55 protein-coding genes and 3 pseudogenes (1 of these 58 running past the window's edge) are annotated in these 57,671 nt (G+C 44.3%); 38 read left to right on the forward strand and 20 right to left on the reverse strand.

The window, feature by feature from the left end; genetic code table 11:
- Positions 1-141, forward strand: partial view of a spermidine synthase gene (gene speE, locus AXI57_RS01690; RefSeq protein ID WP_003326486.1) — the end only. 690 nt of this gene lie to the left of the window's left edge; the window shows 141 of its 831 coding nt (coding positions 691-831); its start codon lies off the left edge, out of view; it ends in the stop codon at positions 139-141.
- 60 nt (positions 142-201) lie between these two features.
- Positions 202-1,074: an agmatinase gene (gene speB / locus AXI57_RS01695; protein ID WP_061669419.1), complete on the forward strand. Its 873-nt coding sequence runs from the start codon at positions 202-204 to the stop codon at positions 1,072-1,074.
- Positions 1,075-1,115: 41 nt separating this feature from the next.
- Here the strand turns inward: speB and AXI57_RS01700 are convergent.
- The 4 genes and pseudogenes from AXI57_RS01700 to AXI57_RS01715 all read right to left on the reverse strand — a co-directional run bounded on the left by AXI57_RS01700 (position 1,116) and on the right by AXI57_RS01715 (position 3,692).
- A pseudogene (locus tag AXI57_RS01700) lies at positions 1,116-1,582 on the reverse strand (YbaK/EbsC family protein).
- A 98-nt stretch (positions 1,583-1,680) separates the two neighbouring features.
- Positions 1,681-1,800, reverse strand: a complete 120-nt coding sequence (locus tag AXI57_RS01705) for a PhrC/PhrF family phosphatase-inhibitory pheromone (RefSeq protein WP_003326489.1) — start codon at positions 1,798-1,800, stop codon at positions 1,681-1,683.
- The gene (locus AXI57_RS01710) at positions 1,784-2,926 is read right to left on the reverse strand and encodes a response regulator aspartate phosphatase (protein ID WP_003326491.1); all 1,143 of its coding nucleotides are present in this window, start codon (positions 2,924-2,926) and stop codon (positions 1,784-1,786) included. The genes AXI57_RS01705 and AXI57_RS01710 overlap by 17 nt, the downstream gene beginning before the upstream one ends.
- Before the next feature lie 211 nt (positions 2,927-3,137).
- A complete protein-coding gene (locus AXI57_RS01715; protein WP_003326492.1) occupies positions 3,138-3,692 on the reverse strand; it encodes a YdhK family protein in 555 nt (184 codons plus the stop codon).
- Positions 3,693-3,974: 282 nt separating this feature from the next.
- Here AXI57_RS01715 and AXI57_RS01720 point away from each other — a divergent pair, with 282 nt between their 5' ends.
- The 4 genes and pseudogenes from AXI57_RS01720 (at position 3,975) to AXI57_RS01730 (ending at position 8,580) form a co-directional block, all read left to right on the forward strand.
- The gene (locus AXI57_RS01720; protein ID WP_061669067.1) at positions 3,975-5,336 is read left to right on the forward strand and encodes a YncE family protein; all 1,362 of its coding nucleotides are present in this window, start codon (positions 3,975-3,977) and stop codon (positions 5,334-5,336) included.
- Between the two features lie 39 nt (positions 5,337-5,375).
- Positions 5,376-6,752, forward strand: a complete 1,377-nt coding sequence (locus AXI57_RS01725; protein ID WP_061669068.1) for a YncE family protein — start codon at positions 5,376-5,378, stop codon at positions 6,750-6,752.
- Positions 6,753-6,906: 154 nt separating this feature from the next.
- A pseudogene (locus AXI57_RS21230) lies at positions 6,907-7,163 on the forward strand (YncE family protein); the annotation flags it as partial.
- A 40-nt stretch (positions 7,164-7,203) separates the two neighbouring features.
- A complete protein-coding gene (locus tag AXI57_RS01730; protein WP_061669069.1) occupies positions 7,204-8,580 on the forward strand; it encodes a YncE family protein in 1,377 nt (458 codons plus the stop codon).
- A gap of 6 nt (positions 8,581-8,586) precedes the next feature.
- Here AXI57_RS01730 and AXI57_RS01735 read toward each other — a convergent pair whose 3' ends face one another.
- The 8 genes from AXI57_RS01735 to sboA form a co-directional block, all read right to left on the reverse strand.
- Positions 8,587-9,288, reverse strand: coding sequence for a hypothetical protein (locus AXI57_RS01735; RefSeq protein ID WP_061669070.1), 702 nt, complete (start codon positions 9,286-9,288; stop codon positions 8,587-8,589).
- On the reverse strand, positions 9,285-10,562 hold the full coding sequence (locus AXI57_RS01740; protein WP_061669071.1) for a M16 family metallopeptidase: 1,278 nt from the start codon (positions 10,560-10,562) through the stop codon (positions 9,285-9,287). Before AXI57_RS01740 ends, AXI57_RS01735 begins: the two co-directional genes overlap by 4 nt.
- Positions 10,563-10,567: 5 nt before the next feature.
- On the reverse strand, positions 10,568-11,758 hold the full coding sequence (locus tag AXI57_RS01745; RefSeq protein WP_061669072.1) for an insulinase family protein: 1,191 nt from the start codon (positions 11,756-11,758) through the stop codon (positions 10,568-10,570).
- Positions 11,706-13,034 carry a hypothetical protein gene (locus AXI57_RS01750; protein WP_061669073.1) on the reverse strand — a complete coding sequence of 443 codons (1,329 nt, stop codon included), beginning with the start codon at positions 13,032-13,034 and terminating at the stop codon, positions 11,706-11,708. The genes AXI57_RS01745 and AXI57_RS01750 overlap by 53 nt, the downstream gene beginning before the upstream one ends.
- Positions 13,027-13,746: an ATP-binding cassette domain-containing protein gene (locus AXI57_RS01755; protein WP_061669074.1), complete on the reverse strand. Its 720-nt coding sequence runs from the start codon at positions 13,744-13,746 to the stop codon at positions 13,027-13,029. The genes AXI57_RS01750 and AXI57_RS01755 overlap by 8 nt, the downstream gene beginning before the upstream one ends.
- Positions 13,743-13,904 (reverse strand): bacteriocin biosynthesis protein AlbB, encoded by a 162-nt coding sequence (locus AXI57_RS01760; protein ID WP_003326500.1) that lies wholly within the window; start codon positions 13,902-13,904, stop codon positions 13,743-13,745. Before AXI57_RS01760 ends, AXI57_RS01755 begins: the two co-directional genes overlap by 4 nt.
- A gap of 12 nt (positions 13,905-13,916) precedes the next feature.
- Positions 13,917-15,263 carry a subtilosin maturase AlbA gene (albA, locus tag AXI57_RS01765; protein ID WP_061669075.1) on the reverse strand — a complete coding sequence of 449 codons (1,347 nt, stop codon included), beginning with the start codon at positions 15,261-15,263 and terminating at the stop codon, positions 13,917-13,919.
- Positions 15,264-15,394: 131 nt separating this feature from the next.
- A complete protein-coding gene (gene sboA, locus AXI57_RS01770) occupies positions 15,395-15,526 on the reverse strand; it encodes a subtilosin A (RefSeq protein WP_003222002.1) in 132 nt (43 codons plus the stop codon).
- A 312-nt stretch (positions 15,527-15,838) separates the two neighbouring features.
- On the opposite strand from sboA, the gene AXI57_RS01775 reads away from it, so the two are divergent.
- From AXI57_RS01775 to AXI57_RS01790, 4 genes are all read left to right on the forward strand, one after another.
- A complete protein-coding gene (locus AXI57_RS01775) occupies positions 15,839-16,267 on the forward strand; it encodes a YwiB family protein (protein ID WP_003326502.1) in 429 nt (142 codons plus the stop codon).
- Entirely contained in the window at positions 16,264-17,934 is a 1,671-nt protein-coding gene (argS, locus tag AXI57_RS01780; protein ID WP_061669076.1) for an arginine--tRNA ligase, read from the forward strand. Before AXI57_RS01775 ends, argS begins: the two co-directional genes overlap by 4 nt.
- Before the next feature lie 132 nt (positions 17,935-18,066).
- Entirely contained in the window at positions 18,067-19,254 is a 1,188-nt protein-coding gene (locus AXI57_RS01785; protein ID WP_061669077.1) for a nitrate/nitrite transporter, read from the forward strand.
- Positions 19,255-19,364: 110 nt separating this feature from the next.
- Positions 19,365-20,081 (forward strand): Crp/Fnr family transcriptional regulator, encoded by a 717-nt coding sequence (locus AXI57_RS01790; RefSeq protein ID WP_003326506.1) that lies wholly within the window; start codon positions 19,365-19,367, stop codon positions 20,079-20,081.
- A gap of 39 nt (positions 20,082-20,120) precedes the next feature.
- On the opposite strand, the gene AXI57_RS01795 is transcribed toward AXI57_RS01790, so the two are convergent.
- On the reverse strand, positions 20,121-20,840 hold the full coding sequence (locus tag AXI57_RS01795; RefSeq protein ID WP_061669078.1) for a YwiC-like family protein: 720 nt from the start codon (positions 20,838-20,840) through the stop codon (positions 20,121-20,123).
- Between the two features lie 142 nt (positions 20,841-20,982).
- Here AXI57_RS01795 and AXI57_RS01800 point away from each other — a divergent pair, with 142 nt between their 5' ends.
- The 8 genes from AXI57_RS01800 (at position 20,983) to AXI57_RS01835 (ending at position 32,238) form a co-directional block, all read left to right on the forward strand.
- The gene (locus AXI57_RS01800) at positions 20,983-21,459 is read left to right on the forward strand and encodes a cyclic nucleotide-binding domain-containing protein (RefSeq protein ID WP_003326508.1); all 477 of its coding nucleotides are present in this window, start codon (positions 20,983-20,985) and stop codon (positions 21,457-21,459) included.
- Between the two features lie 139 nt (positions 21,460-21,598).
- On the forward strand, positions 21,599-25,285 hold the full coding sequence (locus AXI57_RS01805; RefSeq protein WP_061669079.1) for a nitrate reductase subunit alpha: 3,687 nt from the start codon (positions 21,599-21,601) through the stop codon (positions 25,283-25,285).
- On the forward strand, positions 25,275-26,738 hold the full coding sequence (gene narH, locus AXI57_RS01810) for a nitrate reductase subunit beta (protein WP_061669080.1): 1,464 nt from the start codon (positions 25,275-25,277) through the stop codon (positions 26,736-26,738). The genes AXI57_RS01805 and narH overlap by 11 nt, the downstream gene beginning before the upstream one ends.
- Positions 26,739-26,763: 25 nt before the next feature.
- Positions 26,764-27,318 (forward strand): nitrate reductase molybdenum cofactor assembly chaperone, encoded by a 555-nt coding sequence (narJ, locus tag AXI57_RS01815; RefSeq protein WP_061669081.1) that lies wholly within the window; start codon positions 26,764-26,766, stop codon positions 27,316-27,318.
- Positions 27,315-28,007, forward strand: coding sequence for a respiratory nitrate reductase subunit gamma (narI, locus tag AXI57_RS01820; RefSeq protein ID WP_061669082.1), 693 nt, complete (start codon positions 27,315-27,317; stop codon positions 28,005-28,007). Before narJ ends, narI begins: the two co-directional genes overlap by 4 nt.
- Before the next feature lie 317 nt (positions 28,008-28,324).
- Complete coding sequence (gene cls, locus AXI57_RS01825; protein ID WP_061669083.1) at positions 28,325-29,827, forward strand: cardiolipin synthase; 1,503 nt, start codon at positions 28,325-28,327, stop codon at positions 29,825-29,827.
- A 90-nt stretch (positions 29,828-29,917) separates the two neighbouring features.
- On the forward strand, positions 29,918-31,642 hold the full coding sequence (locus tag AXI57_RS01830) for an ABC transporter ATP-binding protein (RefSeq protein ID WP_061669084.1): 1,725 nt from the start codon (positions 29,918-29,920) through the stop codon (positions 31,640-31,642).
- A 71-nt stretch (positions 31,643-31,713) separates the two neighbouring features.
- Positions 31,714-32,238: a dihydrofolate reductase family protein gene (locus tag AXI57_RS01835; protein WP_061669085.1), complete on the forward strand. Its 525-nt coding sequence runs from the start codon at positions 31,714-31,716 to the stop codon at positions 32,236-32,238.
- A gap of 65 nt (positions 32,239-32,303) precedes the next feature.
- Here the strand turns inward: AXI57_RS01835 and AXI57_RS01840 are convergent, their stop codons facing one another.
- The 3 genes from AXI57_RS01840 to cls (AXI57_RS01850) all read right to left on the reverse strand — a co-directional run bounded on the left by AXI57_RS01840 (position 32,304) and on the right by cls (AXI57_RS01850) (position 34,857).
- The gene (locus AXI57_RS01840; RefSeq protein ID WP_003326516.1) at positions 32,304-32,576 is read right to left on the reverse strand and encodes a hypothetical protein; all 273 of its coding nucleotides are present in this window, start codon (positions 32,574-32,576) and stop codon (positions 32,304-32,306) included.
- A gap of 106 nt (positions 32,577-32,682) precedes the next feature.
- Positions 32,683-33,645, reverse strand: a complete 963-nt coding sequence (uvsE, locus tag AXI57_RS01845) for a UV DNA damage repair endonuclease UvsE (RefSeq protein WP_003326517.1) — start codon at positions 33,643-33,645, stop codon at positions 32,683-32,685.
- Between the two features lie 12 nt (positions 33,646-33,657).
- Positions 33,658-34,857, reverse strand: a complete 1,200-nt coding sequence (cls, locus tag AXI57_RS01850) for a cardiolipin synthase (RefSeq protein WP_061669086.1) — start codon at positions 34,855-34,857, stop codon at positions 33,658-33,660.
- Between the two features lie 153 nt (positions 34,858-35,010).
- Here cls (AXI57_RS01850) and AXI57_RS01855 point away from each other — a divergent pair, with 153 nt between their 5' ends.
- The 4 genes from AXI57_RS01855 to pyrG all read left to right on the forward strand — a co-directional run bounded on the left by AXI57_RS01855 (position 35,011) and on the right by pyrG (position 40,891).
- Entirely contained in the window at positions 35,011-37,140 is a 2,130-nt protein-coding gene (locus tag AXI57_RS01855) for a (Fe-S)-binding protein (RefSeq protein ID WP_061669087.1), read from the forward strand.
- Positions 37,137-38,276 (forward strand): acyl-CoA dehydrogenase, encoded by a 1,140-nt coding sequence (locus tag AXI57_RS01860; protein ID WP_003326521.1) that lies wholly within the window; start codon positions 37,137-37,139, stop codon positions 38,274-38,276. The genes AXI57_RS01855 and AXI57_RS01860 overlap by 4 nt, the downstream gene beginning before the upstream one ends.
- Before the next feature lie 199 nt (positions 38,277-38,475).
- On the forward strand, positions 38,476-39,009 hold the full coding sequence (gene rpoE, locus AXI57_RS01865) for a DNA-directed RNA polymerase subunit delta (protein WP_061669088.1): 534 nt from the start codon (positions 38,476-38,478) through the stop codon (positions 39,007-39,009).
- A 274-nt stretch (positions 39,010-39,283) separates the two neighbouring features.
- Positions 39,284-40,891, forward strand: coding sequence for a glutamine hydrolyzing CTP synthase (gene pyrG, locus AXI57_RS01870; protein ID WP_003326522.1), 1,608 nt, complete (start codon positions 39,284-39,286; stop codon positions 40,889-40,891).
- A 78-nt stretch (positions 40,892-40,969) separates the two neighbouring features.
- On the opposite strand, the gene AXI57_RS01875 is transcribed toward pyrG, so the two are convergent.
- On the reverse strand, positions 40,970-41,491 hold the full coding sequence (locus tag AXI57_RS01875) for a DUF2529 domain-containing protein (protein WP_061669089.1): 522 nt from the start codon (positions 41,489-41,491) through the stop codon (positions 40,970-40,972).
- Positions 41,492-41,655: 164 nt separating this feature from the next.
- Here AXI57_RS01875 and spo0F point away from each other — a divergent pair, with 164 nt between their 5' ends.
- From spo0F to AXI57_RS01925, 11 genes and pseudogenes are all read left to right on the forward strand, one after another.
- Entirely contained in the window at positions 41,656-42,030 is a 375-nt protein-coding gene (spo0F, locus tag AXI57_RS01880; RefSeq protein WP_010790218.1) for a sporulation initiation phosphotransferase Spo0F, read from the forward strand.
- Between the two features lie 180 nt (positions 42,031-42,210).
- A complete protein-coding gene (locus tag AXI57_RS01885) occupies positions 42,211-43,068 on the forward strand; it encodes a class II fructose-bisphosphate aldolase (RefSeq protein WP_003326525.1) in 858 nt (285 codons plus the stop codon).
- A gap of 110 nt (positions 43,069-43,178) precedes the next feature.
- Positions 43,179-43,817 (forward strand): fructose-6-phosphate aldolase, encoded by a 639-nt coding sequence (fsa, locus tag AXI57_RS01890; RefSeq protein ID WP_003326526.1) that lies wholly within the window; start codon positions 43,179-43,181, stop codon positions 43,815-43,817.
- Between the two features lie 357 nt (positions 43,818-44,174).
- Positions 44,175-45,464 carry a UDP-N-acetylglucosamine 1-carboxyvinyltransferase gene (locus AXI57_RS01895; protein ID WP_003326527.1) on the forward strand — a complete coding sequence of 430 codons (1,290 nt, stop codon included), beginning with the start codon at positions 44,175-44,177 and terminating at the stop codon, positions 45,462-45,464.
- Positions 45,465-45,496: 32 nt separating this feature from the next.
- Positions 45,497-46,462: a class II fructose-bisphosphatase gene (gene glpX / locus AXI57_RS01900; protein WP_061669090.1), complete on the forward strand. Its 966-nt coding sequence runs from the start codon at positions 45,497-45,499 to the stop codon at positions 46,460-46,462.
- A 214-nt stretch (positions 46,463-46,676) separates the two neighbouring features.
- Positions 46,677-46,852: pseudogene (locus tag AXI57_RS21900) on the forward strand (hypothetical protein).
- Between the two features lie 22 nt (positions 46,853-46,874).
- Positions 46,875-48,158 carry a transcription termination factor Rho gene (gene rho, locus AXI57_RS01905; protein ID WP_003326529.1) on the forward strand — a complete coding sequence of 428 codons (1,284 nt, stop codon included), beginning with the start codon at positions 46,875-46,877 and terminating at the stop codon, positions 48,156-48,158.
- A 128-nt stretch (positions 48,159-48,286) separates the two neighbouring features.
- The gene (rpmE, locus tag AXI57_RS01910) at positions 48,287-48,487 is read left to right on the forward strand and encodes a 50S ribosomal protein L31 (protein ID WP_003326530.1); all 201 of its coding nucleotides are present in this window, start codon (positions 48,287-48,289) and stop codon (positions 48,485-48,487) included.
- A 91-nt stretch (positions 48,488-48,578) separates the two neighbouring features.
- Complete coding sequence (locus AXI57_RS01915) at positions 48,579-49,175, forward strand: thymidine kinase (RefSeq protein ID WP_061669091.1); 597 nt, start codon at positions 48,579-48,581, stop codon at positions 49,173-49,175.
- Between the two features lie 281 nt (positions 49,176-49,456).
- Entirely contained in the window at positions 49,457-51,154 is a 1,698-nt protein-coding gene (gene malS, locus AXI57_RS01920) for an oxaloacetate-decarboxylating malate dehydrogenase (protein WP_003326532.1), read from the forward strand.
- Between the two features lie 84 nt (positions 51,155-51,238).
- Positions 51,239-52,195: an AEC family transporter gene (locus AXI57_RS01925; RefSeq protein WP_003326534.1), complete on the forward strand. Its 957-nt coding sequence runs from the start codon at positions 51,239-51,241 to the stop codon at positions 52,193-52,195.
- Positions 52,196-52,231: 36 nt separating this feature from the next.
- Here AXI57_RS01925 and racA read toward each other — a convergent pair whose 3' ends face one another.
- A complete protein-coding gene (racA, locus tag AXI57_RS01930) occupies positions 52,232-52,792 on the reverse strand; it encodes a chromosome-anchoring protein RacA (protein ID WP_061669092.1) in 561 nt (186 codons plus the stop codon).
- A gap of 122 nt (positions 52,793-52,914) precedes the next feature.
- Positions 52,915-53,298 carry an SMU1112c/YaeR family gloxylase I-like metalloprotein gene (gloA2, locus tag AXI57_RS01935; protein ID WP_003326536.1) on the reverse strand — a complete coding sequence of 128 codons (384 nt, stop codon included), beginning with the start codon at positions 53,296-53,298 and terminating at the stop codon, positions 52,915-52,917.
- Between the two features lie 128 nt (positions 53,299-53,426).
- Here gloA2 and prfA point away from each other — a divergent pair, with 128 nt between their 5' ends.
- The 3 genes from prfA (at position 53,427) to AXI57_RS01950 (ending at position 55,838) form a co-directional block, all read left to right on the forward strand.
- On the forward strand, positions 53,427-54,497 hold the full coding sequence (prfA, locus tag AXI57_RS01940; protein ID WP_010790211.1) for a peptide chain release factor 1: 1,071 nt from the start codon (positions 53,427-53,429) through the stop codon (positions 54,495-54,497).
- Position 54,498: 1 nt separating this feature from the next.
- A complete protein-coding gene (gene prmC, locus AXI57_RS01945; RefSeq protein ID WP_061669093.1) occupies positions 54,499-55,365 on the forward strand; it encodes a peptide chain release factor N(5)-glutamine methyltransferase in 867 nt (288 codons plus the stop codon).
- A gap of 185 nt (positions 55,366-55,550) precedes the next feature.
- The gene (locus tag AXI57_RS01950; RefSeq protein WP_061669094.1) at positions 55,551-55,838 is read left to right on the forward strand and encodes a DUF5316 family protein; all 288 of its coding nucleotides are present in this window, start codon (positions 55,551-55,553) and stop codon (positions 55,836-55,838) included.
- A gap of 29 nt (positions 55,839-55,867) precedes the next feature.
- Here AXI57_RS01950 and AXI57_RS01955 read toward each other — a convergent pair whose 3' ends face one another.
- Positions 55,868-56,233: a UPF0715 family protein gene (locus AXI57_RS01955; protein ID WP_003326540.1), complete on the reverse strand. Its 366-nt coding sequence runs from the start codon at positions 56,231-56,233 to the stop codon at positions 55,868-55,870.
- A gap of 165 nt (positions 56,234-56,398) precedes the next feature.
- Here AXI57_RS01955 and spoIIR point away from each other — a divergent pair, with 165 nt between their 5' ends.
- Together spoIIR and AXI57_RS01965 are read left to right on the forward strand one after the other, a co-directional pair.
- Positions 56,399-57,085, forward strand: coding sequence for a stage II sporulation protein R (gene spoIIR / locus AXI57_RS01960; protein WP_061669095.1), 687 nt, complete (start codon positions 56,399-56,401; stop codon positions 57,083-57,085).
- 69 nt (positions 57,086-57,154) lie between these two features.
- Entirely contained in the window at positions 57,155-57,598 is a 444-nt protein-coding gene (locus tag AXI57_RS01965) for a GNAT family N-acetyltransferase (RefSeq protein ID WP_061669096.1), read from the forward strand.
- The last annotated feature ends 73 nt before the right edge of the window (positions 57,599-57,671 follow it).

Below are 57,671 nucleotides of genomic sequence, written 5' to 3' on the forward strand. Positions count from 1 at the left end.
TTTACGATCGGTTCAAAAAAACACGATCCGCTTGCAGTGGAAGAGAGCCGTTTCTTTGATATTGACACGAAATATTACACAAAAGAGATTCATAAAGCGGCGTTTGTTCTGCCGAAATTTGTGAGTGATCTGATTAAATAATGATACGAATTGCGCAGGAGCGAATCTTGCGCTTTTTTACAGGAAAGTGAGGGCTTTATGATGAGATTTGATGAAGCTTATTCAGGAAAAGTATTTATCGCGAGCCGCCCGGGCTGGGAAGAGGCGGACGCCATCCTTTACGGCATGCCGATGGATTGGACGGTCAGCTATCGTCCCGGATCAAGATTCGGTCCGGGAAGAATCCGCGAGGTGTCAATCGGTCTTGAAGAGTACAGCCCGTATTTGGACCGCGACCTTGCCGACCTCAATTTCTTTGACGCCGGCGACATCCCGCTTCCGTTCGGCAACCCGCAAAAGAGCCTTGATTTGATTGAAGAATATGTGGACAGCATTTTGGAAAAAGACAAATTCCCGCTCGGTATGGGAGGGGAGCATCTTGTGTCTTGGCCTGTTATCAAAGCGATGTACAAGAAATATCCGGACCTTGCGATTATCCATTTTGACGCACATACGGACCTTCGCGTTGATTATGAGGGGGAACCGCTTTCTCACTCCACGCCGATCCGCAAAGCGGCTGATTTAATCGGGCCGGGCAATGTCTATTCATTCGGAATCCGTTCTGGCATGAAGGAAGAATTTGAATGGGCGAAGGAGAACGGGATGCACATTTCGAAATTTGAAGTGCTTGAACCGCTGAAAGAGGTTCTTCCGAAGCTGGCAGGCCGTCCGGTATATGTCACCATCGATATTGACGTATTAGACCCTGCACATGCACCGGGAACAGGGACGGTTGACGCCGGGGGCATCACGTCTAAAGAACTGCTTGCATCCGTCCATGAAATTGCGCGTTCAGAAGTAAACGTGAAGGGCGCGGATTTAGTAGAAGTAGCTCCGATTTACGATCATTCAGAACAAACCGCTAACACGGCGAGCAAAATCATTCGTGAAATGCTGCTTGGATTTGTGAAATAGTAAGAAAAACATCCAGACTCTTGTCTGGATGTTTTTCATTCCTATGCTTTGCATACAGCGATCCACTCTTTGGCGAAAGAAAATTCGGATAATTCTCCAAGGGTCAATTCAATAGCGGAATTTTTGCTTCCGCATGCTGGAAACACAGTCTCAAACCGTTTCATTGACTCATCGAGATACACATCCATCATGAGCCAATCCGAAAGGACAAACACCCCCCAATTTCATGGCCTGTCTGTTCCAGCACTTCATCCGGCGATAGCATACGGGCTTTGAAGCCAAACGTATGCCAGAACTTTTTGTTATCAATTTTGGCATCGCCGGCTGCCACAATCAGCATGGCATGATCTCCTTCATCTCTGAAGGAAAGCGTTTTAGCGATTCGTGCCGGACTCACGCCGATCGTCTCCGCCGCCTGTTCGACCGTTGCACTTGATGTCTCAAACGCCATGACATCATTTTCCCGATTCCATTGCTTAAAATGGGTTTTTACACTTTCAAGAGACATGATTCTGTGCCATCCTCTCCATTGATATGTTTTAAAAATGATAGCATGGATGGGGAGGCTGGAATGAGGGGACAAAAAAACCGCCGATGGAGGCGGTCTTAGATCATAGCACGTTGTGCAACGTCAAAATGTTCTGTAGATGAATTTGATACTTCTGCTGTGACAAATACAGCACTCACAGCTAAACAAGCGAGTAATAATTTATACTTCCATTTCATATAAATTCACCCCCCCTTGAATGTGCTGTCTTGCTTCTTCAACCTTTAAAAAGTAAGTAGATGCTTTTTTATAACATTCCTGCTGATGATAATACTTAGCAACATCGAGTGCAAAGTCTTCAATATCAGCATACATCATTTTACTTTCAAGGAAAACAAAACATTTTTTGATTGCTTCTTCATCAGGTCCAGACAAGTATAAAGATTCCAAAAATTCAAACTCCATTAAGTACACATTGTCTCCGGCAGCTATTGAATATTCTCTTCCTTTTTTATGATATTCACAAGCGTTATCAATCTTACCTAATTTAAAATAAATTTGTGTAATTAGGAAAAAGGCTTGTGGCAGTGAAGGAAGCATTTTAGATTTTTCAAATACATGAATAGATTTTTTTACATACTCTATCGCTGATTCAAAGCTGTGTTGATTTTGCTTGCAAAGGGCAATATTATAAAGCGTTCTTCCCATTAGTTGCGGCTGCTGTTCTGCCTCAGCAAGTGTATAAGCTTTTTGGAAATGAGCAATTGCTTTATCATACTGTTTCAGGTCCAAAAAGTTAGCTCCAAACAGGGACTGGCATTGAATCATTCTGATACCATATGTAGTTTGTTCATTGTATATTTCAAAGGCTTGACGTGCATAGTCCATGGACACATAAGTTTGCTTCATATAGTAATAAACTTCTGACATTTTGAAAAAGAATTCAGCTTTATCAATTTTATCTTTAACAAAAGTCAGTTTGCTCTCTGCTTTTTTAAAAAATTGAATGGCTAATATATATTCCCGCTGGTCCAGCTCATACATACCTCTGAAGAAATTAAAATAGTATTCAAGCAGTCCGGTTAAACGAGCCTGTTTTTTATCGATTTCAAGCAGTAAATCGGACAGTCGCGGCTGTTCTTCTATCCTCATTTTTTCTAACGGTTCTAGATACTCAAGCATCAGATTGTGCCGGAATTCCATCAGTGAATAATACAAATGAAGATCCTGGTCTTCTTCTATTTGAGCCAGCTCTTGTTTGATTTCTCTTCGTAAGTATTCCGCATCCGGTATGCTGAATCGGCGTATGTACATGTACCATTCATTAATCTTTTCTCCAATGGAAGAAGATATGACGCCTGTCACGTTTGAAAACCCCTCCCTTCATCATTCTATATATGTCATATTTTATCATTTTTGTTTTGTTTGGAAGCGCAAAAAAACCGCAAATTTTTTTGCGTGACCGAATAGTGGAAACGCGCTCTCTCTCCCGGCCATATCTAACACAATAAAAATAAACTGTTAAACATATTGGATAGGGCCAATTTGTTTAACAGTTCATCATTATATTCTGCCTTTATTTTGAAGATAGTTCACTTTCTGTTACCCACTTGTGATTTTTCACTTTTTCTCCGCCAGTTGTCGGGGTGTAATCAACCGTATAGACAGTCGTTTTCTCAGCTGAATCGATTTTCCCTGTTGCACCCTTCATTCCCTTCATATGATCCGCTTCTATAATCACGTCCGTTCCGGGTTTTAATGTTTCATCACTGGCATTTTTTATTTCTTCTTGAATCACCCATTTATGATTTTCCACTCTTGTTCCGCCGGTTGTCGGTGTATAGGAAACAGCATAGGCCGTCGTATCATAGGCACCTGTAATGGTTGCTTCGGCACCCTTCATGCCTTTCATGTGATCCGCCTTGATGATGGCTTGGCTTCCAACTTTATAAGTTGGGTGCTGTGCTGCTGTCAGGCCTTCCGGAATCTCACTGGACTCAGAATGAGTATGTGTGTCGTCCATATTCATCGTTTGATCTGATTTTTTGTCTTGATTATCGCTGCCGCATGCAGACAGCATTAATAGTAATAGCAAAGAAACGATTCCGATCAAGGTTGTATTCCTTTTCATTGTGATCCTCCTTTTATTTACCCAGAGAAGCTTGGGAACTTATATAAGTAGTGTAATAAGGCTGCTTGTATAAATAAATCCTCCTTATGAAGTCTTTTTTATTTTATATAACCTGACATTCCTGCTATAAAACATAATTTGTAAATAACTCTTTTTCTTTTTACCCGTTTTCAGTTTAAAAAAACACTTTTGGCTTAGAACTTTTGTACAAGCAAAACCTTTTTGTCCCCATACTCTATTACTGCTGCGCTTAGCAGCTATTTCTGAGAAGGAAGTGAGCATGTGAAGAAGATTGAGCGTTCTTTTAAAGAAAAAGCCGTCAGACAGCAAGAGGATTGTTTATGTTTTTGTGAGGAAGAAGCCAGCCGTGAAGCCATGTTTCAAGCGCCGATAGAAGTGCCAGAGGGGTTTGTTGTTGATCCTGCTGAAGCGGTAGCGAATGTCACATGGAACGCGGACAGCCTATCCTGTGTCAGTGAACGCTGCTTCATTCAGACTGGACCCGGGCCTGATGAGATCGAAATCCATTTTGCAGTCCGCCTGCAGGGAACCGTCACGCTTCTTGTCAGTGTCTCACCTGTGCGAAACCAATATGGACAAGGGGAGGGGGCTGTTTCTGTCATTCACAATGTAGAGATTGATCAAGTCGTCTATTACTCTGATGAACCGGATGATTGCCCGGATTTCAGTGACATCACGATCGAAAATCTTGTTGTCGTCCCGCCGTTTTACGGCAGTCCTTTATCGGTGACAGGAACGATTGTGCTCGCCCCGGAACCAGAGCCGGAGCCTGTTTATGCGTTTACAGCGAATCCAGATGATCAGTCGGTTTCCGTAATTGATACGAATACTCATACCGTTATAACAACCATTTCTCTCCCATACGAGCCAACAGGTATAGAAATTACGCCAGATAAAGCCTCTACGTTTGTTTTGCATTTCAACAATAGTGTCATTTCTGTCATCGATAATGGCACATTGACTGTTACTGGATCCATTCCGCTAGATCAGCCGCCTGAAACAATTAAATTTATGCCTGAACATGATTTCGCATATGTTCTCGCTGGTAATGCCATTTATGTGATCAGAATTGAAACGTCTGCCGTAGAAAGATCTATTCCTGTTGAAGGGTATGATATTGCAATTGATCCCAATGGGTTGTTCGCCTATGTTCTTGATTTTGGTTTAGTGCAAAAAGTGGACTTATCTACCGGTGAAGTTACAGGAATGATTGAACGGGAGCTTATTGTAAATTCCATAGAAACAAAGCCGCCGGAGCGGTATGCCTATGTATTAGAACAAGATCACTTCTTAAATTATTTGACGATTATTGATTTAGATACGTTTACGATCAGTAGCACCCAAGAGCTGGAGTATGAGGGTGAGTATCAAATGTTTAAGAGCGGATCAGGATTGTATTTGTTTGATGGTTTCACTCATAATCTATATTCCGTCAGTCCAAGTGGTGCAGGCGTAATAGGAAATCTTCCGCAATCGGCAAGAGATTTTGCGTTTACCCCGAATGGCGAATTTCTGTATGCAACTCGTTTTATAGAGCAAAGCATCATTGTTTACAACACGGATGACTATTCTGTGGAAACTGTCATATCGCTTGGCGTTTCACCGAGTGACATTGCGATTTAACCAAATGCATGTTGTGCATTTTTAAAAGGACGTGACATTATGAAAAAAAATGATCTTTCTGCTTTTCAGGAAAATTGTTTCTGCTTTTGTGATGAGGAGATCAGCCGAGAAGCGCTGTTTCAAGTGCCGATTGACATTCCTGAGGGGTTCACTATTGATTCTGCCGAAGCAGCTGCAGCGGTTACGTGGAGTACAGACAATTTGTCCTGTATCAGTGAGCCTTGCTTAATCCAGACTGGGCCGGAACCAGAAGATATCGGTGTTCAATATGCTGTGCGTCTGCAAGGGACCGTTACGCTTCTTGTCAGTGTCTCACCTGTAAGAAATCAATATGGACAAGGGGACGGGGCTGTTTCTGTCATTCACAATGCAGAGATCGATCAAGTCGTCTATTATTCTGATAACCCGGATGATTGCCCGGATTTCAGTGACATCACGATCGAGAACCTTGTTGTCGTTCCGCCGTTCTACGGCAGTCCTTTATCGGTGACGGGGACGATTGTACTTGTACCGGCGCCGGATCAGCGATCTTACGTGTTTACTGCAAACACTGGAGACAGCACGGTTTCGGTCATTGATACTGACGTGAATACTCTTGTAAGTACCATTTCTTTATCTGATATCCCGACTGATCTGGGTGTTACCTTGGATAAAGCGTATACGTATGTTCTCCATAGGAATGCGAATCTTGTATCGATCATTAACAACGAAACATTAATGGTTACACAAACCATCCCTCTTGCAGGAGCCCCAAGAAAAATCCAGTTTGAAACTGGGGGAGAATTTGCTTATATTCTCGCAGGGGGCAGCTCCATTTATGAAATTAATATTTCCTCGCAAACCATTACCAATACATTCACGGTGTCACCCGCTGCGGACGATTTTGCCCTAGACCCTAACGGACAGTTTTTCTATACGACCAACTCTGTATCTTGGGTCGTTAATAAATATGACATAAATACAGGGCAGCTGATTGATAGTTTAAGTAACTTTGAAACACCAAATCTTATTGAAACCCCGTTAATAGGGGATTTTGCTTATCTGGAAAATGGTGAGCTAAGGCCGAATGGCGTTTCTGTGATAGATTTGACAACATTTAGCGAATCTTCAAAAATTAACAGACTGTTTGACGGTTTAATAACAATTGTTTTTTCTGCTGACGGAACTCGTGCGTTTTTCCTTGAGCCCTATTTTGAGGTATTTCCGGAGAATCTCACTGTCGTAGATACAGCGCAGCATACCTTTATAACAACTGCCTCTCTCCCCGGCGCCTCTGACCTCGCTGTAACGCCGGACAATCAGTACATTTATGCAGCACAGCCCGACGACAATACCGTGACAGTGTACCGCACAAGTGATTATACAGCCGTGACGGTCATTCCGGTTGGGGACGGTCCGTCTGCGATAGCAATGTAGAAGCTTTACAGTTCGAAAGAAGCGGGGCGGCGATCAGAGATGTGTTTATGGATCGATGACCCGATCTGCTGTATCGCCACCACAATGATCAGAAACAGCAGTTCACTTATGGTAAAACTGAAGCATCCACCATATCCTAGAGCCTGTAGAGGTGTATGAGGGTGAATTTCAAATGTTTACGAGCAGAATGATATGACGGCTTCACCGGCAATTTATATTCTCCCAGTCCTATGGTGCAGGCGTTATAGGAGATGTTCCACAATCGGCAAGCGACTTTGCGTTTACCCCGAATGGCGAATTTCTGTATGCAACTCATTTTATAGAGCAAAGCATCACTGTTTACAACACGGATGATTATTCTGTGGAAACTGTCATATCGCTTGAGTTTCACCGAGTGACATTGCGATTTAACCAACTGTATATTGTGCATTTCTAAAAGGGATGTGAAATCATGAAAAAGAATGATCTTTCTGCTTTTCAGGAAAATTGTTTCTGCTTTTGTGATGAGGAGATCAGCCGAGAAGCGCTGTTTCAAGTGCCGATTGAAGTTCCGGAGGGGTTTGTCGTTGATCCTGCTGAAGCGGTCGGCGCCGTCACGTGGAGTTCGGATAATCTTTCATGTGTCAGTGAACCTTGTTTAATCTGGACAGGACCGGCACCTGAGGATATTAGCGTTAACTATGCGGTGCGGCTTCAAGGAAGCGTCACACTTCTTGTCAGTGTATCGCCTGTGAGGAATCAATATGGACAAGGAGACGGGTCCATATCGGTTATTCATACCGCGTACATCGATCAGGTCGTTTATTATACGAATCAGTCAGATGATTGCCCTGATTTCAGCCAAATCACAGTAAAAGACATCTTGGTTGTTCCGCCTTTCTACGGAAGTCCGCTGACGGTGACCGGAACGATAATTCTCGCGCCAGAGCCGGAGCCGCGATCTTATGTGTTTACAGCCAATACTGGGGACAGCACAGTTTCGGTCATTGATGCTGCGTTAAACACGGTTGTAAAAACCATTCCTTTTTCTGATGTGCCGACTAATGTGGGTGTCACATTTGATAAAGCATACACGTATGTTCTCCATGGGAATACCAATCTCGTCTCTGTCATTGATCATAAAACATTAACCGTCACACAGACCATCACTGTTGGAGGAGTGCCAAGAAAAATTCAATTTGATCCATCAGCCGGGTTCGCGTTTGTGATGGCGGCCGGCTCCATTTATATGATTAACATGAGCCTTCAATCAGTGGTTAATGTCATCCCTGTACCCGGCGCCTCAGATTTTGCGCTTGATCCTAATGGGCAGTTTGTTTATACCGCTAATACAATTAATTGGTCGGTGGATAAATATGATGTGAATACCGGCCAGCTGACCGACAGTATTATTGACACATTTGAATTTCCTAGTTTAATTGAAACTCCTTACGACGGGAATTTCGCATACGTCATGAATGGTGAATTGTTTCCGAAAGGTGTAACTGAAATCAGTTTGTCGCCGTTGAGCAAAGGCGGCGATTTTAACCGGTTATTTGAAATTCTGAACGCTATTGTATTTTCTCCCGACAGCACACGTGCTTATCTTCTGGAACCATATTCAGATCCATTTCTCACTGACAATCTTTCTGTAGTCAATACAGCCCGGCAAAGAATCATTGCGAATGCCTCGATACCGGGAGCCATTGACCTCACAGTAACACCGGACAATCAATATATCTATGTTGCGCAGCCTGCAGCCAATACAGTGACGGTATATCGCACGAGTGATTATACAGCCGTAGCGGTCATTCCGGTTGGCGCTGGTCCGTCTGCGATTTCGTTGTAGATGTTTTCACAGGTCGAGAGAAGCGGAGCTGCGATAAGAGACTCGTTTATAAATAAATGAACCTATCTGCTGGATGACAGCCAAGATAATCAGAAACAGCAGTTCACTAATGGTAAAGCTGAGCATCCACCATATCCCGGCTCCTGCTAATATCAGAACGACAGCCTTTTTAGCCGTTTGCCCATTCTGGAGAAGCTGGAGCAGGTATGACCTCATATAAAACAATAAATAAATGATGAGAACAATCGCAATCCCCTTCGTGACAGCAGGGGGCGTGTGAAAGCTGAAGGGAACGGCTTTGACCACTTCAAACATGTAACCGAACACGATCACTTGGCATAATACAGCCCCCATCACGTATGTTTGACGGATGCCCTTGTAGCTTTCGCGCAATGATTTCACATCGCCGGCATAACGGCTGCACAGCTTGCGATGCTGAAAATCACAGCAGCTTTGATGAGATTGCGTTATCTTCTGAAAAGCTGCTGTCATGCTTTTGACGGATCGGGTGACATAGTGAAGATACAAAAATGCCGGCAGCATCAGCACAGAAGCGGCAAAAGAAAGCAAGCCGAGCCGCACACAATCATTTTTGATCAGCTGTACATATTGCCCCGCGGCCTCAGCGCTGGCTTGAAACCAGCCAAATGAATAGGCCGCCATGACCATAAGCAGCAATAACACAGTGAAGACAGTGCTTTTTTTCATGGTCCAACCACCTCTGGCAGAGAGACATGAATGGTTGCTTTTTTAGCAGAAGCCACAGTATCAATAAGATATAAAAAATCCTGTACAGTCATGTTTTGAATCAGCCGGTAAAGCTCAAAAAAAGAGCAATCATACCGCTCACATTCAGCCGCCCATTCAAAGCATTTACGCACATAATCACTGTCATAGATAATCGCGTTCAGCAAAGATTCCTTGCCGTACTCCAGCCAAGCTTCCGCCTGACATTTCTGCTGCATCACATAGTTTGCCGCTACATCGATATAGGCTGAAGAATGTGCCCCTTTACTGTGAAGGATCAAAAAGCCGCCATCTTCTGACATGTGACTTTCCGCTGATAAGCTTTGAATATTAAGGAGGCGCGTTTGCCGGATTTCTTGAAACAACGGCGAATCTATATGAAAAAGAACGCGGGAGACGATGTCCCAATACATTTGCAATGTAAAAAGATCGTTTTTATCGGGGAGTGCGCCTATATGTAATCCGGTCCATGTTTCCCCCGAGCACTCCGCATCACCCAGGCTCTGATTTTGTAAGAGGGGAGGGCATACAGGCATGAATTTTCCCTTGGGGGTATGGCCTGAGCGGCCGCGCAGCCGGAGATGAGAAGGCAAAATGGTTTCTGTATCTTCAGAGCCGCCGATCAGAAACATCGTCATACGCTGGGGCTGGTAGCCTGTTGCATAGGCTTCTTTTAGATCATTGATCGTTAAAGCCTCGATATCCTCCGTTCTGCCGGCGGGAAAAATCGCAGCGGGACATGCGGGAGAAAGCAAATTCAGCATCTGATAATGATAATGAAGCTGTTGATTGAGATGAGCTGTTTCAATTTCGCTTTTAATCACGCTTTTTTCTTGAGCGACAATATTCTCTTCAAAGGAGGGATTCCATAAAGCATCAAGCAGTTTCGGGATCGTGTGCTCCAGCCGATCAGGAAGAGAGGTAAACATGAAATTTGTATCTGTATATGTAGTGAACGCATTCAAAAGCGCTCCATGATCAAAAAAATCGCTGTATAGATTTCGCCCGTTATGCCAGAAGAGAACATGCTCTAAAAAGTGCGCAGTGCCGTACGGCAGCACTTTTTCGCTGTCTCCGGAGTGCAAACGGATGTCCCGGCTGCCGAAATTGACTTTGACATTACACAGCCTCATATGGGCGTTGGGGAATTTTACTCTGCATATTTTTAGTCCATTGTCTGCGTACGTGATCTCGGTACGTGCATCAAGCTGATGAAAAAAGGTTTCTTTCTCCAATCTCCTCATCCCCTTACTACATGTGCTCCAATATATTTAATATTGGTCACGTATTGTAATAAATCGCGGCAGGTAATCGTTGAAATACCGTCTAGAATGTCTTCTTTTTTGTATGAGTAATGACGCAGAATTCCCATATAGGCTAAGAGTCCTTCCGGAGAATCTAATTGCAGAAGGATTTCATTTTTCAGGAATTGCTTCGCTTTTTCTAATTCCTGTTCATCTACATGAAAATTCATGACCGTTTCGATCACTCTTGGCGGAATCTCTTTCTCTTGAACGCGATCGGTACATACGGATACAAGCAGCAGATTGCTCATGATGTCATAGCGGGTAATGACATGGTAAACCGCCATTTGTTTCTCGCGAAAATGCCGAAATAATGCGGAATGGCCGTACTTTCCGAGTAATCCGTCTATCAGCTGGATTTTTATATAATCACGGAAACCGTTCATTTCTCCGCAATCAAACCCAAGGGTCATCACGGAAGGACCTGCGGTGCTGCGTGTCTCTGTTTCATAAATGTTTTTATTGATGGGTTTTCTTCTACCGTTCATGGAAGGTGCGTGTCTGGAATATCCTCCGGCATGTAACTCTTGAACGTTTCCTATTACATAAAGCTGTTTTTGCTGGGACAACAAATCAGTTTTAAAATCTGATGCATCCAGAAAGCGTTTAGGCTGTATCGCTTGTACCTTTTCTTTCCGGCCAAACATAGCTGTGCCGTACATCGGACTGCCGAACGTCTCCTCTGCCAGACGGGCTGCCGAGTAAGAGAAAGGATCCGCGAACTTCTTTTCGATCTTCAGTAAAAGGTCAGCCTTAGCCGTTTCTGCGATATCGGCCGGAAGAGAGGCCGGAAGAGAGGATCTATCAACAAATGTTTCCAGCACATCATCAATGTTGAGATTTTTGTGATATAGCGGATGAAGCAAGCGGGTTCCGTATGTCTTGAGCTGCCGGTCAAAAAATAGATTCGCTGAGTAGATAAAGCGGCTGCCGGCAGCATATCCAAAGACGTCAGTGATGTTTTGTTTTAGATAGGCCGCCGCACCGTAAAAATAGATTGTTTCTTCTTCAGGCTCTGCCTCGATTTCGATCGGTTTCAGAAAGCTCGCGGCGATGGAGATTGTTGAAAATTGATCAGTCATTAACAGGTTCATTTCCAAATCGTTGACTTTTTCTCCTTGTATCAAAGAAACCACCTTCCTGTTTTTGCAGCAAATAGACAATGATCAGCCCGGCAATCGGGATGATCGCCAAGGAGATAACAGTGCCCGCGATAGTTGCTAAGAATAGGGGAATACAAAATACGTAGGAACGGTATTTAGAGAAGCCGCTCCAGAGCTGCTGCTCCGTCTGCCACCCGAAAGAGGGTCTTTTTTCATCAGATGTTAGCCGAATAAAGGCTCCCATCAGCAGCAATTCGATACACTGCAAAAAAGTCATGAGTGAAATCGGCTGGCTGCTGATCAAACCGACGATCATAGCGATCAAAATAAACCCGCCTGCCAACAAACCGGAATAAAAGCGATATTTTGCCCAAAACATCGTTCTCCGTTTAATCGGAAGCGTGATTAACAGCATCCGGTCGTTTTTTTCAAGAGAATACAATAAAGCGATAGGAGAACAAATTAACAGCAAGGCGGTAATCACAATATAAATGATATGCTGATCAGCGATGCCGGTTTTCATCATCTGAAACGAAAAAAAACCGCTGAAAGCCGCCATGACAATGTAGTTTAATAACATCGCCTTTGACGAAATAAACCGATTCCATTCTCTCTTATAAAATGAAAACTCCGATGTCCGCATGAATGAATGCATCTTGTTCTGCTGATCAGGCACCTGCAGAAAGGAGGGGAAATCAAAGAAAACGCCCCATGCCATGTGAACCCCGCATAATGGGATCGTCAAAGCGGGCATAAAAACCACGCTGGCGCAGATACAGGCAAATGCCGCCGCATGCAGCAGGAACACAAATCCCTTCTTTTTGACAAAAAGGTTGCTTAACAGAACGCCTAATAAAATGGAGTAGACTGTGAAAAACGAAAATTTGCCGAGCCAAAATAACGTTTCCGTCCCTGACAGCGTGCCGGTTCCAAATAAAAACAACGGTAAAATAAAAAAGAATAACGTTCTTCTCAAACAAGTATCCACAAACAAAACCACGCTTTGAGCAAGCCAAAAGCTCCGTGAAGAGATTGGCAAAAGACAGCTCAGCTTCATGTAAGATTCCTTCCATTGTGAAGAAATAGAAAGAAATACCATATACACATTCATAAAAAGAAGCGCGAGTGTGACATATGTTTTTCCTAAAACCGACTCATCAATGCCGGCCTGCCGGATCAGTCCGATTTCAAACAAAGCCAGAACAGCAAGTCCGGCGGTGATGCGAATGGCATCCTTTTTCCCTTGCCGGCCGTAAAGCTGTTTGAACAGCAGGGTAAGAATTTGAAACACATTATTCATGGCCGATCACCTCAAAAAATTCCCGGCGCAGATCTGTGTCATCCTTAATAGGAATCAATTTGCGAATCTGTTTATCATGAAGAATAGCTGCATAATGGCAAAACCTTTTCACCACATCAAGCAGATGGGAAGAAAACAAAATGGTTCCGCCTGACTTGCAATACTCCTGCATTTTCTCATAAAAGATTTCAATCGATTCCACGTCCAAGCCGACAAGCGGCTCATCTAAAATAAACAGGGGAGCCCGCAGCAATAACCCTGTCATCAGAACAACCTTTTGCCTGTTGCCGAGAGACAGCTCTGAGATTCTCCGATTCGTGTACTGAGAAAAGTGAAACTCCTCTGCTAAACTGACATATTGTTGTTCGTGAAATTCTTTTTGATAAAGAGAATGGACGAAAGAAACGTATTCCTTCGCCGTGATCTCTGTAAAAAGCAATGGATAATCCGCCGCGAAGTAGCGGTTGGTTTTCAGCTGATCTAATGTCTTCAGCGGCGTTTTGGCGTTAACTTCAATGCCGCACAGCTTGAAGCTCCCGCTAAAATTCCGATTAACGCCTGTCAGCGTATTGATCAGCGTTGTTTTGCCGGCGCCATTTACTCCAAGCAGTCCGTAAACGGCGCCTTTTTCTAAATGTAAATCAACGTTTTCTAAGATGACGTTATCTTGTTCGTACCAAACGGATAAAGCGTGTATATCCAACATGCTCATCGAGATTCAGCCTTCCGCGCTCTCATTCCGAATATAATGGCAATCACAATGGAGATCAGAGTAAACAAATAATCGCTTTTGACGAAATAGACAACCGCGCCGATGACAAACACGAATGAAAGGATATACAATAGCCATTTTCTTTGTGTTGGTGACAAAACATTTCCCTCCTAAATAAGCTGGACCACATCTTCTAATTGTTCATTTTTCGCCCAGGAACAGATATTTTTACGGTGATATTTGTTAGAGTTTAAGCCTTTTAAGTAACAGCCTCCGCAATAGCCGCTGAATGGGCATTTGTCTTTCTTGCAATGCTCGCTGAACCGCGGCGCCTGCGCTTTCCATAGTTTATGGACGAGAGCGGAATCAAAGATGCTTTCATATGAATCATGAAAGATATTTCCCAATGAAAATTCCTTCGGGAAGAGCGCGCACGGGCGTACTTCTCCGAACGGGCTGATCACAATTGATTTCCAGCCTGCGCCGCAATTCGCCGCACGTTTTCTCTCATAAGGGATAATCGGAATCAGATCCTTAAATTCATCAATGACAATTTGCTCGTACTCCATAAATTTGCGGTGCTGCTCGGAATCTTTCGTCGGGTGGATCATATCCTTGCCTCTTCCGAAATCATCAACCCAATTGTAAGAGAAGGCTTTCGCACCAAGATCGCGCACCTTTTGGGCCATGTCATGAATTTCCCACATATTTTTCTCGAAAACCGACATGGCGACTCTGACAAAAATACCGTGATCACTCAATAATTTTATCGTTTTACAGGTTTGGGCAAAAGAGCCTTTTCTCCCTCTAAAGGAATCGTGGACTTCAGAATGGACACTGTCCAGTGAAATACCGACGATGATCTTTTGCTTGTATGCTCTTAAAATCTCCAGGCTTTCTTTTCGCATCAGCGTCCCGTTTGTTAAGACGGCAACCTTTTTAAATTTCTTTAATACATACTCAAGAAGTTCATTGGCGTTCGGGTGGACAAAAATTTCTCCGCCCGTTATTTCACATGTTAAAACGCCTTTTTCGTACAGCATATCCGCTGTTTTCTTGAATTGTTCAAGAGATACCGTTCCCAGCGCTTCAGGCGAGCTTTCTAAATAACAGTGGGCGCATTTTAAATTACAGCGGTGAGTCAGCTCAAAGGTCGCATGCAGCGGCATCGGGAAGTCGCTGCTTCCGCTTGTGGCAATGCGCCGATATTCGGGCTGGTCTGTAAGCCGAATGACCTGCTTGTTCAGCAGCATGTCGAGCATTTCATAATACCAATCCTTATGGTCTTCGGGGGATTCATTGTACGCCGCGCATTGGTATTCTAATATTTGTTCTGCCGTTTTTTGCCCGTCCATCAGCATACAAAGCTCGTAAGCCGTTTTATTGAGATCCAAGTATTCAAAATCAGAGATCGAGACATTATCACGCATATAATCAATTTCTAATACTCCGCCCTCAGGAAGCTGGTGAACTCTTACACTTTCACTGATAAATGGAAACATCCGCTCTATAAGCAAAAATACCATCTCCTATACATATGATACAAATAATGAGAAAACATGTATGTATAACTAAGGAGTAGATAGAAAGTAAAAATACTTTTCAAAAAGAGGCACAGTAATTTACTGTGCCTCTTTTAGGAAATGCTTTATCCCCATAAACCGAATAGCCCTGTTGCCCCTGCGATTTCAAAGTCTGGAATAGGTCCGTCCACTAAACAAGCAGCTCCGATTGAACATGTTGCACAACCTTTGTTTTCTACAATGACAGCTTTTTTCATAATAGAAATCCTCCCTTGTTTAATTTTTCTAGCATATCTCTGATGTAATTTAATCTTAAAACTATCAAAATACCTTTTCAATATGTATATTTTGAAGAAAATGTGAAAAATATTAGATACATTTCAGAAAAATGTAACATTCAAAACGGCATTAATTTCTATTTAAATGCTCTTCTTCTCATTAATCGCTTTTTATGAGGTTTATCTTCAAAACTGATGAGTAATGATGGTAAGATAGAAGCAGTTGAACTTTAAATAGCGAATGATTATACTATTCAAGTCAAAGTGGAATGATGAAAAGGACGTGTCAGCATGAAACAAGAGACACCGATAACGCTCCATGTAAAATCTGTGATTGCGGATGACGGGAAAGAAGAGGTCATTGAGTTCCGCACCTCCGGATCTTATCATGTGAAACAAAATAAAGTGTATCTTTCTTATTATGAAGAACACGATTTGGGCAAAGTGAAAACGATTGTGAAAGTAAGCGAGAGCGAAGTGTTTGTCATGAGGTCAGGCGCAGTGAAAATGAATCAGCGGTTTGTGCCGGGAGCCTCTACCATTGCCAAATATAAAATGTCATTTGGCGAGCTTGAGCTGACTACAAGCACAAAATCGATTCAGTCTGACATCGGCAAAGAAAGAGGCCGTATCAGCATAGCTTATGATATGCATGTGGGAGACGAACAGCAGCATTTACATAATATGACCATCACGTATGAGGGAGGACTTGACGCATGAACATTGCGGAACAAATGAAGGACGTGCTGAAAGAGGAAATTAAAGCAGCAGTTCTGAAAGCGGGATTGGCTGAAGAAAACCAGATTCCAAATGTCATTTTAGAGACACCGAAAGATAAAACACATGGTGATTATTCAACGAACATGGCGATGCAGCTGGCAAGAATCGCAAAAAAAGCCCCGCGCCAAATCGCTGAGGATATTGTAGCTTCTTTTGATAAAGGAAAGGCTTCAATTGAAAAGCTTGATATCGCAGGCCCTGGATTTATCAATTTCTATATGGATAATCAATATTTAACGAAGCTGATCCCATCTGTATTGGAAGCGGGGGAAGCATACGGGGAAACAAATATCGGAAACGGCGAGCGCATCCAAGTGGAATTCGTATCTGCGAATCCGACGGGCGATCTTCATTTAGGCCATGCGCGCGGAGCAGCCGTCGGCGATTCTCTGTGCAATGTGCTGGCTAAAGCCGGATATGATGTGAGCCGCGAATATTATATCAATGACGCGGGAAATCAGATCAACAACTTGGCTCTTTCTGTCGAAGTCCGTTACTTTGAAGCGCTCGGCCTTGAAAAAGAAATGCCTGAAGACGGATACCGCGGCGAGGATATTATCGCAATCGGGAAGCGTCTCGCTGAAGAATACGGAGACCGCTTTGTTAAAGAAGAAGAGAGCGAAAGACAGAAGTTCTTCCGGGAATACGGTTTGAAGTATGAGTTGGAAAAGCTTCGTGTAGACTTAGAAAACTTCCGCGTGCCGTTTAATGTCTGGTATTCTGAAACGTCACTGTACGAAAACGGAAAAATCGACAAGGCGCTCGAAGCGCTGCGCAAACAAGGCCACGTGTATGAAGAAGACGGCGCAACATGGTTCCGCTCAACAACATTCGGTGATGACAAAGACCGTGTTTTGATTAAAAAAGACGGCACTTACACTTATTTGCTGCCTGATATCGCTTACCATAAGGACAAGCTAGACCGCGGATTCGATAAGCTGATCAACGTCTGGGGCGCAGATCACCACGGCTATATTCCGCGGATGAAAGCGGCCATTGAGGCGCTTGGCTATCAAAAAGGAACGTTAGAAGTAGAAATCATTCAGCTCGTGCATCTATATAAAAACGGCGAGAAAATGAAAATGAGCAAGCGTACAGGAAAGGCGGTAACGATGCGCGACTTGATTGAAGAAGTCGGCTTAGACGCCGTCCGTTATTTCTTCGCGATGCGCAGTGCCGATACACATATGGATTTTGACTTGGATCTTGCGGTGTCCACTTCAAATGACAATCCGGTGTATTACGCGCAATACGCTCACGCGAGAATCTGCAGCATGCTTCGCCAAGGAGAAGAGCAGGGATTAACGCCTGCGGCTGATCTTGACTTTAGCGCCGTCAATTCTGAAAAAGAATACGATTTGCTGAAAACGATCGGCGGCTTCCCTGAAGCAGTGGCGGAAGCGGCGGAAAAACGCATTCCGCACCGCGTGACGAACTATATTTATGACTTGGCATCTTCTCTGCACAGCTTCTATAATGCGGAAAAGGTAATCGATCCTGAAAATGAAGAGAAAAGCCGCGCACGCTTAGCTTTAATGAAAGCAACCCAAATCACGCTGAATAATGCGCTTCAGTTGATTGGCGTTTCGGCTCCTGAAAAAATGTAATGAAGATGAAAGGACAAAGCCCCGGGCTTTGTCCTTTTTTGTTTAAAAAACGTGTGATGTACTTCACAATCCTATTCACCGAGTTTTTGTATGATAAGACTGATTATTGAATCATTGAAAGGGGCAAGCCGAATGATTAACCGTCAAAACATTCAATTATCGTTACAGTCATGCAGCTTGGTGGCAGGATTTATGGTTTGGGTTTTGATTTCTTCATTAATTTCTCAAATGTCATCTGATATTAATTTGAGCGCCGGCGACATTTCGCTGGTTACGGCCATACCTGTCATTCTGGGGTCACTTCTCCGCATTCCTTTGGGATATTACACGAACAGGTTTGGCGCGCGGATGACTTTTATGATCAGCTTTCTATTGCTTTTGTTTCCTGTGTTTTGGATCAGTATCGCAGATTCTGTGTTTGATTTGGCCGTGGGCGGTTTTTTCTTGGGGATTGGAGGAGCGGTTTTCTCCATTGGGGTGACATCTCTTCCGAAGTATTATCCTAAGGAAAAACACGGTTTTATAAACGGCATTTACGGCGCTGGAAATATCGGAACCGCCATCACAACGTTTGCAGCTCCTGTTGTTGCTCAATCTGTGGGGTGGAAGAGTACGGTGCAAATGTATATGGTCCTGCTGGCTTTATTTGCTTTGCTGCACTTTTTCCTGGGCGATCGAAACGAGAAGAAAGTCAAAGTTTCCGTAAAGGTTCAAATAAAAGCCGTTTACCGAAATCATCTGTTGTGGTTCTTAAGCCTTTTTTATTTTATAACATTTGGCGCGTTCGTTGCCTTTACCATTTATCTTCCTAACTTTCTTGTTCAGCACTTTGGTCTTAGTCCTGTGGATGCCGGGTTTAGAACGGCAGGTTTTATTGCTGTGTCCACGCTTCTCAGACCTGTTGGCGGATTTTTGGCAGATAAAGTGAGTCCGCTTAGAATGTTAATGTACGTCTTCGCGGGTCTGACATTATCGGGCATTATCTTGTCGTTCTCACCGAGTCTCGGCATTTACGCTTTTGGGGCGTTAACAGTTGCTGTCTGCTCAGGAATTGGAAACGGAACAGTTTTTAAATTGGTGCCTTTTTATTTCTCAAAACAAGCGGGAATTGCAAACGGTATTGTTTCTGCCATGGGGGGATTGGGAGGATTCTTTCCGCCACTGATCCTGGCAAGCGTATTTCAAGCGACAGGACAATATGCAATCGGATTTATGGCGCTCTCGGAAACTGCTTTAGCCAGCTTTGTCATTGTCATCTGGATGTATTGGCAGGAAAGGATGAAAACGCACACTGAGAGAAATGGGCACAGCGTAAACTAATGGGAAGCGGCTTTTAGGGAATTCACGAGATTGTAAGTTTTTTTAAAATGATGCAAATCGATTCACGTTACAATAGAAATACACAACGTGACTATCTTCGAGGTGAGCTCATGAATTTTCTCTCTGTTCGAAAATCTGATAAGGATCTTCTCTCACAAGATCTGCATCAATTGCTGGAATCAATCAGTACAAAAAGAAAAATTGAAAAAAACACGTTTCTGTTTCAAGAAGGAATGGATGCAAAAGAGCTTTATCTGATTCAATCAGGACTCATTGAAATCGGCAAACTGACGTCTGACGGCAAGGATCTGACGCTCAGGATCTGCCAAAAAAATGATATTGTCGGGGAATTAACACTTTTTACAGAAGAACCGAGATATATGCTGAGTGCAAAAGTGTTAGCAGACGGTGAAGTGTTCGTCATCAATAAAAACAAACTGGAAAAGGAATTGGTTCAAAACGGTGCTTTGACATTTGAATTTATGAAATGGATGAGCACCCACCTGCGAAAAATTCAGTCCAAAATCCGTGACCTTCTTCTTCATGGTAAAAAAGGGGCGCTTTATTCCACACTCATTCGTTTGTCAAATAGCTATGGGGTGAAACGAAGCGACGGAATTCTTATAAACATTGCACTGACGAACCATGATTTGGCGAAGTTTTGTGCGGCTGCAAGAGAGAGTGTCAATCGCATGCTGGGTGATCTTCGTAAACAAGGAATCATTTCAATTGAGGAATCCGGAAAGATTGTTTTGCATCAGCGGGACTATTTAAGATGTGAAATTGAGTGCGAAAATTGCCCGCTGGATATTTGCAATATCGATTAATCAAGAAATAAACAAGGACTGCAAACTTCAGTCCTTGTTTTATCTTGTTAAAAAAATACATATGACTGCGAAAAAGAAGCACGCGTTCACGATTTCAAGAATGCCGATCGTCTTAATAGATCGCTCCTTTCCGTGTAAGAACCATGCTCTCAAACTGCTTGGAATAAAAGCGAGAGCCCCCCAGCTTGCTCCGAGAGATATAGAAAGAAAGGGAAGAAGCAGGTGATATCCCCATGAACAGTATGCAAATGTTTTGTTGTTTTTCTCCCGGATCATAGACTTCACATAAAAGGAACTTCCGATAAAAAATAAGCTGGATTGCGCGAAAATAAACCATGCCCAGCCGTCAAGGCTTCCCGCCCCCAGCCAGCAGCTGGCAAGTCCGCCTGTACTAAAGAACAAGACTCCCGCAATATCATTCAGAAGCGCTCTTTCGTTTTTTCTGCGGGCATAATAGACATGAACGAGGAACAGCGGAAACAAAGAAAAGCAGAGCCAGATGAACGCAGGCTTATGGATGACAACCGCAATGATAGAGCAGCAAGCTGCAATGCCGTAATAAAAAATCCATTTTTGATAGTCTTTTGTTTTTTTCTTTTTCACCGCCAAGGTAATGGGGTAAACGGTCAAATAGAGAAATAGCCAGCCCGTAAATAGCGGGATATGCCATAGAACGGGACCTCCCTTCACCATACCGAGGCAAAACGGAATCAACAGCATAGCCCATGCACCGTGCTGCTTCGGAATGAGAACCTTCATTGAAACACTCCTTTCTGTTTCATTATAAAAGCAATCACTCTTCCGATAAGTGACATTTATCATAATTTCTGTGAATTACATCACTGCTGTATTGATTCAATCAAGATACACTAAAGCTATCCTTATCCCAGGAGGCTTTCCTATGAATCAGTGTGACTATTTATTATTTTTGAAACATCTTCCAATGTTTAATCAAGTATCTCTTCCCATTGTCGAAACATTGCTGAATAACGGGAAGTTCATCCGTTGCTCATCTGATCAGTCTCCATCTTTTTTGCATTCACAATCAGTTTATATTGTATTAAAAGGCAGCATTCGTTTTATTGACAGCAGACTGCCTGAAGGTTCGCGCGCCATTGCATTTTGGAAAAAAGGTGATGTGTTTCCCATTGATCAAAATGGCGAGCTGCTTTTATCTCCTTTCATTTCAGTCAAAACATCTGAAGACACACTCGTGTTGGAAATTCCTTTTTACAAATTTAAAAAAATAATGACCTATCATCCGCAGCTGCAGACGAATTTTCTGGTCATGCTTCAGGAAAATCTCTTTTTTTCCTACCAGTTATTTTTGCGTTATCTGCACACATCTCAGGATGAAAACGTCACTCCCGATTCCTAACCAGGAACCGGGTTTTTTTGAATCCTGAATGTGAAAAATTTGTGAAATAAGGGGTGTATGTGACAAAGTTCACAAGGAACGATGCTGCCTCTGTATATAGTGAAATGAGAATCACCTGACTCAAAGGAGTGAAGCATCGATGAAAAAGAAGAAAATGAGTCCGCTGTTCAGGAGACTAAACTATTTCTCTCCTATTGAGCATCATTCTAATAAACATAGTCAAACAACATACGAAGATCGCGATTGGGAGAATGTATATAGAAACAGATGGCAGTACGATAAAGTTGTCCGCTCCACCCACGGAGTCAACTGCACGGGATCTTGCAGCTGGAATATTTATGTGAAAAACGGCATCGTCACGTGGGAAGGGCAAAATTTGAATTATCCTTCAACCGGTCCTGATATGCCTGACTTCGAGCCAAGGGGCTGTCCCCGCGGGGCAAGTTTTTCCTGGTATATCTACAGCCCGCTGCGTGTCAAATATCCATACGTTCGCGGTGTGCTGATTACTATGTGGCGGGAAGCATTGCAAACACACAAAAATCCATTGGAAGCATGGAAATCTATCGTTGAGCATCCGGAAAAAGCGAAGTCCTATAAACAGGCGAGAGGAAAAGGCGGTTTTGTGCGCGCTGAGTGGCCGGAGGTGCTGAAACTGATTTCTGCTTCTCTATTATATACAGTCATGAAATACGGCCCTGACCGCAACGTCGGATTTTCTCCGATTCCCGCCATGTCAATGATCAGCCACGCGTCAGGCTCGCGGTTTATGTCATTAATCGGCGGCCCTATGCTGAGCTTTTATGATTGGTATGCGGATCTTCCCCCAGCGTCTCCTCAAATCTGGGGAGACCAGACAGACGTGCCGGAAAGCAGTGACTGGTACAATTCGGGCTATATCATCACATGGGGATCCAATGTACCGTTAACAAGAACGCCGGATGCACACTTTTTGGCAGAAGCCCGCTATAAAGGGGCAAAAGTCATCTCAATTAGTCCGGATTTTGCGGAATCGTCAAAATTTGCGGATGACTGGCTGAGCATCCGTCAGGGAACAGACGGCGCGCTTGCGATGGCAATGGGGCATGTCATCCTGCAAGAATTTTACGTGAATCAAGAAACAGAGCGTTTCATAGAGTACGCAAAGCAATACACGGATTTCCCGTTCTTTGTCACCTTGTCAAAAGAAGATGGCGCTTATACAGCCGGACGTTTTCTCCATGCGAAGGACATCGGACGGCAAACAGAGCATGATCAGTGGAAGCCTGCTGTGTGGAATGAACGTACAAACGCATTTGCGATACCGCAAGGAACAATGGGATCACGATGGGACGGCCAAAAGAAATGGAATCTGCACATGGCAGATGAAGATACAGGGGAACAAATTGAACCGAGGCTGTCAGTGCTCGGAATAGAAGACGAAATCGGCACAGTTCGAATCCCTTATTTCTCAAATGAGGGAAACAGAGTGCTTGAGCGCGATCTTCCCATTAAGAAACTAAACTTGAATAATGAAGACGTATATGTCACAACCGTTTTTGATTTAATTCTGGCAAACTATGGCGTCAATCGGGGAATCGGGCAGAAATCAGCCGCCTCGTTTGATGATGCTGAGCCGTTTACACCCGCCTGGCAAGAACAGGTAACAGGGATCAAAAGGGAGATGGTCGTTAAAATTGCCAGAGAATTTGCCCAAAATGCGATCGATACAGACGGACGGTCAATGATTATCGTAGGGGCGGGAATTAACCATTGGTTCAACTCTGACACGATTTACCGGGCGGTTTTAAATCTTGTTTTATTAGTCGGCGCCCAAGGTGTAAACGGGGGCGGATGGGCTCACTATGTGGGGCAGGAAAAGCTTCGCCCGGCTGAAGGCTGGCAGACGATTGCCAATGCAAAGGACTGGGAGGGGGCGCCAAAGCTGCAAAACGGCACATCATTCTTCTACTTTGCGACAGACCAGTGGCGCTACGAGGATCAGCCGATCAGTGACTTGGCTTCTCCGATCGCAGCATCCTCCCGCTACAAGCATCACGCCGACTACAATGTGCTGGCGGCAAGATTAGGGTGGCTCCCGTCTTACCCGACGTTTAATAAAAACGGAATTGATCTTTACAAGGAAGCTGAAAAAGCGGGTGCAAAAACACCTGAAGATGTTGGTGCATATGTGGCCGGTCAGCTCCAAGAGAAAAAACTGAAATTTGCCATTGAAGATCCTGACGATGAAGCCAATTTCCCGAGAAATCTTTTTGTATGGAGAGCGAATCTGATCTCAAGTTCGGGAAAAGGGCATGAATATTTTCTTAAGCATCTCTTGGGGACGACAAACGGATTGATGAATGACGACAGCGACAGCATCCGTCCGGAAGAAATCAAATGGCATGATCAAGCACCGGAAGGAAAGCTCGACTTATTAATCAATCTCGATTTTCGAATGGCTGGAACGGCATTGTATTCCGATATCGTGCTTCCGGCTGCGACTTGGTATGAAAAACATGATCTCAGCAGTACGGATATGCATCCGTTTATTCATCCTTTTGCTCCGGCCATCTCAGCGCCTTGGGAATCCAAGTCAGACTGGGATATTTTTAAAGCATTATCAAAAGCCATATCCGACTTGGCTGAAGAAGTAGAGATGGAGCCAGTTAAAGAAGCTGTCGCGACGCCGCTCCTCCATGACACTATGCAGGAAATGGCGCAGCCTTTCGGAAAAATCAATGACTGGAGCAAAGGCGAATGCGAAGCCGTTCCGGGGAAAACGATGCCGAACATTCATGTTGTTGAACGGGACTATAAACAAATCTTTTATAAAATGACCGCACTCGGCCCTAACGCCGCCCTAAAACCAAGCGGAACAAAAGGGATGAGCTGGTCGATAGCCGATGAATATGAATCACTCAAAAAGAGACTGGGAGAAATCACAGCGGACAGCGTCGCCAAGGGATGTCCGAATATAAGTGAGGCGAAGCAGGCGGCAGAAGCCATTTTAACCCTTTCTTCCACTTCGAATGGAAAAGTTGCAGTGAAAGCATGGGAATCACTTGAAGACATAACAAACCTGAAGTTAAAAGACCTGGCTGAAGAGCGGGAAGAAGAATGCTTTACGTTCGAACAAATCACCGCTCAGCCAAAAACGGTCATCACGTCTCCGGCATTTACAGGCTCAGAAAAAGGGGGACGCAGGTACTCGCCGTTTACGACAAATGTGGAAAAATTAATCCCTTGGCGGACGCTGACGGGCAGACAGTCTTACTATGTCGATCATGAGCTGATGATGGAGTTCGGGGAAACGATGGCGACATTTAAACCGATCCTCCAGCATCGTCCGTTTCTGAGTAAACGGCCTGATCAAGAGGGCAAAGAAATCGTCCTCAATTATTTAACGCCGCATAACAAATGGTCCGTCCACAGCATGTACTTTGATTCATTACCTATGCTGACGCTATTCCGCGGAGGGCCGACAGTGTGGATGAATAAAGATGATGCAGAGGACACAGATATCAGAGACAACGATTGGATTGAATGCTTCAACCGAAATGGCGTTGTCGTAGCGAGAGCCGTTCTTTCTCACCGTATTCCTAAAGGGATGGCGTTTATGCACCATGCACAAGACCGCCACATCAACGTACCCGGCACAAAACTGACGAATAACCGCGGCGGCACCCATAACAGCCCGACAAGGATTCATGTTAAACCGACACAAATGATCGGCGGCTATGCTCAGCTTAGCTACGGATTTAATTACTATGGCCCAACTGGGAATCAGCGTGATCTGAATGTGGTCATCCGCAAGCTGAAGGAGGTCGATTGGCTTGAAGATTAAAGCGCAAATCGGAATGGTCATGAATTTAGATAAATGCATCGGCTGCCACACATGCAGCGTGACCTGCAAAAACACGTGGACAAACCGTTCCGGAGCGGAATATATGTACTTCAATAATGTAGAAACAAAACCTGGAATCGGCTATCCGAAGCAGTGGGAGGACCAAGACAAATATAAAGGCGGCTGGACATTAAAAAAAGGAAAGCTTGAGCTGAAGTCAGGACCGAAAACCAACCGTCTTGCCAGCCTTTTCTATAACCCGAATCAGCCGACAATTGATGATTACTATGAACCTTGGAACTATGATTATGAAACATTAACGAACAGCCCGCAGAAAAAACACCAGCCCGTGGCGCGCCCTAAATCGGCATTGACGGGAGACTTCATGAATATCGAGTGGGGGCCAAACTGGGAGGATGATCTCGCGGGCGGACATATTACGGGACTTGAAGATCCGAATGTTCAAAAGATGGAGGAGTCTATCAAAACAGAATTCGATGAAGTTTTTATGATGTATCTTCCGCGCATATGTGAACACTGCATCAACCCGGCGTGTGTCTCGTCCTGTCCGTCAGGCGCCATGTATAAACGCGAGGAAGACGGCATTGTGCTCGTGGATCAAAATGCCTGCCGTTCATGGAGATACTGTGTTTCATCCTGTCCTTATAAAAAAGTCTATTTTAACTGGCAAACGAACAAAGCGGAAAAATGCACACTCTGCTTTCCGCGATTAGAAGCGGGGCTGCCGACCATTTGTTCCGAGACATGTGTGGGCAGAATCCGTTATCTGGGCGTTATGCTTTATGACGCGGATAAGGTGGAGGAAGCGGCATCGACTGAAAGTGAGAAGGATCTCTATCAATCTCAGCTGGAAGTGTTCCTTGACCCGAATGACCCTGCTGTCGCTGAACAAGCGAAGGAACAGGGCATCCCGGCTGAATGGATTGAAGCTGCGCAGCAATCGCCAATTTATAAAATGATCATCGACTGGAAAATAGCGCTGCCGCTTCACCCGGAATACCGTACATTGCCGATGGTTTGGTACATTCCGCCTCTGAGTCCAATCATGAATGTCTTTGAAGGAAAAGGAAGCCATCAAACAGCGGAAGACATTTTTCCGGCCATCGATCAAATGAGAATTCCGATTGAATACTTAGCTCAATTATTAACGGCGGGCGACACGGATCATATTCGAACAACATTAAAGAAAATGTCTGTCATGCGCCAGTACATGAGAGCGGTACAAACGAAAAAGCAGATCGACTCGGCATTGATCTCCAGTGTCGGACTAACAGAACAACAAATCGAAGACATGTATCGGCTGCTTGCGATTGCCAAATATGATGACCGCTTTGTGATTCCAAGCAGCCACCGTGAAGAAGTTGCAGACTTATACGCTGAGCAAGGCAGCTGCGGCTTGTCATTTTCAGGCGGCCCAGGCTCTTGTTTATAACCTATGAAAAATGAGGTGTAACACGATGAACACCACAGACCGGCAAATTATTTTCTCAGCGCTTTCCTATTTTCTCTCTTATCCTGATGAAGAGTGGAGAACCGAACATCCCGAATGGCAAGATCTTATCCGCGAGATCGAAAATCAGCAAATCCGGGAGAAACTGTTTCACTTTTTAAAGACATCGGCCGGCTTTTCTCAAGAAGCGCTGATTGAACATTATGTATACACGTTCGATTTTGGGAAAAAAACGAATATGTACGTCACCTACTTCAATTCAGGTGAACAAAGGGAACGCGGCATTGAATTGCTTCATTTAAAAAACACATATCAGCAATCCGGCTTCCTCCCGACAGAGAAAGAACTTCCCGATTATCTGCCGCTTATGCTGGAATTCGCGGCCATTACGGAGATCGAGGCAGCGAGGAGTGTGTTTGAGAAATATCTGTCTAATTTGCAGGAGCTCACATCCCGTCTAAATGAAAACCAAAGTATATATGCTTCACTGTTAGATGTGCTGCTGACCGCGCTGCAAGACATCGGCGTGTATGAAAGCAGTGAAGGGACTGTCCGAACATGAGCGGGCAGATCCTGTGGGTCATCATGCCCTACATGGTGTTTACGATATTTATAGGCGGGCATATTTATCGTTATCAACATGACCAGTTTGGCTGGACCGCCAAATCAAGCGAGCTGTTAGAAAAGAAAAAGCTAGCGGTAGGCAGCACTCTCTTTCATTGGGGGATGTTATTTGTCATTGGCGGACATATCATGGGAATTTTAATTCCTGAAGGCTTTTACCATGCTATTGGCGTCACAGAACATATTTATCACAAAATGGCGATTGGGGTAGGGTTGCCGGCGGGGATCACTGCATTGACTGGACTCATCATTTTGACATTTAGAAGGCTGTTCGACAAAAGAATCCGGAAAACAAGCTCTGCATCAGATATTCTCACGCTGTTCCTGTTATTGTTTGTGATGTTTTCAGGTGTAGCGGCGACGTTTTTAAACATTGATTCTAAAGGATTTGATTACCGGACAACAGTCGGTCCGTGGTTCAGGCAAATCTTTTTGTTCCGGGCTGACGCTTCCCTGATGGAGAGTGTCCCCCAATGGTTTAAGCTTCATATCATCATGGGATACGTTGTTTTTATCATGTGGCCATTTACGAGATTGGTTCATGTGTTCAGCCTGCCGCTCAAGTATCTGACCCGCAGTTATGTGGTGTATCGCAAACGTTCAAAACGAAATATGCAGCATATGTAAAAGAACCCCCCCTTAGTCAGATAAAGGGGGGTTTTCGGTGTAAGGATACACCGAAGCGGAATGTTATATAAAAAAATAAAAATGTAAGACATTTTCTGACAAGGTGTTTGTTCGTCAGAAAAAATACTGTTATTTTTATATATGAAAATAGTAATATTTCCTAGCCTTGCTTAAAAGCATCAGTCCGGGCCAGTCGCAGGAAGCATCATCATAAGCCTTTTCGCCCAGAGCGAGGGGGCTTTTTTTCATAGAAAGGTTTAAAAGTTAGAAATAAGAGGAAATACGGAGGTAATCGGATCAGATTGGAGAGAATACAGATGCTCAAAAGGAGACTGGAATTTTTCTTTTTATACATTATGCTCATCGGGGCGTACATCATATGGTTTTTTCCGGTTTCCAGGCTGGAGTTTTACGGAGGTTTGCTATGTTATGTCAGCATCATTCTTTTCAGTATTTATTCCTTAATTCTTGAAAACCGAACATCTCAGCATACGCTGTTATGGATACATATCCTCGTCTTTTTTCCGATCGCAGGCTACATGTTCTATCTGTTTTCCGGACAGCTCTATGTGAAGGGCAAGCTTTTTAAAACAAAGCGAATGTACAACAGAGAAAAGCTCCGCAAGCTGTTTGATAAGGAGGAAACGCCTGAAGTGAAGGGGCTTAAGGACAATCAAGAAAGATTCTTTACTTATTCGATCAGGGCCACACATATGAATATTAATACGAAAAGTAATATAAAAGTGCTGAAAAACGGGGAACAAACCTTTCCCGAGATTTTCAAAGCGATGCGGGAAGCGGAGTCTTATATACATATTGAATACTACATGTTTAAGTCAGATATGCTTGGCCATGGCATGATGGATATTATGATCGAAAAAGCGCGCCAGGGTGTCGAGGTGCGGTTTTTATACGACGCGGCGGGAAGCATCAAATTGGCGGGGAAGGACATCTTCAAACTGAAAGAAGCGGGTGTAGACATCGTTCCGTTTTCCCCGTTGAAGTACGGATTTTTCAACCAGAAACTCAACTTCAGAAATCACCGGAAAATCGTGGTCATAGACGGCAAGGTCGGTTTTGTCGGCGGATTGAATGTCGGAAAAGAATATATCAGCAGAGATCAGGGCATCGGATTTTGGAGAGATACACACCTGCGGCTGGAAGGAGAAATTGTGCAAACGCTTCACGCCATCTTTATGCTTGATTGGGAATACATATCAAATGAAGTGTTGATCGATCAAAAAGCATACAATACGCCGGTCCCTGCGGAGGGCGGCGGCATTTATCAAATTGTCGCGACAGGTCCTGACATGAAGGAAAGCATGAGCGACCTCTATTATGAAATGATTTCATCTGCGTCGAAATCAGTGTGGATTGCAACGCCTTATTTTGTTCCGAATGAACCGATCCGCACCGCTCTGAAGGCCGCCGCAACAAAAGGCGTGCAGGTTCGTGTCATGGTGCCGGAGACCAATGACAGCTTTTTAACACAATACGCGTCGAGATCATATTTTCCGGAGCTTCTTCTCGAGGGCATTGAAGTGTATTCGTACCAAAAAGGCTTTATGCATCAAAAAGTCTTGATTATTGATGGAGATCTCGCATCAGTCGGCACCGCGAACATGGACATGCGCAGCTTTCAGCTCAATTTTGAAGTGAACGTCTTTTTCACGGACGACGAAGCGATCCGGGAGCTCGAAACCCATTTCCAAGAGGATATGCTGGAAAGTGAGAAAATCAGCCCTGTCGGCTTTTATAAAAGAGGAATGGCCGATCGGACAAAAGAATCGTTTGCCCGCTTATTTTCAGGTGTCCTGTAAGAAAAAGAAAATCTATCTTTCAAAACAACCAGTGTATAGTATAATTGAGAAATCTTATCAACGATTATTCGTGCATTGGGGGAAGATTGTGTGCTGCGTCAATTTTTTGCGTACTATAAACCATATAAAACCTTGTTCTTTCTCGACTTTTTCTCGGCGATTGCAGGCGGCTTAATGGAGCTGAGTTTTCCTTTGATCGTCAATTATTTCATTGATACATTGCTTCCGGGAAGAGATTGGGGGCTGATCATCGCGACCTCTATCGCGTTGTTTGCGGTATACGCAATCAGCTCAGGCCTCCAATATATCGTCACCTACTGGGGGCATATGCTCGGCATCAATATCGAAACAGATATGAGAAAATCACTTTTTGACCATCTTCAAAAGCTGTCTTTTAAATTTTATGACAACAACAAGACGGGAAAATTAATGTCCAAGCTGACGAACGATTTAATGTACATCGGAGAAGTCGCGCATCACGGACCTGAAGATTTGTTCATCGCCATTATGACGATTCTCGGAGCGTTCGGGGTTATGCTGTTTATTAACTGGCAGCTCGCTTTATTAACGTTTATCATCATGCCGGTCGTCATTTGGCTTGCGCTTTATTTCAACAAAAAGATGACCAAAGCGTTCACAATGCTGAACAAGGACATCGGAGATTTCAGTGCGCGGGTGGAAAATAATATCGGAGGCATCCGGCTCGTTCAAGCGTTCGGCAACGAAGAGTTTGAAAAAGAGCGCTTCGCTGTAAATAATCAGCGCTTCCGCCTGACTAAGCTGTCCTCATACAAAATCATGGCGAAAAACGGCTCAATCAGCTATATGCTGACACGGTTTGTCACGCTGTTTGTCCTTCTGTGCGGAACGTGGTTTGTCATTCGCGGATCATTAACGTACGGGGAATTTGTGGCATTTGTTCTGTTAACGAATGTGCTGTTCCGGCCGATTGATAAAATCAACGCCATCATTGAAATGTATCCGAGGGGAATTGCGGGCTTTAAAAGCTATATGGAGCTGATGGAGACAGAGCCGGATATTCAGGATTCACCTCAAGCAAGAGAGGTATCTGCGTTAAAAGGAGATATCAGATATCAAAATGTATCATTTGGATATGAAGAAAACAGCAATGTTTTGAAAAATGTCAGCCTGTCGATCAAAGCAGGAGAAACAGTGGCGTTCGTAGGTCCGTCCGGTGCCGGGAAATCAACGCTGTGCAGTTTGCTCCCGCGTTTTTACGAGACCGTTGAAGGAGACATTACGATAGACGGGATCAATATTAAAGAGATAAAAGTGCCGTCTCTCCGCGGGCAGATCGGCATCGTCCAGCAGGATGTCTTCTTGTTTGCCGGAACACTGAGGGAAAATATCGCCTACGGCCGATTAGGAGCGACAGAAGAGGAGATATGGAAGGCAGTCAAACAAGCCCATCTGGAAGAGCTTGTGAACAGCTATCCAGAAGGCTTGGACACGCTTATCGGCGAGCGCGGCGTTAAGCTGTCGGGAGGCCAAAAGCAGCGTTTGTCGATTGCCAGAATGTTTTTGAAAAACCCATCTATCCTTATTCTTGACGAAGCGACATCCGCACTTGATACAGAAACAGAAGCCGCCATCCAAAAGGCGCTGCAAGAGCTGTCAAAAGGACGGACAACGCTTATCATCGCCCACAGGCTGGCAACGATTAAACACGCCGACCGGATCGTTGTCGTCACTAAGGACGGAATCGCCGAGCAGGGCCGCCACAGTGAATTGATCGCGTCAGGAGGCATTTACAGCAGGCTGCATCAAGCGCAGTTCGGGGAAATGGTGCATTAGCAGAATTTGTTAAGGCGTATCACAGATCATGTGGTACGCTTTTTATATCTGCACATTTAGGAGGAAAAAAGATGAACCGAAAAACGATTCTCTACATTGCCGCTTCAGTAGACGGTTTTATCGCAAGAGAGGATGGAAGCATTGACTGGCTGGATGACTTTGAAGGAGAGGGCGACAATGGGTACGGAGATTTTTATCAAACCATTGATACTGTCATTTTAGGGCGCAGCACATATGAACATATAAAAGTCCTCGCGGCTGATTTTCCATACAAGGATAAAACATGTTATGTTCTGACAAAAACGCCGGACCGTTTTTCAGATGAACATGTCATATTCATTCATGAAGATATGAAAGATTTCATTCAGCGGTTAAAAAAACAGAGTGGCTCCAACATCTGGATCGCAGGCGGGGCGGAGCTGGCTCATACGCTGATAAAAGAAGGGGCAATAGACGAGTTTATCATGACTATGATTCCGGTCATGCTGGGAAGCGGCATTCCGCTGTTCCATGAGCATCAGACTGAGACAAAGCTTCGTTTAACGGATATGCGGCGTTTCGGACAGGCGGCGCAGCTTCATTATGAAGCAACCTAAGAGAATTAAAAAAGAATAGATAAAAGCGTTGATTGGCGCTTTTATCTATTCTTATATATGTAATATTAGTGAACTTGTTTTTCTGCCGGCTCAATCAAGCCTTGGAACTTTTCAATCATATGATCCGCTTTTTTTCCTTCGATTACAATTAAATACTCATTTTCTTTATGAGCCATTCTAAACGTTTCCAGCTCAATCAAATCTCTAATTTTACACATGGTTTTTTTAGAGTAAATATATAGTTCATGGCTTCCTGAATGGCAAAGCTGATAAAGCTGAATCAAATTTTTTAATGTAAAAGCCTGTGCGGCGATTTTGAGAGATTTTATGTTTTTCATGGTTTTTTTCCTCCATCTATTGTTCTGTTCGATTGATGACGCTTGTTACAGGGAACGTTCCCTTTATGTGCAGGCGCTAAACCTGCATGAGCATATCCAAGCTTTATCACGATTTCCATTGCAATGTTCCGCCCCCAATCCGCTTGACTCCGCGAATTGCGCTTAATTCGTCAAGAAGCCGGAGAAGCGCGCGGTCTTTTTGCTTGGCCTCAATCATAAAATCAATGTTTGTTCCCCATTGTCTGAAACGCTCCAATAACGGCAGCAAAAAATTAGCATCGACATAATCGGCGTGGCTGCGAATGGCGTTATCTGATTTGGGAGATGAGAGATGGACCTTCGGCTGCAAACCGATTCTTTTCCACGTTTTAATCATCCTGGGCAGCGCTTCATTCAGATCGGCTTCATCCGTTGGATTTGCGTAAAAGTGATGATAATCAAAGACGAACGGAACTCCCTCTTGCTCACAGACAGCCAAGGTCTCTTCGGTTGTGTACGTTTTATCATCGTTTTCGAGCGTCATCCGCTGTTTTATTTCCTCCGGAAGCTGTTTTATATTTTCATGAAAACGGTCAATTGCGCCGGCTTTATCACCATAAGCTCCGCCGATGTGAATATTAATGACCGAGCGATCAGCAATATCCATCGCTTCGAGCATATGATAATGATAAGCCATATCGGTCACGGCGTTTTTTGTAATGGTTTCTTTCGGGCTGGTAAACAGCGTAAATTGGTTGGGATGAAAGCTTGTTCTGAGATTGTGTTTTTTCACAAGCTCCCCGATCTCCCGAAACTCTTTCTGAAAAGGAGTGACAAAATCCCACATGACGTCGGGATGGGTGGCCAGCGGTACGATTGAGCTTGAAAAACGGTATAACGGGATGTCATGGCCGATTGTATAATAGATGGTCCGCAGGGTATTGTTCAGATTGGCCTTTGTTGTATAAAGAAGCGCTTCCTTTCTTTCTGTTTTCGAAAGCGCAGCGTAACGGGTGAATGTCAGCGTTTTTGCCGGAGACGCATCCCACAGGCTCATCGCATTTGACACGTACCCAAATCTGAAAATCATAGGATCTCTCCTTCACAAAAAATAAGATAGCGCTTTGCCGAGCCATTCTGCCGGTCTTTGCCGAATTGAACGCTTTTTATAATATTCTTTCGTCAGCAGATCAGATTTTTTGATATCCAGCTCAATGGTTTCCAGCACTGTTTTTGTAAATGCCTCATCATCAATGACAACATTCATCTCTTCATTCAAAAAAAAGCTGCGCTTATCAAAATTAGCCGTGCCGATAATGCTGATGATGTCATCTATAACCATTGCTTTCACATGATAAAATCCTTGATAAAAACGATAAATCATGCAGCCTGCATCCAACAGCTCAGCATAGTAAGTGAAGCCGGCCTCTCTGACCAGCGGGTGATCCGATTTCATAGGGACAATAAGCGTAACCGATACGCCGTTTTTTCTTGCTTCTAACAACGCCTGCTGAAGCCGCTTGCTCGGAATATAATAAGGCGTGCATATGATAATGCTCTGCTTGGCAAGACGGATGTGTGATAAATAGCTTTCCTCAAGAGAAAAACCATCACTCGCATAGATGGTATGAGAGAGATTCCCTTGCGGAAGCTGAGGGAAGACATCTGAGGCTGTTTCAGCAGGACCGCCATTTCGCTTGAGATCCTCTAAAAAAACCGTTTGAAGGTCGGCTACGCCCTTTCCCGTCATTCGCAGGTGATAGTCTTCCCAATTACCGAATTTCGCTTTTTTGCCAAGGTATTCACCCGCGATATTAAATCCGCCGACATAGCCGATTTTCCCGTCAATCACCGAGAGCTTTCTATGATTGCGTTTTTGCATACGAAAGAAAAAATAAGGGAAGGCGGGCCGGTTAAGTAAATAAACCCGGACACCGGCGCTTTTCATCGTTTTCAGAGTGTCTTTTTTTATCGTGCGTCCGACGGCCCAGTCCAGCAGCAAATATACGGGCATTCCGGTTTTGGCTTTTTCCTTCAGCAAAGCATACATATCATGGCTGACCTCGTCGTTTTTCATGATAAAAAACAACACATGAATAGAAGATGAGGCTTGGCGGATGTCATCCATAAGACGCTGGAAAAGAACATTTCCGTTATCTATCAGTTCGATATCGCTTTTTTTCTTTGAAAAAACAGGCTCATATGCTTTTTTTCTGTAAGCCGCCCGACCGAGAAATATATCAAGCAGCAACAAGGCGAACAGGAGGATTAGAATAATAAGAATTGCAAAAAAGACCTTCATTAAGACACTCCTTTCCTGAAGTAACTGTAGTGTGCCCAGAGAAAGGAAATTTAATTATTGACTGAACACTCATTCATTATTTATGATAAAGATAACCTTATACAGATTCGGAATGGGGATCAGAGTCTGAAGGAGAATAAAGGGGGAATCGGAATGAGCGGCTTTCTCGTCGTGAATACACTGGCATTTTTGCTTGTAACCGCTTACGCTGTCTATCTGTTTTTTTATTTGATCAAAACAAGGCTGGCTTATATCAGACTCGGCCAAAGGGAGCAATTTGACAAACGGTTGAAAGAACGGCTTCAACGCATTTGGGTGAATGTGTTCGGCCAGAAAAAACTGCTCAAGGATAAAAAAAGCGGGATCATCCACGTTTTATTTTTCTATGGATTCATTCTCGTCCAGTTCGGAGCAATTGATTTTATTATAAAAGGACTGCTTCCGGACAGGCGATTGCCGCTTGGGCCGGTATATCCTGCATTTACCTTCTTTCAGGAAATCGTCACCTTTCTTATCTTAATTGCGGTTTTCTGGGCGTTTCACAGGCGCTACATTGAGAAGCTTGTCAGACTCAAACGCGGGTTTAAATCAGGGCTTGTCCTCATCTTCATCGGCGGGCTGATGCTGACTGTTTTACTTGGAAACGGAATGAATCTCATTTGGCACCATCACAGCCTTTCTTGGAGCGAACCGATCGCATCGGCGATTGCGTTTCTGCTTGGAGGAATAGGAGAGACCGGAGCCGCCGCCGTGTTCTATGTTGCTTGGTGGGCGCATCTGTTGATTTTGCTGAGCTTTTTAGTATATGTGCCGCAATCTAAGCATGCGCATTTAATCGCCGGACCCGCGAATGTCTTTTTCAGCAGACTGACAGCGCCGGGCAAGCTTGAGAAGATTGATTTCACTGATGAAACAAAAGAAAGTTTCGGCGTGGGAAACATTGAGGACTTCCGTCAGTCCCAGCTCATTGACTTATATGCGTGCGTGGAATGCGGTCGCTGCACCAATATGTGCCCGGCTTCCGGCACCGGAAAAATGCTGTCGCCGATGGATTTAATCTTACGTCTGAGAGACCATCTGACTGAAAAAGGCGCTGCCGTCACATCGAGATCGCCGTGGGTGCCTGCGCTTGCGTTTCAGCATACGAAAGGCAACCAGCTTGCGGCCGCTTCTGCCGCAAGCGGGTCAAAGGAAGCCGCTGCCGCCGCTGAATACAGTCCGGACTTAATCGGAGACGTCATTACAGAGGAAGAAATTTGGGCCTGCACCACATGCCGAAATTGTGAGGACCAGTGCCCTGTCATGAACGAGCATGTGGATAAAATTATCGACCTCCGCCGTTATCTGGTTCTTACTGAAGGAAAGATGGACAGTGACGCGCAGCGGGCGATGACAAGCATCGAAAGGCAAGGAAATCCATGGGGCTTGAACCGCAAAGAACGCGAAAACTGGCGGGACGCAGCTTCAGACGTAGAAATACCTACTGTAAAAGAAATGAAAAAAGCAGATAAAGAATTCGAGTATTTATTCTGGGTCGGTTCCATGGGTTCATATGATAACCGGAGCCAAAAAATCGCCGTTACCTTCGCCAAGCTGATGAATGAAGCCGGCGTTTCATTTGCCATTCTCGGCAATAAAGAAAAAAACTCAGGAGATACGCCGCGCCGCCTCGGAAATGAGTTTTTATTTCAAGAGCTGGCCGAAAAAAATATTTCTGAATTTGAAAAAAATGATGTGAAAAAAATTGTGACCATCGACCCGCACGCATACAATTTATTTAAAAATGAATATCCTGATTTCGGATTTCAAGGCGAGGTCTTTCATCATACCGAAGTGCTGGCCGACTTGGTGAAGAACGGAAAACTCAAACCGAAGCATCCCGTAAATGAAACCATCACCTTCCATGACTCATGCTATTTGGGCAGGTACAATGAAGTGTATGAACCGCCGAGAACCATTTTAAAAGCAATCCCGGGCGTCCGGCTGACAGAAATGGAGCGCAGCCGGGAAAACGGAATGTGCTGCGGAGCCGGAGGGGGATTAATGTGGATGGAGGAAGAAACGGGCAACAGAATCAATGTCGCCAGGGCAGAACAGGCGCTATCCGTTAACCCGTCAATCATCAGTTCAGGCTGTCCGTATTGCCTCACGATGCTTGGCGACGGCACAAAAGCAAAAGAAGCAGAAGACCGCGTCGGAACATACGATGTCGCTGAACTTCTGGCTCAATCTGTCTTTGGCAGTCATCAAGGTGAACCAGTGAAGGCGGAGGAGAAGCTATGAATTTCAATTTATCAGATGAACATGAAATGATTAGAAAATTGGTTCGCGACTTTGCGAAGAATGAAGTAGCCCCGTCAGCAGCAGAACGTGACGAACAAGAACGCTTCGACAGAGGGCTGTTTCAAGAGATGGCTGATCTGGGGCTGACGGGCATACCTTGGCCTGAACAATACGGAGGGATCGGAAGCGACTATCTTGCCTATGTCATTGCGGTGGAGGAGCTCTCTAAGGTATGCGCTTCAACGGGGGTGACGCTCTCCGCCCATACCTCCCTTTGCGGCTGGCCGCTTTATGCTTATGGGACGGAGGAACAAAAACAGACGTATCTTACACCGCTTGCCCTCGGAGAGAAGATCGGCGCTTACGGATTAACTGAAGCGGGATCGGGATCAGATGCCGGTGGAATGAAAACCGTCGCCGAAAGAATCGGAGATGACTATTTATTAAACGGTTCGAAAATCTTTATAACGAACGGCGGGGCGGCTGATATTTACATTGTCTTTGCCGTTACTGACCCTGAACAAAGGAAAAAAAGTGTAACTGCTTTTATCGTTGAGAAAGGATTCGAAGGCTTTTCCATAGGCAAAAAAGAAAAAAAACTCGGCATCCGTTCCTCACCGACAACAGAAATTATCTTTGAAGACTGCCTCGTGCCCGCAAAAAACCGTCTCGGCGAGGAAGGGGAAGGGTTCAAGATCGCGATGAGCACGCTTGACGGCGGACGGAACGGCATTGCGGCGCAGGCCGTCGGTATCGCTCAAGGCGCCTTAGATGCGGCGCTTCAGTATGCAAAGGAAAGAAAACAGTTCGGTAAGCCTGTTGCAGAGCAGCAGGCCATCGCCTTTAAGCTTGCCGACATGGCGACAATGATAGAAGCCTCGAGGCTTTTGACTTATCAGGCTGCGTGGCTGGAATCCTCGGGGCTTCCGTATGGAAAAGCTTCCGCGATGTCTAAACTGTTAGCGGGGGATACGGCGATGAAGGTTACAACGGAAGCCGTTCAAATCTTCGGAGGCTACGGCTATACAAAGGATTACCCGGTTGAACGCTATATGCGAGACGCGAAAATCACTCAAATCTATGAAGGAACCCAAGAAATTCAAAGGCTGGTGATTTCAAGGATGCTCGCGAATTAAAGCACGTTTCTATCATTCCAATTCAGCCCAAAGGCGGCACTCCGCTAAAAAATCTTAAATTAACACTGTTTAGGGTAGCATAATCTGTTTTATTTTGTTTATAATGAGAGGTATGGTTTGTCTTAAGAACAATACAAAATCGCTTTTATTATAGGATAAAAACAGATACATATAAGTAATAGAAAGGGAGTGTCTGACCTTGGGTATCAAACAATATTCACAGGAACAGCTAAAGGAAATGGCTTTAGTTGAAATCGCTCATGAAATGTTTTCAGACAGTAAAAAACCAGTTCCTTTTCAGGAGCTTTTAAATGAAATTGCTTCATTGCTCGGTGTAAAAAAAGAAGATTTGGGAGACCGGATCGCACAGTTTTATACAGACTTAAATATAGACGGCCGATTCTTGGCTTTGTCTGACCAGACTTGGGGCCTTCGCAGCTGGTATCCTTATGATCAGCTGGATGAAGAAACACAGCCGACCGTTAAGGCGAAAAAGAAAAAAGCGAAGAAGGCTGTCGAAGAAGATCTTGACCTTGATGAATTTGAAGTGGTCGATGAAGATGATATCGATTTGAATGAAGTTGAGGAAGAGCTGGATCTTGAGGCTGACGAATTTGATGATATTGATGAAGACGATGACGAAGAAGAAGACTTAGACATCGATGAAGATCTGATTGACGATGAAGAAGATGAAGAAGATGACTTAGATGAAGATGAGGAGAAAAAAGAGTAGAAGGCGGATTCTTTTTTCCGAAATAAAACCATCTTGACTTTCATAGTCGAACTATGTAGTATGTATTTTGGGCTCTTCAAAAAGAAGAGGAATTCATACGAATGCTACGCTCCCTTTCAAGAAATTGAAAGGGAGCTTTCTTATTTTCACCCCGATATAACGGTATTTTCTTTGCATAATCATTTAGAAATAGAAGCAAAAAAACTAAATGATTTTTTATAAAACGGTACATTTTAAAGAATGTAGCTTAGACCGAAGAGAGGAGCAATCGAAAATGACTAAATATATTTTTGTGACCGGGGGAGTTGTATCCTCGCTTGGAAAGGGTATTGTTGCCGCATCATTGGGACGTTTGCTGAAAAACAGAGGACTGAATGTGACAATCCAAAAATTTGACCCGTATATCAACGTCGACCCGGGAACTATGAGCCCATACCAGCATGGTGAGGTTTTCGTTACAGATGACGGAGCTGAGACAGACTTAGACTTAGGCCACTATGAGCGTTTTATCGACATTAACTTAAACAAATTCAGCAACGTAACAACAGGTAAAATCTACTCCACGGTTCTGAAAAAAGAGCGCAGAGGAGACTATCTGGGCGGAACGGTTCAAGTTATTCCCCATATCACTAATGAACTGAAAGACCGTGTTTACCGCGCAGGAAAAGAAACAAAAGCGGATGTTGTCATTACAGAAATCGGAGGTACAGTAGGAGATATTGAATCCCTGCCGTTCCTTGAAGCGATCCGCCAAATGAAAAGTGACATCGGACGAGAAAACGTAATGTACATTCACTGTACACTCGTGCCTTATATTAAAGCTGCGGGAGAATTGAAAACAAAGCCGACCCAGCACAGTGTGAAAGAATTAAGAAGCTTAGGCATTCAGCCTAATATCATTGTGGTCCGCACTGAAATGCCGATCTCACAAGATATGAAAGACAAGATTGCTCTTTTCTGTGACATCGACACGAAAGCGGTTATTGAATGTGAAGATGCGGACAACCTGTACTCCATTCCCCTTGAACTGCAAAAACAAGGACTTGATAAGCTTGTCTGCAATCATATGAACTTAGAATGTAAGGATGCAGAAATGTCAGAGTGGAAAGAGCTTGTCAACAGAGTAAGCAATTTGTCTAAAACCGTGACAATCGGTCTCGTGGGCAAATATGTAGAGCTTCAAGATGCTTATATTTCTGTTGTTGAGTCACTTCGCCACGCGGGTTACGCGTTTGACGCTGATGTGAAAGTGAAATGGATCAATGCCGAAGAAGTGACAGAAAGCAATATCCATGAGCTGACAAGCGGCACAGACGGCATCATCGTTCCAGGCGGATTCGGCGATCGCGGCGTGGAAGGAAAAATCATTGCGACAAAATACGCGCGTGAAAACAAAGTTCCTTTCTTCGGTATTTGCTTAGGTATGCAAGTGGCATCCATCGAATATGCGAGAAACGTGTTAGGACTTGAAGGTGCTCATTCAGCTGAAATTGATCCTTCAACGCCATATCCGATCATTGACCTTCTGCCTGAACAGAAGGATGTGGAAGACCTTGGAGGAACGCTCCGCCTAGGCCTTTACCCTTGTAAGCTAATAGAAGGAACAAAAGCCTTTGAAGCATATCAAGATGAAGTGGTTTACGAACGCCATCGCCACCGCTACGAGTTCAACAACGAATTCAGACAGCAGATGGAAGCAAACGGTTTTGTATTCTCAGGCACAAGCCCGGACGGACGTCTTGTGGAAATCATCGAACTGAAGGATCACCCATGGTTCGTGGCATCCCAGTTCCATCCTGAATTTAAATCAAGACCGACAAAACCTCAATCTTTATTCAAAGACTTTATCGGAGCCTCTGTGGAAGCTTCAGACCAGAAATAATAAAAAAAGACTTGCCGTTTGTCAAAACGTGCAAGTCTTTTTTATTTGGTATTTCTGTCATTCGGCCTGTACAATAGGCTAAGCATACTCTTGAAGAATCTCCTTTAATGTAAAAGACAGCGCGTGGTACACGTACAGACCTACCATCAAAGAAGGAAATCCGTACCTTGTGCCATCCTCATCAGGTACGAGGGGCATTTTTAATTTTGTATCAATATGAACATCGCAGTATTGTTCAATTCCGTTTTGATCCTTCACAACGGGTGACACACATACAACGCCGGCGCCTTTTTCATACAGCTCTTTCGCAAGCGCCTGTTCTTCCTCTGTTCCCGGACTCGAACAAAACATGAGCACCCTGTCGCTTTCAGTTATATGTTCAATGCTGTCAGGAAAGACTTTTACTGAAGGAAACGGTTCTCTGCCGGCAGATGCTTCCTGAAGAATGCCCTGCAATTCATTCGCTCCATATAAATAAATGGAATGTCCGCTGACCACGGCCTGCGCAAGCAACCGGGCCCCATCTTCAATTGCTTCTGATTCCTTATCCTGAATGCGTGAAAAAATGCCTGTCAATTGCGTTGTGAATATTTTCAACATAGGTGAAGCCTCCTTTATAACGTACAATTTAGTATATAACAAAAGAGAAATTGCTCAGAAAATGTCGGAAAGTAGACTATTATAATTAAAGGAAATGAGAAAATCAAACAGAATACATTAACTACTGCTTACTTTTGACGAAAATCATAACATTGAGGTGTAAAATGATGAATGAGAAAATTTTAATCGTTGATGATCAATACGGAATTCGTATTTTGCTTAATGAAGTATTCAATAAAGAAGGCTATCAGACGTTTCAGGCTGCGAACGGCCTTCAGGCGCTCGACATCGTGACAAAGGAACGCCCTGATCTTGTTCTCCTGGATATGAAGATACCAGGTATGGACGGAATCGAGATTCTGAAACGAATGAAGGTTATCGACGAAAGCATCCGTGTGATCATCATGACCGCATACGGCGAGCTGGATATGATTCAGGAATCAAAAGACTTGGGTGCGCTTACACATTTCGCTAAGCCTTTTGATATTGACGAAATCCGGGACGCGGTGAAAAAATATTTGCCGCTGAAATCAAACTGACAAAAATAAGAAACAAATTGAATCATGCCATTATGTTGCCGATTTGTCGAAAAGTTGGTATCCTAGAGGTGGAGAAAAAGCGATCTGAGAATTTACATATGACGAGAATTTATGGTCATGCTAGGGTGGAAAGCTTTTTTCGCTAGAAGCAAATCAGGCTACATAAGGAGGACTTTCGACATGCCTTTAGTTTCAATGACGGAAATGTTGAATACAGCTAAAGAAAAAGGATATGCTGTTGGACAATTTAATTTAAACAACCTGGAGTTTACTCAAGCAATTTTACAAGCTGCTCAAGAGGAAAAATCTCCAGTTATTCTTGGTGTATCAGAAGGTGCGGGACGCTACATGGGCGGCTTTAAAACAGTCGTAGCTATGGTGAAAGCACTTATCGAAGAATATAATGTGACAGTTCCTGTTGCGATTCACTTAGACCACGGTTCAAGCTTTGAATCTTGTGCAAAAGCGATTCATGCAGGTTTCACATCTGTTATGATCGACGCTTCTCATCACCCGTTTGAAGAGAACGTAGAAACAACTTCAAAAGTGGTTGAGCTTGCTCATTTCCACGGCGTATCTGTTGAAGCTGAGCTTGGAACAGTCGGCGGACAAGAAGATGACGTTATCGCAGAAGGCGTAATCTACGCTGACCCTAAAGAGTGCCAAGAGCTTGTTGAACGCACTGGCATCGACTGCCTTGCACCTGCATTGGGTTCTGTTCACGGTCCTTACAAAGGTGAACCAAACCTTGGTTTCGAAGAAATGGAAGCGATCGGTAAATCAACTGGTCTTCCGCTAGTTCTTCACGGCGGTACTGGAATTCCGACTGACGACATTAAAAAATCAATTTCACTTGGCACAGCCAAAATCAACGTAAACACTGAAAACCAAATTGCTTCTGCAAAAGCTGTTCGCGAAACACTAGCAGAAAAGCCAAACGAATACGATCCGCGTAAATACCTCGGACCTGCTCGCGAAGCGATTAAAGCAACGGTTATCGGTAAAATGCGTGAATTTGGTTCTTCAAACCAAGCTTAATTTAATTCATAACCGCCTGACAGCTTTGACAGGCGGTTTTATGTCTATCGTTAGAAAGCGCAAACATGTTCCACAGTTCAGAAATTTCTTAACCAGGGAGGTTCTTCAAAATGTTGTTTTTTATTGATACAGCAAATATTGATGAAATTAAAGAAGCGTATGAATTAGGGGTTCTTGCGGGTGTTACGACAAATCCTAGTTTAGTAGCGAAGGAAGCGAACGTATCATTCCACGACCGCCTGCGCGAAATCACTGAAGTGGTGCCGGGCTCAGTAAGCGCAGAGGTTATTTCCCTCAACGCTGAAGAGATGATTGAAGAAGGAAAAGAATTGGCGAAGATCGCCCCTAATATCACAGTGAAAATCCCAATGACTTCTGACGGTTTAAAAGCGGTCAAAGCGTTGAGTGATCTGAACATAAAAACGAACGTCACGCTGATTTTCAGTGCGAATCAGGCGCTTCTTGCGGCAAGAGCCGGCGCAACCTATGTCTCTCCTTTCTTAGGCCGTCTTGACGATATCGGCCACAATGGCCTTGAACTGATCTCTGAAATCAAACAAATCTTTGACGTGCACGGATTAGATACGCAGATCATTGCGGCATCCATCCGCCATGCCCAGCACGTAACTGAGGCTGCGTTAAGAGGGGCTCATATCGGCACAATGCCGCTTAAAGTCATTCATCAGCTGACAAAGCACCCATTGACAGACAAAGGTATCGAACAATTCTTGGCTGATTGGAATAAGTAATGAAGATTGCGGCAAACGGCCGGCTTATTGTCTGTTTGCCGCAGCCTTCGTTTTTATAAGCTCATACAGCGGACCTTTGGGCGCTAAGGTATGATTCTTGCTCTTGCGCATCGCCGGGATTGAAGGGTGTACGTGCTGCGTTTTGCCGGATTTCTAAAAGACGGCCGGGTCTCTGTACAACATGTGAAACCAATGCCCCGCAAAGCTTCGCTATTTTCTTCCCGATAATTCACATTGTGTTGTATTCTTTCTCTTCGAATTGGCTAGATTTTGGACATGGGCTTTTATTTGCAGAGACAGAATAAAATGCCATTTTATTTACGCTCCGCAGCTATCTTCTTAAGGAAGGAGACTATCATGGAAAAGTTGAATATTGCCGGCGGCGACTCGTTAAATGGAACAGTACATATAAGCGGCGCAAAAAACAGCGCTGTCGCTTTGATACCTGCAACCATCTTGGCAAATTCCGAAGTGACCATAGAAGGGCTTCCGGAGATTTCAGATATTGAAACGCTGCGTGATCTGTTAAAAGAAATCGGCGGCAGCGTCCATTTTGAAAATGGAGAAATGGTTGTTGACCCCACTTCGATGATCAGCATGCCGCTCCCTAACGGAAAAGTGAAAAAACTGCGCGCCTCGTATTATTTAATGGGTGCGATGCTCGGACGCTTCAAACAAGCGGTGATTGGTCTGCCGGGAGGCTGCCATCTAGGTCCGAGGCCGATTGACCAGCATATAAAAGGCTTTGAAGCGCTTGGAGCCGAAGTGACAAATGAACAGGGCGCGATTTATCTGCGTGCTGAAAAGCTGAGAGGCGCCCGGATCTACCTGGATGTCGTCAGTGTGGGGGCTACCATTAATATTATGCTTGCCGCCGTGCTCGCTGAAGGAAAAACATTGATAGAAAACGCGGCGAAGGAGCCTGAGATTATAGATGTCGCCACACTCCTGACCAGCATGGGCGCAAAAATTAAAGGCGCCGGAACCAATGTCATACGGATAGACGGCGTAAAAGAGCTTCATGGCTGCAAACATACGATTATCCCAGACAGAATAGAAGCCGGAACATTTATGATCGCCGGTGCGTCAATGGGCAAGGAAGTCATTATCGACAATGTGATTCCGACTCATCTTGAATCCTTAACGGCAAAGCTGAGAGAAATGGGTTTTCATATTGAAACAAGCGACGACCAAATATTGATTGTCGGCGGCCAAAAAGAATTAAAGCCTGTAGATGTGAAAACACTTGTATACCCGGGATTTCCGACAGACCTGCAGCAGCCGATGACATCGCTTTTGACAAAGGCGAGAGGGACAAGTGTCGTGACGGACACCATTTACTCGGCAAGGTTCAAGCATATTGACGAGCTGAGACGAATGGGAGCCAATATGAAGGTGGAAGGAAGATCCGCCATTATTACCGGTCCTGTCGAGCTGCAAGGCGCCAAAGTCAAGGCCAGTGATTTGAGGGCGGGCGCCTGTCTTGTCGTCGCCGGGCTGATGGCCGACGGTGTGACGGAAATTACCGGTTTAGAGCATTTGGACAGAGGCTACAGCGATCTGGAAAAGAAACTGGAAGGTCTTGGAGCCACAATCTGGCGGGAAAGGCTGACAGACGAAGAGATAGAACAGTTGCAAAATTCTTAGAATGTGTAATTGTGAGAGGGGATCGTGCTGAGATGGAAAGAAGTTTATCAATGGAATTGGTACGTGTAACAGAAGCGGCCGCATTGGCATCTGCAAGATGGATGGGCCGGGGGAAAAAAGACGAGGCGGATGACGCTGCGACAAGCGCAATGAGAGATGTATTTGATACGGTTCCTATGAAAGGAACCGTGGTAATCGGTGAAGGCGAGATGGATGAGGCGCCAATGCTTTATATCGGCGAGAAGCTCGGCAACGGCTACGGCCCGCGCGTCGATGTGGCAGTTGATCCTCTTGAAGGCACGAACATTTTAGCGAGCGGCGGCTGGAACGCGCTGACGGTTATTGCGGTTGCTGATCACGGCACCCTGCTGAACGCTCCTGATATGTATATGGAAAAGATTGCAGTCGGTCCTGAAGCGGTAGGCTGCATTGATATCGAAGCACCTATCATTGATAACTTAAAAGCGGTGGCGAAAGCAAAGAACAAAGATATTGAGGATGTCGTTGCTACCATCTTAAACCGTGAAAGACACGAAAAAATCATTTCTGAGCTTCGTGAGGCCGGTGCCAGAATCAAGCTCATCAACGACGGAGATGTCGCCGGCGCCATCAACACTGCCTTTGACCATACAGGCGTTGATATCTTGTTTGGATCAGGCGGCGCCCCAGAAGGTGTGCTTTCCGCTGTCGCTCTGAAAGCTCTTGGTGGAGAGATCATCGGCAAGCTGCTTCCGCAAAGCGATGAAGAAAGAATGCGCTGTGAAGCAATGGGCCTAGATGTAAACAAAGTCCTCCGCATGGAAGACCTTGTAAAAGGCGACGATGCCATTTTCGCGGCTACGGGCGTCACGGACGGCGAGCTGTTGAAAGGCGTTCAATTCAAAGGCTCTGTCGGTACGACAGAAAGCTTGGTTATAAGAGCAAAATCCGGCACAGTCCGATTTGTTGACGGAAGACACAGCCTTAAGAAAAAACCAAATTTGGTCATCCGTCCATAAGAGAGAGAAAAAGCGGGTAGATGATCCCGCTTTTCTTTTGCAAAAAAGAGTCAACCCTATCATTTATATGTCAAAGTGTTATTTAAGTTGAATAATCCTTTGAAATGAGGTAAAAATAAAGAGTGCTGCGATTTTTCTGCGTATTAACTTCTTTTAAGCACTAGGAAAGTTTTAATTTCTACCGCATACAGACGATATAAATATTGATCTTCTCATGTTTTTGTCCTCGCTTCCTTCAAAACTCATAAAGATAATCCTTTTAAAAAAGCGCCGATAATGGGTGGAAGTGTTACCGATAGAAGTTCCTTTACGTTAAAAAAAGAAAGTGCTTTGGCGGATGATGCAACAAGCAGCCAAACGAATATGTACGGCAATCAAGCAATACATTGACTATGAAAAGCGTGGTGTTTTTATGAAAGACGTATCTATTTCCTCTTTGGAAAACATGAAGTTAAAAGAACTTTATGAACTTGCAAGACATTATAAAATCTCCTACTACAGCAAACTGACAAAAAAAGAATTGATCTTTGCCATTCTGAAAGCCAATGCCGAGCAGGAAGATCTTCTGTTCATGGAAGGTGTGCTTGAGATTATCCAATCCGAGGGCTTTGGCTTCCTGAGACCGATTAATTACTCTCCAAGCTCGGAAGATATTTATATTTCTGCCTCTCAAATCCGCCGTTTTGATTTGAGAAACGGAGACAAAGTATCGGGCAAGGTTCGTCCTCCGAAAGAAAATGAACGGTATTATGGACTTTTGCACGTTGAAGCAGTAAATGGAGATGATCCGGAATCCGCGAAAGAACGCGTTCATTTCCCTGCTCTTACGCCGCTTTATCCTGACCGTCATATGGTCCTTGAAACAAAACCGAATTATTTATCTACGAGAATTATGGATATGATGGCGCCTGTAGGTTTTGGACAGCGCGGATTAATTGTAGCGCCGCCAAAAGCCGGTAAAACGATGCTGTTAAAAGAAATCGCCAACAGCATCACAGCGAATCAGCCGGAAGCAGAGCTGATCGTGCTGTTAATTGACGAAAGACCGGAGGAAGTAACGGATATTGAACGTTCAGTGGCAGGCGATGTCGTCAGCTCAACGTTTGATGAAGTTCCGGAAAATCATATTAAGGTGGCTGAGCTTGTGCTTGAGCGCGCCATGCGCCTCGTTGAGCACAAAAAAGACGTTGTCATCCTTATGGACAGCATCACACGGCTTGCCCGCGCCTACAACTTAGTGATCCCGCCAAGCGGAAGAACGCTTTCCGGAGGAATTGACCCTGCGGCGTTCCACCGTCCGAAGCGTTTCTTCGGAGCTGCGAGAAATATCGAAGAGGGCGGAAGCTTAACCATCCTGGCGACGGCTCTTGTTGACACCGGCTCCCGTATGGACGATGTCATTTACGAAGAGTTCAAGGGAACAGGAAACATGGAGCTTCACCTTGACCGTTCACTAGCGGAAAGACGGATCTTCCCTGCAATTGATATCCGCCGTTCCGGAACACGTAAGGAAGAGCTTCTTGTGCCTAAAGAGCATCTTGACCGTTTGTGGTCGATTCGAAAAACAATGTCTGATTCTCCTGATTTCGCAGAGAAATTCATGAGAAAAATGAGAAAAACAAAAACAAATCAAGAGTTTTTTGATATTTTGAATCAGGAATGGAAACAGGCGAATCTATCATCTGCAAGACGCTGAGAAAACAAAAAATCATTTGCAAAAAAAGTCATTCACTGATATAATTCTCTCATGTGCGTTTCGGACAAATGCTCCGAAATAATAACTCTGTTTCCACACGGGATTCAGGGCGGAAGGAGATGGACACATTGAAAACAGGAATTCATCCTAATTTCAAAAAAGCAACAGTTAAATGTGCTTGCGGAAATGAATTTGAAACAGGCTCAGTAAAAGAAGAGGTACGCGTTGAGATTTGCTCTGAATGCCACCCATTCTACACTGGCCGCCAAAAATTCGCTTCTGCTGATGGTCGTGTTGATCGCTTTAACAAAAAATACGGTCTTAAGTAATAATAGATTTTATCAACAGGCAAGAAGCAATTCTTGCCTGTTTTTATGTTGTCTAAAATAGACGCTGGTGATGAAAGGGGAGCAGAAGCCTATGTACATAATGAAGCAAAGCGGGTGGCTGGAGCTGATTTGCGGCAGTATGTTCTCTGGGAAATCGGAAGAGCTGATCCGAAGAGTGAAGAGAGCGACTTATGCCAAACAGGAAGTCAGAGTATTTAAGCCCGCTATAGATAACCGTTACAGTGAGGAAGCCGTTGTCTCTCACAACGGAACGTCGATGACAAGCCATGTTATTGCCGCTCCTGCTGAAATATGGAACCACATCAGTGAAACGACAGATGTGATTGCGGTTGATGAGGTGCAATTTTTTGACCGGATGATCATTGAAGTCTTGTCGTCGCTCGCCGATAAAGGATATCGTGTCATTGCGGCGGGTCTTGATATGGATTTCAGGGGAGAACCGTTCGGCGTGGTGCCTGATTTGATGGCAATGGCTGAAACAGTTACAAAGCTTCAAGCCGTCTGTTCTGTCTGCGGATCACCCGCAAGCCGTACTCAGCGCCTTATTAATGGTAAGCCTGCTTCTTATGATGATCCTATCATTTTGGTCGGGGCGTCAGAATCATATGAAGCAAGATGCAGACACCATCACGAGGTCCCGGAGAAAGCAGGAAATGCAGGAAAGTAGTTCATATATAAATTGGAAAACACCGGCAGGGAAAAGCCGGTGTTTTTTATTTTTCACAAATATTGTAGTTAAAAAACTTAATTAAGAGTAATAAAAAATTAAGTAATTTTCATCACTTGAATTTTGATTATAGCAGGCATAAAATGTCTTACGTAGTGTAAATAGTTTTTAGACATTGTTCGAATAATTGTCAAAAAATCGTTTAACGATCATGATCGATTTTATTGTAGATGACTTATTATTTAACCAGATTAACAATTAAAAGAAAGAAGGAGATTTGCTTGAATAACATTAAAAAAACACAGGAAGGTCATTTGGAAACGACTCTAAGAGGAAAAGAAGTATTGTCCATTCCTACTTTGAATAAAGGTGTGGCTTTTTCACTTGAAGAAAGACAAGAACTTGGTTTAGACGGACTTCTTCCGCCGACTGTACTTTCTCTTGACCAGCAGGCGAAACGCGCGTATGAGCAATTTTTAGCCCAGCCTGACCGTCTTCGTCAAAATGTTTATTTAAATGACTTGCAAAACCGTAATGAAGTTCTTTTCTATAAATTGTTACAAAATCATCTTCGTGAAATGCTTCCGGTTGTTTATACACCGACAGTTGGTGAAGCGATTCAAGAATACAGCCATGAATACAGAAGACCGCAGGGGATTTACCTTTCAATTGACAACATTGACGGAATTGAAAAGGCGTTTGAAAATCTTCATGCAACGGCGGGCGATATTGACTTGATCGTGGCAACCGATTCTGAAAGTATCCTTGGTATCGGTGACTGGGGTGTAGGCGGAATTAATATTGCGATCGGTAAACTGGCTGTTTACACTGCGGCGGCGGGTATTGATCCAAGCCGGGTTATTCCTGTTGTGCTTGATGTGGGAACAAACAATGAAAAGCTGCTTAATGATCCATTATATATCGGTAACCATCATGAGCGTATTCAAGGTGAACGTTATGAAGCCTTCGTTGATGCGTATATCAAGGCTGCATTGAAGTTCTTCCCTAAAGCGCTTCTTCACTGGGAAGATTTCGGAAACAAAAATGCACGCAATATCATGAAAAAATATAACCATGAAATCCTGACATTTAACGATGATATTCAAGGTACAGGTGCGATTACTCTTGCGGGTGTGCTTGCAGCTATGAAGAAAACAGGCGCTTCTATTAAAGATCAGCGCGTTGTCATCTTTGGAGCGGGTTCTGCGGGTATCGGTATCGCTGACCAAATCCGTGACACAATGGTTCTTGCTGGATTGTCTGAAGAAGAAGCCAACAAAGCGTTCTATACACTTGATTACAGAGGCCTATTGACAGACGATATGGAAGGCATTCTTGATTTCCAAAAACCTTACCTTCGCAGCACTGAAGAAGTGAAAGATTGGAAACATAATGAAAAAGGTGAAATTCCATTCGACGAAGTGGTTCGCCAAGCGAAACCGACAATCTTAATCGGTACATCAGGGGTTTCAGGTGCGTTTACAGAGGATATTGTAAAAGAAATGGCTTCTCATGTAGACCGCCCTGTCATTATGCCTATGTCAAATCCGACTCATCTTGCTGAAGCAGTGCCTGAAGATCTGTTCAAATGGACGGACGGAAAAGTGCTTGTTGCAACGGGAAGCCCGTTTGACAATGTTGAATACAACGGCGTTTCATATGAAATCGGACAATCTAATAACGCATTTGCGTTCCCAGGCCTTGGACTTGGTTCAATTGTAGTCGAAGCAAGCGTCATTACACCTGCAATGTTTGCTGCAACAGCAAACGCAATTGCGGAAATGGTCGACTTTGAAACACCTGGAGCAGGATTGCTTCCAAGTATTGATGATCTTCAAGAGGTTTCAATCCGAGTTGCGATTGACGTGGCAGAAGCAGCCATCAAAGACGGCGTAGCTAATGTACATCCGGAAGATGTAAGACAAGCAGTGCTTGATGCAATGTGGTCACCGCAATACAAAAAAGTAATTGCAAAATAATTTTTTGAGTAATATTTCTGTCCGAGGGAAAGCTTTTTAGTAAAGCTGCAGTATACGGACATCAAGGATACGGAGGAGAAAATCTTGAGCTTCTTAGATATTTTAATCCTCCTGGCACCGATATTTTTCGTTATCGTGCTGGGATGGTTCGCTGGTCATTTCGGAAGTTATGATGCTAAGTCTGCAAAAGGGGTAAGTACGTTAGTCACAAAATACGCACTTCCGGCTCACTTTATCGCTGGTATTTTAACAACTTCCAGAAGTGAATTTTTATCACAAGTACCTTTAATGGTATCATTGATTATTGGAATCGTCGGCTTTTATATTGTTATTCTTTTAGTATGTAAATTTGTTTTTAAATATGATTTAACAAATTCATCAGTTTTCTCACTGAACTCAGCCCAGCCAACTTTCGCCTTTATGGGTATTCCTGTATTGGGAAGTTTGTTCGGCGCTCAAGAGGTTGCGATTCCGATCGCGGTGACGGGTATCGTGGTTAACGCGATGCTTGACCCGCTTGCCATCATCATTGCAACTGTCGGTGAGTCATCGAAGAAGAAAGATGCGAACAGCGAAAGTTTTTGGAAAATGACAGGGAAATCAATTTTGCACGGTCTTTCTGAACCGCTTGCTGCAGCTCCGCTGGCTAGTATGATTCTGGTTCTTTGCGGTGTTTCGCTTCCTGAACTAGGCGTGAAGATGCTTGATCAGCTTGGAAGCACGACTTCGGGCGTGGCGCTCTTTGCAGTCGGTGTAACAGTTGGTATCCGCAAAATTAAACTCAGCATGCCGGCCTTTGGTATTGCCTTGCTGAAAGTTGCCGTTCAGCCTGCGTTAATGTTCTTGATCGCCCTTGCTGTCGGTTTGCCTGCTGACCAAACAACAAAAGCCATCCTGCTTGTTGCGTTCCCGGGTTCAGCTGTAGCAGCTATGATTGCGACACGATTCGAGAAACAAGAAGAAGAAACGGCTTCTGCGTTTGTGATCAGTGCGATTCTGTCACTGATTTCACTGCCGATTATTATCGCGCTTACTGCGTAGAAAAAAAAAGCTCCCTGTCAAAAGGGAGCTTTTTTATTAGGTCTGAAACTTAAAAAGTGATAGGAGCGGTTTTTTTCTGGTTTTTGTCTTTTCAGAGGAAGCAGCCGTTTCGGGGATTGGCTCGGCAGCGGATAGATGCTTTGTTTGTGAGGCGAGAGATTGCAGATCTGCGTGTAAGTCATCAATCTCTCTTCTGTGCTGGAGCAACTGATACGACACACCTTCGTCGGCCTTCTGTTTGAGCTGCCGTTCAAGCTCATCCAGCCTTGCCAGAAGCTTGTCCTCTGACTGCTTTTGCTGTAAAAGGGCAGAGAGCTTCTGTTCCAGCTGCTCTATTCTTTGTTCGGATGCACCGCCGTTCGTTTTTTGCAGGATAAAACCCGAACGCTTTTTATGCTGCCGCGGAACGTTTACTTCTTGGAGCGCGACACCCTCAGAAATTTGTTTTTGAACCGATTTCAGCACGTTCACATCATCTTCTGTAAAGGAATAGTGTCCAAGTTCATTCCGTTCTGCCGGAAGATTCAGCTGCTTGACCCACCGCTGGACAGTTTTGGTTGATACACCGAGTTCTCTTGCCACCACATTGGTATTCATAATCGCATACCTCCTTTTCAGGTAGGTATTCGACTAAGTGATCCGGTTCCCTTCACGTTAGACAAAACAAGAAAAGATTCGTCAAAGAAAGTGGTGATTTCCCTTTTTTCTTCAATTAACCGTTACCGCTCATACAGTTCCAAAGGGAGCCCGTCAGGATCGGAAAAGAAAGTAAATCGTTTGCCTGTCAAAGGATCAATTCTGACCGGCTCCGTAACAATGCCTTTTTCACCAAGCTTCTTCACAGCTTGATCAAGATCTCTGACTGTGAAGGCGAGGTGGCGCAACCCTGCCGCTTCCGGATGCGTCTGGCGCGCGGGCGGATCAGGGAAAGAAAACAGTTCAATGGCATACGTGCCGCCAAGGGAAAGATCAAGTTTATATGAATCCCGCTCTTTCCGGTACGTTTCTTGAACGATATCAAACCCAAGCTTCTCTGTGTAAAAAGTTTTCGACTTTTCATAATCGGAACATATTATAGCGATATGGTGAATGGATTCGAACAATGGAAACCCTCCTCTTTTTTTACAGTATATCAAATCGGATGTTTTGATCGGATAGAATTGCTTTTGACTGGCGGTAAGCCCTATACTATAATGAGAATGTTACGCACAGGAAAACAGAGGTGAAGACCGTGTTAGACCGTTTAAAGTCAATCGAAGAACGATATGAGAAATTAAATGAACTGTTATCTGATCCAGAGGTCGTCAATGACCCGAATAAACTCAGAGAATATTCAAAAGAACAATCCGACATTTCAGAGACAGTTGAAGTATATAGACGCTACAGAGATGCATCAGAACAGCTGGCTGATGCAAAGGCGATGCTTGAAGATAAGCTCGATGCCGAAATGCGGGAAATGGTGAAAGAAGAGATTTCTGAGCTTCAGGATGAAACGGAAGCCCTGACAGACCAGCTCAAACTATTGCTTGTACCTAAAGATCCGAATGATGATAAAAACGTCATCATGGAGATCCGCGGAGCAGCGGGCGGTGAAGAAGCGGCGCTGTTTGCAGGTAATTTATACCGCATGTACAGCCGCTATGCCGAGCTTCAAGGCTGGAAAACTGAAATCATGGAAGCGAGTGTAACGGGAACCGGCGGTTATAAAGAAATCATTATTATGATCAACGGAAAAGGCGCTTACTCGAAACTAAAGTATGAAAACGGCGCACACCGTGTGCAGCGTGTCCCTGAAACAGAATCAGGCGGGCGCATCCATACATCTACGGCAACAGTAGCCTGTCTTCCGGAAGCGGAAGAGGTTGAAGTGGACATTCATGAAAAAGATATTCGTGTCGATACGTTTACTTCAAGCGGACCGGGGGGACAAAGTGTAAATACGACAATGTCTGCCGTCCGTCTGACCCATTTGCCGACCGGTGTCGTGGTGTCTTGCCAAGACGAGAAATCACAGATTAAAAACAAAGAAAAAGCCATGAAAGTGCTTCGCGCGCGTGTTTACGATAAGTTCCAGCAGGAAGCGCAGGCTGAATACGATCAAACCCGTAAGTCTGCAGTCGGTACAGGCGACCGTTCAGAGCGGATCCGCACGTACAATTTTCCGCAGAACCGTGTGACGGACCACCGCATCGGACTTACCATTCAAAAGCTTGATCAAATCCTTGAAGGTAAGCTCGATGAGTTTGTTGATGCTCTGATCATGGAAGATCAGTCCAGCAAGCTGCAAAAGGCGGAAGAATAGGATGAAGAAGATATTTGAAGCCCTGAATTGGGCTTCTTCTTATTTAACTGAAGCGGGCAGAGACCGGAATGCGGCGGAGCTATTGTTAATGAATGATATCGGAATGGACCGCAGCAAGCTTTTCGCCAGTCTGCAGGACCCGATTAGCGAAGACGAGCTGTACCGATTCAAACGTCACGTGGAGATGCATAAAGAAGGCGTTCCCGTTCAATATATCATAGGGAAAGAAGCCTTTTATGGCAGAGTGTTTATCGTGAATGATGATGTACTGATTCCCCGTCCTGAAACTGAGGAAGTTGTCCTTCGTCTTCTTGAGAAACAGAAGCGGGTATTTCCGGAAGGCGAACCGTTACGTGTCATTGATGTAGGCACCGGGAGCGGGGCGATTGCCGTCACACTCGCACTTGAAAATAAACACTTTTCCGTTTCAGCAATTGATATATCAAAAGAAGCATTGCAGATTGCAGCCGAGAACGCAGAACGGCTGGGGGCGAAAGTCGACTTTTTTGAAGGTGATTTACTGGAGCCATTTATTAAAGAGGGAAAAAAAGCGGACATCATCGTATCAAACCCGCCATATATTTCGGAAGAAGAAATGGCGGACTTATCGAATGTCGTTCGTTTCCATGAACCTCTTCATGCACTGACAGACGGGGGAGACGGTTTGAGATTCTACAAGCGCTTTATGGAAGATATTCCGCGTGTGATGAATGACAAAGCACTTGTCGTCTTTGAGATCGGCTGGAAGCAGGGAGATGCGGTCAAAGAGATGTTTCTGCGCACCTTCCCGAATGCGGAAGTAGAAGTATTGAAAGACATTAATGGAAAAGACAGAACAGTATGCGCGTTGATTCAGAAGTCTGAGTAAATCTATTTCGAAAGCTTGCCGGCTATGTCCAATAAACGGACGCAGCCTGCAAGCTTTTTTTTAGAAGCGAAGTTTGTTTACAGAAAAAACAAGGAATGTAAAGAAGAGCAGACGAATTGTGGTTTTTTGCCAATCAGTTTCATACGATAAAATGAAACCTTTCTTAGTGAAAGGAGAAATGCGGAATGAAGAAGGCCTTTGCGGCGGGTATTGTTCTTGCGGGCATTGAGGGGATCATCGGCTTTATATTGAGGGACAGCATGTCATTTCAATCTATATTCGGAACGGGAGCTATTATTTTCATTGCAATAAGTATCATAACATCCGGATTGGCTGTCAGCGGAATGCAGCAAAGAGCCAATTATCACTCAGAAACAAAAGAAGGCCGGGATGCGCGTTTTAAGATCGCTCTCACCTTTTTAGGGATAGCGGTGCCTACTATCATCTGCTATCTCATTTTTCTCCTTATATAACTGCGGGTGAGCAGGGAAGCCTGTTATACTCAGGCTTCTTTTTTCTCTCCTAACACAGAATCCCAAAACCAATAAACAACAGCCGTTAAAACCCCGAATAGATAGAATGCTTTATTTTGCAGCAGGGGCGGCTGGTCGGCTGATTGCAAGACGGAAAAGATGATGCCGTTGGCCACGAAAGCCGCTGCGAGATAATAGAGCAAATATAAGGGACTGAACCGCTTCGGCTTTTTATTCAGCACAACTTGAAGCGGAAGCGCAAAAACCAAATAAGGAAATAAAAAATAAAATGCCATCGTCACAAGAGCGGCGATCACAAACGCTTGAACATAAACGACAGAATAGATAACGGACATTGTAAAAGCCGACAGAAGCAGCACGTAACTAAATTTCATCATAAACCTCCTATTAAAACTATATCGTACCATATTTGATCATAAACGAAGAAAAAGCAGATTAAAAGCTTACTAGATTTTTTCTTCCCGATTTGTTTAAACTCTCTCCTTCTTGACCATAATAAGGCTAGAAGATCAAAGTACGGAGAGGAACGGTGGGGACCGATGAAGAAAACAATTATGATCTGTATATATATATTTCTCTTATTAACAGGAGCACTTGTGAATTTGGGAAAAGAAGAAACCGCACAAGCATCCAGTAATGAACCGGTTGTCATACCGGATGAAGCGATCCGGCTGAGAATATTGGCAAACAGTGACAAAGACAAAGACCAAGAATTAAAACGGCATATTCGAGACGCGGTGAATAAAGAGATAACAAAATGGGTAAAGGATATTACATCTATAGAAGAAGCACGGAGACTCATCCGCTCAAAGCTGCCTGAAATCAAAAACATTGCTAAAGAGGAGATGAAAAAAGAAGGCGCTCATCAACAGCTATCGGTCGATTTTGATAAAATCTCGTTTCCGACCAAGCTCTACGGCAATATGGTTTATCCGGCAGGCGAATATGAGGCCATCTTGATTACTCTTGGCGAGGGAGAGGGCGCCAATTGGTGGTGTGTTCTATTCCCGCCGCTATGTTTCCTTGACTTTTCAAACGGGGAAGCCGTCCAAGAACAAGAGGATAAGAAAGCTGAGGAAGAAGTTTCAAAAGAACAGACAGAAAAGGCCCTTGATGATTTGACAGCGAAAGCGGAAAAAGCGGAAAAATCGCAGGATGACAAAAAAGAAGATGATACAGAAGTGAAGTTTTTCCTTGTTGAATGGTTTTCTGATCTATTTTCTTGATGGAACAGGTATAAAATCATTTTCACCTCATAGATTGAAAGAAAGAGACGTAATAAACGGGGTGAGAGCATGTTTTATCAATTACGGGCAGCGAGAGAAAAGGACGGGGAAATGATTGAGGCGTTTTTAAAGCAGGCGGGTACCAATCACGCAGGTGTGAATAGAAGCAAAACACGGTTCATCATCTTAGAAGACAGCGCGAAACAAATTGCCGCCTGTCTGGGAATGGAGAACTTCAGCAAGGGGAAAGGCCTGCTTCGCTCACTCGTCGTATCGGACAAGCTCAGCCAAAGCCATATTGTGACTCTGTTTCAAAGCATGGAGGTACTCTGTGAAAAACACGAAATTAAAACCGTATACCTGATCGCTAATCAGCATTCATCAGTGGATTTCTTGCAGGTTATGGGGTTTACACAAGCCGACAGTGTGCCGGAAGAACTCTATGACTCAGATCATTTTCGTGAATCTCTGCAAACAGAGGGATCGATTTTAATGAAAAAAACATCAGCATAAGCCGATTTATACACATACTTATCCACTTCTCCCTCAGCGTTGTCCACAATTTGTGGATAACGCTTGTTTTATT

This window comes from Bacillus atrophaeus (assembly GCF_001584335.1).
In the GTDB taxonomy this organism is placed as follows: Bacteria; Bacillota; Bacilli; order Bacillales; family Bacillaceae; genus Bacillus; species Bacillus atrophaeus.

What these genes read in the sequence shown, in the direction of transcription:
- speB (WP_061669419.1), top strand. Translation starts at nt 202, where the DNA reads ATGAGATTTGATGAAGCTTATTCAGGAAAAGTATTTATCGCGAGCCGC.
- AXI57_RS01705 (WP_003326489.1), bottom strand. Translation starts at nt 1,800, where the DNA reads ATGAAATGGAAGTATAAATTATTACTCGCTTGTTTAGCTGTGAGTGCT.
- AXI57_RS01715 (WP_003326492.1), bottom strand. Translation starts at nt 3,692, where the DNA reads ATGAAAAGGAATACAACCTTGATCGGAATCGTTTCTTTGCTATTACTA.
- AXI57_RS01725 (WP_061669068.1), top strand. Translation starts at nt 5,376, where the DNA reads ATGAAAAAAAATGATCTTTCTGCTTTTCAGGAAAATTGTTTCTGCTTT.
- AXI57_RS01730 (WP_061669069.1), top strand. Translation starts at nt 7,204, where the DNA reads ATGAAAAAGAATGATCTTTCTGCTTTTCAGGAAAATTGTTTCTGCTTT.
- AXI57_RS01735 (WP_061669070.1), bottom strand. Translation starts at nt 9,288, where the DNA reads ATGAAAAAAAGCACTGTCTTCACTGTGTTATTGCTGCTTATGGTCATG.
- AXI57_RS01750 (WP_061669073.1), bottom strand. Translation starts at nt 13,034, where the DNA reads ATGAATAATGTGTTTCAAATTCTTACCCTGCTGTTCAAACAGCTTTAC.
- AXI57_RS01755 (WP_061669074.1), bottom strand. Translation starts at nt 13,746, where the DNA reads ATGAGCATGTTGGATATACACGCTTTATCCGTTTGGTACGAACAAGAT.
- sboA (WP_003222002.1), bottom strand. Translation starts at nt 15,526, where the DNA reads ATGAAAAAAGCTGTCATTGTAGAAAACAAAGGTTGTGCAACATGTTCA.
- AXI57_RS01775 (WP_003326502.1), top strand. Translation starts at nt 15,839, where the DNA reads ATGAAACAAGAGACACCGATAACGCTCCATGTAAAATCTGTGATTGCG.
- argS (WP_061669076.1), top strand. Translation starts at nt 16,264, where the DNA reads ATGAACATTGCGGAACAAATGAAGGACGTGCTGAAAGAGGAAATTAAA.
- AXI57_RS01785 (WP_061669077.1), top strand. Translation starts at nt 18,067, where the DNA reads ATGATTAACCGTCAAAACATTCAATTATCGTTACAGTCATGCAGCTTG.
- AXI57_RS01790 (WP_003326506.1), top strand. Translation starts at nt 19,365, where the DNA reads ATGAATTTTCTCTCTGTTCGAAAATCTGATAAGGATCTTCTCTCACAA.
- AXI57_RS01795 (WP_061669078.1), bottom strand. Translation starts at nt 20,840, where the DNA reads ATGAAGGTTCTCATTCCGAAGCAGCACGGTGCATGGGCTATGCTGTTG.
- AXI57_RS01800 (WP_003326508.1), top strand. Translation starts at nt 20,983, where the DNA reads ATGAATCAGTGTGACTATTTATTATTTTTGAAACATCTTCCAATGTTT.
- AXI57_RS01805 (WP_061669079.1), top strand. Translation starts at nt 21,599, where the DNA reads ATGAAAAAGAAGAAAATGAGTCCGCTGTTCAGGAGACTAAACTATTTC.
- narJ (WP_061669081.1), top strand. Translation starts at nt 26,764, where the DNA reads ATGAACACCACAGACCGGCAAATTATTTTCTCAGCGCTTTCCTATTTT.
- narI (WP_061669082.1), top strand. Translation starts at nt 27,315, where the DNA reads ATGAGCGGGCAGATCCTGTGGGTCATCATGCCCTACATGGTGTTTACG.
- cls (WP_061669083.1), top strand. Translation starts at nt 28,325, where the DNA reads ATGCTCAAAAGGAGACTGGAATTTTTCTTTTTATACATTATGCTCATC.
- AXI57_RS01835 (WP_061669085.1), top strand. Translation starts at nt 31,714, where the DNA reads ATGAACCGAAAAACGATTCTCTACATTGCCGCTTCAGTAGACGGTTTT.
- AXI57_RS01840 (WP_003326516.1), bottom strand. Translation starts at nt 32,576, where the DNA reads ATGAAAAACATAAAATCTCTCAAAATCGCCGCACAGGCTTTTACATTA.
- uvsE (WP_003326517.1), bottom strand. Translation starts at nt 33,645, where the DNA reads ATGATTTTCAGATTTGGGTACGTGTCAAATGCGATGAGCCTGTGGGAT.
- cls (WP_061669086.1), bottom strand. Translation starts at nt 34,857, where the DNA reads ATGAAGGTCTTTTTTGCAATTCTTATTATTCTAATCCTCCTGTTCGCC.
- AXI57_RS01855 (WP_061669087.1), top strand. Translation starts at nt 35,011, where the DNA reads ATGAGCGGCTTTCTCGTCGTGAATACACTGGCATTTTTGCTTGTAACC.
- AXI57_RS01860 (WP_003326521.1), top strand. Translation starts at nt 37,137, where the DNA reads ATGAATTTCAATTTATCAGATGAACATGAAATGATTAGAAAATTGGTT.
- pyrG (WP_003326522.1), top strand. Translation starts at nt 39,284, where the DNA reads ATGACTAAATATATTTTTGTGACCGGGGGAGTTGTATCCTCGCTTGGA.
- AXI57_RS01875 (WP_061669089.1), bottom strand. Translation starts at nt 41,491, where the DNA reads ATGTTGAAAATATTCACAACGCAATTGACAGGCATTTTTTCACGCATT.
- spo0F (WP_010790218.1), top strand. Translation starts at nt 41,656, where the DNA reads ATGATGAATGAGAAAATTTTAATCGTTGATGATCAATACGGAATTCGT.
- AXI57_RS01885 (WP_003326525.1), top strand. Translation starts at nt 42,211, where the DNA reads ATGCCTTTAGTTTCAATGACGGAAATGTTGAATACAGCTAAAGAAAAA.
- fsa (WP_003326526.1), top strand. Translation starts at nt 43,179, where the DNA reads ATGTTGTTTTTTATTGATACAGCAAATATTGATGAAATTAAAGAAGCG.
- AXI57_RS01895 (WP_003326527.1), top strand. Translation starts at nt 44,175, where the DNA reads ATGGAAAAGTTGAATATTGCCGGCGGCGACTCGTTAAATGGAACAGTA.
- glpX (WP_061669090.1), top strand. Translation starts at nt 45,497, where the DNA reads ATGGAAAGAAGTTTATCAATGGAATTGGTACGTGTAACAGAAGCGGCC.
- rho (WP_003326529.1), top strand. Translation starts at nt 46,875, where the DNA reads ATGAAAGACGTATCTATTTCCTCTTTGGAAAACATGAAGTTAAAAGAA.
- AXI57_RS01915 (WP_061669091.1), top strand. Translation starts at nt 48,579, where the DNA reads ATGTACATAATGAAGCAAAGCGGGTGGCTGGAGCTGATTTGCGGCAGT.
- racA (WP_061669092.1), bottom strand. Translation starts at nt 52,792, where the DNA reads ATGAATACCAATGTGGTGGCAAGAGAACTCGGTGTATCAACCAAAACT.
- prmC (WP_061669093.1), top strand. Translation starts at nt 54,499, where the DNA reads ATGAAGAAGATATTTGAAGCCCTGAATTGGGCTTCTTCTTATTTAACT.
- AXI57_RS01950 (WP_061669094.1), top strand. Translation starts at nt 55,551, where the DNA reads ATGAAGAAGGCCTTTGCGGCGGGTATTGTTCTTGCGGGCATTGAGGGG.
- AXI57_RS01955 (WP_003326540.1), bottom strand. Translation starts at nt 56,233, where the DNA reads ATGAAATTTAGTTACGTGCTGCTTCTGTCGGCTTTTACAATGTCCGTT.
- spoIIR (WP_061669095.1), top strand. Translation starts at nt 56,399, where the DNA reads ATGAAGAAAACAATTATGATCTGTATATATATATTTCTCTTATTAACA.
- AXI57_RS01965 (WP_061669096.1), top strand. Translation starts at nt 57,155, where the DNA reads ATGTTTTATCAATTACGGGCAGCGAGAGAAAAGGACGGGGAAATGATT.